This window comes from Saccharopolyspora gregorii (genome assembly GCF_024734405.1).
Taxonomy (GTDB): Bacteria; Actinomycetota; Actinomycetes; order Mycobacteriales; family Pseudonocardiaceae; genus Saccharopolyspora_C; species Saccharopolyspora_C gregorii.
In genome coordinates, this window is the sequence record NZ_CP059556.1 from 2,863,192 (window position 1) to 2,920,512 (window position 57,321).

A 57,321-nucleotide genomic window follows, 5' to 3' on the forward strand; every position below is an offset into this window, starting at 1 on the left:
GGTGAGCTGCTGCGGGTAGTGCTGGTGCACTTCGGTGCCGAGCGCGGGCAGCTCGGCGAGCGCGGTGTGCACCAAGGTGGTGACTTCGTCGCTGGTCACGGCCGGGGTGTGCCCGATCCGCAGGGTCTCGGCGCCGCCGCGTCCGATGCGGCGGGCGCGGTGCAGCGCGGCGCGGGCGATGCCGTGCAGGACCCGCGCGTCTTCGATGAGCGCCTGCCCGGCGGGCAGCGGGGTGACCCCGCCGGTGTCGCGGCGCAGCAGCGGGACGCCGACCTCGCGTTCGAGGCTGCGCACCGAGGCGCTCAGGGCCTGCTGGGTGAGGTGCAGCCGGGCCGCGGCCCTGGTGAATCCGCCTTCTTCGGCCACGGCGACGAGGTGCTCCAGCTTGCGCAGGTCCAGTCCCACGTCGGTCCTCCACCTCCTCGTCGGCTGCCGCGTCCCGCACTCGCCGGGGCGGCCGGCCCCCGCTCCGGCCGCCCCGGCATCCTGCTCCACCCTGGCGGGCGGTCCGGTCAGCGGGTGGTGTACCCGCCGTTGGCGAAGATCGTCTGCCCGGTGATCCACCAGCCGTCGGTGGCCAGGAAGCGGACCAGCGGTTCGATGTCCTCGATCTTGGTGAGCTGGTTGCCGAGGGCCTGCGACTTGTGGAACTCGACCCGTTCGGGGGTCTCCTGCGGGTAGAAGAACGGGGTGTCCATCGGCCCGGGGGCGATGTTGTTCACCGAGATGCCGCGGTCGGCGAACTCCTTGGCCGCGGCCCGGGTGAAGTGCTCCAGCGGCGCCTTGCCGCCCGCGTAGGTGGAGTAGCCGTCGGTGAACGCCGCCAGCAGCGAGGTCACCAAGCTGATGATCTTGCCGTTGTCGTTGAGCCGGCGGCCCGCCTCCTGCAGGAAGAAGTACGCGGCCTTGGCGTTGATGCCGAACATCCGGTCGTACTCCTCCTCGGAGGTCTCCACGATCGGTTTGCGCAGCACCATGCCGGTGGTGTTGACGGCGACGTCGACGCCGCCGAACTCGTCGACGGCCGCGTCGAACAGCCGCCGGACGTCCTCGACGCGGGTCAGGTCGCCCGCGACGGTGATCGCCTGCGAACCCGCCGCGCGAACGGCCTCGGCGGTGCGCTCGGCGTCGTCCTTCGAGGACTCGGAGTGGTGGTGGACCACGACCTCGGCGCCGGCTTCGGCGAGCTTGGTGCTGATCAGTCCACCGAGGTTCTTGCCGCCGCCCGCGACCACCGCGACCTTGCCGTTCAGCGTGTGCTCGGTCATCTCGCCCTCCTTGCCGGAATCGGTCGACCGGCGTGTTCCGCCGGTCCGGCCCCGACGCTAGGGGCCGTCGCCCGGGCCCGGGAAACACGCGCTTCGCGTGCGCCGACAAGGAACGCCGATGGCCGCAGGTCGCGGCGGGTTCAGCAGGTCATCCGCAGATCTTCCCGGCGGCCGCGGTGAGGGCGTCCCGGTGCAGCGCGTCCAGCCGGTGCCCGAAGACCGCGGTGACCGCGGAGGCGGCGAGGTCCAGCCGGCATTCGTCGGTGGGTTCCCGCACCGCTTCGGTCTCCCGCAGCTCGCGCACCGCCTCCGCGCTGATCCGGTCCAGCTCGGGCCGCACCTCCGCGCCGAGGTCGGGGCGGTGGTCGGGACGCAGCTCCGGGTGCGCGTCCCACTCGGCGAACAGCCCGCGCTGCACGTCCTTGCCCGCCTCGATCTGGTCCCGGAAGAACCGGACCCCGTCGGCCGGGTCGAGCCCCGCTTCAGCGGAGAGCTCGGCGACGGTGTCGAGCACCTCCCGCTCCCGCGGCGGGTCCTCGATGGGGGAGTCGGTGCCGTACTTGGCGGCGGCGACCTCGTCGGCCAGCAGCAGCCGTTGGGCGGCGAGGTCGACCAGCGCGGTCAGCCGGGGTTCGGCGCGGTCCGGTGCCGGTACCGGTGCCGCGCTGCCGGTGGCCGGGGCCGTCGTGGCGATCAGCGCGCTCAGCGCGAGTCCCGTGAGCATCCTTCGTCGCATGTCCGCTCCTCGTCGGTCGGTGTCGTGGAGGAGTCTGCCTCGACCGGGCCCGCGCACCACGTCCGACATGCCCCGGCGTGTCGGCCCGGCTCGAGTGCCGCCCCCGCCCCGGCCGACGCCCGGTCCACTGTGAACCCACTGTGGACCGTGCGGGAAACCGAGTTGAACCGCGCGGGAACGGTTTTCTCCCGACGGCGAGCACGCCGCGCCGCCGTGCGGCGATCGACAACGGTCCTCAGTGGTCCGATCGGCCGGTCCGCGACGGATCTCCGGGGTGCGCCGATTACGCCTTTCGGCGGAACCCGGGCTCCGGGTTTGTCATCGGCATGACAAGAACATTCTCATGGCGAACCGCTAGCTTGACGTGCTCTGCGCGAAGTCGATAGGTGTTCCCGATCTTTACCGGTTTCAGCGCGCAGTGGTGAGGGAGCGGCATGGTTCGAGACGGTCGAACGGACGGCGCGGGCGGGGCCCGGCACGGTACGCACGCGTTGCGGGTGCTGGCCAGGGCGGGCATGGCCTCGCCCACCTCGCCGCGGCGCGCGCTGCGCGGGCTCGCCGACGTCCGCACCTGGGGTCCGCTGGTGGGGGCGCTGCGGCACATCACGCGGACCCGGCCCGCCGACGTGGGCCTGGCCGACGAACTCGGCGAGGTCACCTACGGGGAGCTGGACCGCGCCTCCGACCTGCTGGCGGTCGCGCTGCGGGACCGCGGGTTCGACGACCGGCACACCGTCGCGGTGTGCTGCCGCGACCACCGCTGGCTGGTCCTGTCGCTGCTGGCCTGCGGGAAGCTCGGCGTGCACGTGGTGCTGGTGAACACCGGTTTCGCCGCTCCGGAACTCGCCGACGTCGTCGATCGCGAGCAGGTCGCCGCGCTCATCGTCGACGGCGAGTTCGCCCCGCTGGTGGCCGGGGCTCGGCTGCGGGTCCCGTGCTTCGAGGCGTGGCCCGCGGCGGCCGCGACGGGAAGCACCACCCTGAAGGGACTGCTCGCGGAGGCCGAGCAGTCCCCGGAGGAACCCGTCATCCCCCGGCCCCGCCGCCCCGCGGGCGTCGTGTTGCTCACCAGCGGCACCACCGGCCGCCCCAAGGGGGCCCGCAGGCAGGTGCGCTCCGCGTTGAGCGCCGCCGAGTTCCTGGACCGCATCCCGCTGCGCGCCGGGGAACCCACCTTCATCGCCTCCCCGCTGTTCCACGCCATCGGCTATTCGCAGCTGACCGTGGCGTTCGGCCTCGGCAGCACCGTGGTGGTGCGGAGCCGGTTCGACGCCGCGCGGCTCGCGACGGCCGTGCGCGAGCACGGGTGCCGCGCGGTGGTGCTGGTGCCGACGATGCTGCGGCGGTTGCTCGACCTCGACCCGGAGTTTTTGCGCGCGAACCTGTCCGGGCTGCGCGCGGTGATCGTGTCCGGCTCGGTGCTCGCCCCGGAACTGGCGCGGGCCACCGCGCAGCGGCTCGGCGACGTGCTCTACAACCTGTACGGCTCCACCGAGGCCGCGGTCGCCGCGGTCGCCACCCCGGCGGAGCTGCGCCGCGCGCCGGGCACCGCGGGGCGCAGCCCGCACGGCTGCGCGGTGCGGCTCTACGACGGGGCGAACCGGCGGATCACCCGATCCGACGTGCTGGGCCGGATCTTCGCCGGTGGCACGCTGACCTCCACCGGCTACACCACCGGGACCGGGCGGCCGCAGATCGGCGGGCTGGTGGACACCGGCGACCTGGGCCACTTCGACGAGTCCGGTCTGCTGTTCGTGGACGGCCGCGCCGACGACATGATCATCTCGGGTGGGGAGAACGTGTTCCCGGCCGAGGTGGAAAACGTCATCGCCACCCACCAGGCGGTGAAGGACGTCGCCGTCCTCGGCATCTCCGACCCCGAGTTCGGGCAGCGGCTGCACGCGTTCGTGGTGCCCATCCCCGGTGCCGCGCTGCACCCGCTGGAGGTCGTCGACTTCGTCCGCCAGCGGCTCGCCCGGCACAAGGTCCCGCGGCGGGTGGACCTGGTGCGGGCGGTTCCGCGCAGCGCCACCGGCAAGGTCCAGCGCGCGGCCCTGCCCGCGGGCTGACGCCCGGGCGCGGACCGGGCGCGGACCGGGACGGGGCGGGGCGGGGCGGGGCGGGACGGGGCGGGGCGGACCGGAGAACCCGGTGGTCGCCGCCCTGTCCGAAAGTATCAATGATCTGGCCGTCGGCGTCAGACCGGACGGGCGAACCCGGCATAACGTGATCGTGTCCCCAGCGCACGACCACGAGGAGCCCGCATGTCGCCGATCCGCCAACCCCATGTCGCCATCATCGGCAGCGGGTTCGCGGGCATCGCGGTGGCCGCGCAGCTCAAGCGGGCCGGCCACACCTCGTTCACGATCTTCGAACGCGCCCCCGGCGTGGGCGGGGTGTGGCGGGACAACACCTACCCGGGGGCCGCGTGCGACGTGCCCTCGCACCTGTACTCCTACTCGTTCCAGCCGGAACCGACGTGGCGGCGCCGGTTCGCCGAGCAGCCGGAGATCCTGCGGTACCTGCGGCGCTGCGTGGAGCAGAACCGGCTGACCCGGCACCTGCGGCTGAACACCTCCATCGAATCCGCCGCCTACGACGAGAAGGCCCGGAAGTGGCGGCTGCGCACCGGATCCGGCGACCTCGTCGAGGCGGACGTGCTGGTACCCGCGGTGGGCCAGCTCAGCGAACCGGTCGTGCCGAACCTGCCCGGGCTGGACGAGTTCGACGGCCCGGCCTTCCACTCCGCCCGCTGGGACCACCAGCTCGACCTGCGCGACAAGCGGGTCGCGGTGATCGGCACGGGCGCGAGCGCGGTGCAGTTCGTCCCCGCGATCGCCGACCGGGTGCGGGAGATGACGGTGTTCCAGCGCTCGGCGCCGCACATCGTTCCCCGGCCGGACCGCGCCTACCAGTCCTGGCACCGGTTCGCGTTCCGCCACATCCCCGGCGCGCAGGCCGTCGGCCGGTTCGGCGTCTGGCTGTTCTTCGAGGCGGCCGGTCGCGGGCTGACCACCGCGCAGGGCATCGGCAGGCTGTTCACCGTGGTCGCGGGTGGCCACCGGCGCAGGCAGGTGCCCGCGGAGCCGCTGCGCGCGGACCTCGCGCCCGACCACCAGATCGGCTGCAAGCGGGTGCTGTTCTCCAGCGAGTACTACCCGGCGTTCTCCCGCGAGGGCGTCCGGCTGGAGCGCGGAGCGATCGAACGGGTCACGTCGAACGGGGTGCGGACCGCGGACGGGGTCGAGCACCCCGCGGATGTGATCATCTTCGGGACCGGGTTCGACGCGAGCAACTTCCTGTCCACACTGGACATCACCGGCGCCGGTGGCGCCCGGCTGGACGAGGTGTGGAAGCGGGGTGCGCGCGCCTACCTGGGCATGGCGGTGCCCGGCTTCCCGAACATGTTCGTGATGTACGGCCCGAACACCAACCTCGGCTCCGGATCGGTGGTGCACGTGCTGGAGAGCCAGGCCAGGTATGTGGTGCGCCTCGTGCGCAGGCTCGCCCGGAGACCCGGTGCCGCGCTGGACGTGCTCCCGGCCGCCGCCGAGCGGTTCGACCACGAGATGCAGCGGCGGCTGCGCGACAGCGTGTGGACCTCCTGCCGCAGCTGGTACCGGGACGCCGACGGGCGGGTGAGCACCAACTGGCCCGGATCCATGACCGAGTACCGCAGGCGCACCCGCTGCCCCGACCTGAACGACTTCCAGGTGCTGACGGCCTCCACCACGTGACCGCCGTCCCCACCTGAACTGCACAGCGACCGAGCGGGCCGACGGCGGCCCGGACCCCCTGAGAGGTGCGCACATGCCCGACCACGACTACGACGTGCTCGTCATCGGATCCGGCTTCGGCGGCGGAGTGTCCGCGCTGCGCCTGACCGAGAAGGGCTACCGGGTCGGGGTGGTGGAGGCGGGCAGGCGGTTCCGCGACGAGGACTTCCCGAAGACCTCCTGGCGGCTGCGCGACTACCTGTACCTGCCGAAGCTCGGCTGCTACGGCATCTTCCGGTTCGACCTGCTCAAGGACGTGCTGATCCTCAGCGGCGCCGGGGTCGGCGGCGGATCCCTGGTGTACGCCAACACCCTCTACGAACCGCCGGAGGAGTTCTACGCGCACCCGCAGTGGGCCGGCATCACCGACTGGCGCCGCGAACTCGCGCCCTACTACGACCAGGCGAAGCGAATGCTCGGCGTCGCCGAGAACCCGCGCGACACCCCGGCCGACGAGGCGATGCGCGCCGCCGCCGAAGACCTCGGCATCGCGGGCACCTTCCACCGCGCGCAGGTCGGCGTGTACTTCGGCGAACCCGGTGCCACCGCCGAGGACCCGTACTTCGGCGGCGCCGGGCCGCAGCGGCGGGGCTGCCTGCACTGCGGCGAGTGCATGACCGGGTGCAGGCACGGCGCGAAGAACACCGTCGCGAAGAACTACCTGCACCTGGCCGAGAACGCCGGCGCCGAAGTGCACCCGCTGACCACGGTGACGGAGGTGCGCCCGCTGCCCGGCGGCGGCTACGCGGTCTCCACGGTGCGCACCGGCCGCCGGCTGCGCAAGCGGCGCCGCACGTTCACCGCGCGGGAAGTGGTGTTCTCCGCGTCGGCGCTGGGCACCCAGAAGCTGCTGCACCGGATGCGGGACACCGGTGCGCTGCCCGGGATCTCGTCCCGGCTGGGCCTGCTGAGCCGCACGAACTCCGAGCAGATCCTCGCCGCCCGCGCCCGCGGCGACGACCGCGACTACAGCGAAGGCGTCACCATCACGTCCTCGCTGCACCCGGACGCGTCGACGCACATCGAACCGGTCCGCTACGGCAAGGGCAGCAACCTGCTGGCGCTGCTGGAGGCCGCGCTGGTCGACCCGAAGCCCGGCCGCAACCGGTTCCTGCTGGGGCTGCGGCACATGCTGCGCCACTGGCGCGACCTGCCGACGCTACACTCGCCGCGCCGCTGGTCGCAGCAGACGATCGTGCTGCTGGTGATGCAGGCGGTGGACAACTCGCTGACGCTGCGCACCAAGCGGGGCCTGTTCGGGCGCAAGCTCAGCAGCGAGCAGGGCGACGGGGAACCGAACCCGACGTGGATCCCCGCCGGGCACGCCGCGGCCCGCTCGGTCGCCGAGAAGATCGACGGGGTGCCCGCGGGCAGCTGGGCGGACCTGGCGAACATCCCCATCACCGGGCACTTCATCGGCGGCTGCGCCATCGGCTCCGACGCCGAGCACGGCGTGGTCGACGCCTACCACCGGCTCTACGGGCACCCGGGGCTGCACGTGGTCGACGGCTCGACGATCTCGGCGAACCTGGGGGTGAACCCGTCGCTGACCATCACCGCGCAGGCGGAGCGGGCGATGGCGATGTGGCCGAACAAGGGCGAACCGGACCGCCGCCCCGAGCTGGGTGAGCCGTACCGGCCGGTCGAGCCCAGCGTCCCGTCGGCCCCCGTGGTGCCAGCGGCGGCACCGGGGGCGCTGCGGCTGCCGCTGAGCCCGATCTGATGTTGCTGGGGCGGGAGATCCCGCCCGTGGAAGTCCTTGCCCGAACAGGAGAACGGATGACCTATCCACCAGAACCGTGGGAGCTGCACGGCGACCTGCACCTGTCGCTGTGGTCGCTGCCGGAGGTGGAGCTGCCGGGAGTGCCGCTGGAGACGCCACCGGTGCTGATCGGCGACCGCGGTCTCGTCGGCACCGCGTGGGTGCGCTACGGGCCGGGCAGCGTCCTGGAGTACGACGAGCTGCTCGTGGCCGTCCTGGTGCGCGACGGCGCGGTGCCGCGGGTGCACATCAGCCAGATCTGGGTGGACAGCCCGGAATCCTTGCGGGGCGGGCGCGAGCTGTGGGGGATCCCCAAGGAGAGCGCGGAGTTCCGCAGGCGCACCGGCGCGCGGGTCACCTCGTGCGCGGCCGGGGGCATCGCCTCCGCCGGTTTCTCCCGGTTGGCCCGGGTGCCCGGTCGCTGGCCGTTCGCCTACCGCGTCGCCCAGGACCTGCACGAGTTCCAGCAGTCCCCGGTGCGCGGATCGGCCGGGCTGACCTGGTGCTCGGCGGTGTGGCGGTTCGATCCGGACGGGCCGCTGGCGTGGCTGGACGGGCGGCGGCCGGTGGCGAGCGCGGCGCTCACCGACTTCTCGATGAGCTTCGGCGCGGCGTCCGGCTGATCCGCTTCCTCCCGGTTCTTCCGTTGCGGGCACGGGATTCCGGTTCGCGGTGCGGGGCGTTCGTGGGATCATGGGAGCCATGACCGGTTCCGCGCGCGCCCTGCTGGACTCGATTCACCGCGAACTCGCCCCGAGGGAGGGGGAGAACCGGCTGGTGCCGCTGGTGCGGGACGGTGCCGCGCCGAGGTCGGTGCTGGCCGCGCTGGCGGCGGAGGAGTCCCGCATCGTGCCGTGCGACTGGCGCAGCTTCCTCACCCTGTCCGCGCGCGCAGCGGACCGGCCCACCCGCGAGTTCTTCGCCGGGCTCGCCGCGGGGGAGGGGGCGGCGCTGGGCGCGCTGCCGAAGCTGTCGGCGGCGCTGGGCTGGAGCGAGCAGGACGTCGCCGACTACCGGCCGAAGGCGGGCTGCCAGGCCTACCCCGCGTACATGTCGTGGCTCGCCCTGCACGCCGAGCCCGGGGACGCGGCGGTGGCGATCGTGTCGAACTTCGCCGCGTTCGGCGCCTACTGCGCGGAGGTGGCCCAGGCGCTGCGCAGCAGGTACGGACTGTCCGATGCGGACTGCGAGTTCTTCGACCTGTTCGGCACCCCGGTGCCGGGCGCCGACGAGCAAGCGGAAGCGGCGGTGCAGGCCGAGCTCGACGCGGGCCGCATCACCGAGTCCCGCGCCCGCGAGTACGCGCGCCTGTTCCAGGACTACGAGCTCATGTTCTGGAACACCCTCCCCGACGAACTCGGAACCGCTGCGCCGAACGAGTGAGCACCGTCCGGCGTGGACACCCGCCGATCCGCAGCCGTTAGGGTCGTGCCCGAATTTCCAGCGGAGACGTTCGGAGGAGACGGGTGAGCGAGTCGATCGCGGCCACGCACGAGGTGATGCTCGCTGCCGCCGGCCGGATCAGGGAAGCCGGCGACATCATCGGGATGGGCGGAACGGACTTCCGATCCGATGCGGCGCTGGAGGACGCGGTGCCGGCGCCGACGGAGGAACAGGCGATGGTCGATCCGCTCAACTACGTGCACATGCAGGTGGCGCAGCAGGTCCGCGGCCCCTACCGGGACTGCCTAGTCGCCGTCGACGAATTCCGGCAGGTCGCGCAGGAGATGGCCGAGCGGTTGGCCCTCGACGTCCAACGTTCCGCCGAGGAGTACCTGGCCAGGGAACAGCAGATGGTGGACGACCTGGGACGGGTGCGGCGACAGCTCGACGAGGGCCCGCGGTAGCGGGCGGGGGAGGACGGGCGTGCGCAATCCCCTCGATCACGTGTCCACCGACTTCTGGCAGGTCACCGGGGACTTCGACTCCGTGGTGAAGCTGTTGCCCCCAGCGGGGCCGGGGCAGGGGATCAACCCCATCACCGGGCAGCTGGTCGCCGTCCGGGAGTTGGACCTGGCCAGGATTCGCGAGGTCGCGAGGAAGAGCTGGGCGGACAGCTCTCGAACGGAGAGCATTCGCACGGCTGCCGGGGCAGCGGTGAACTCCCTCGAGGTCACCCGCGAATACATCGGCCAAGGTTGGCGGGGACGGGACTTCATCGCCTTCAGCGAGCGACTGGAGCGGCTGCGTTCGACGATCGAGAAGGTCCTCGGACCGGCGGACCGCATGTCGGAGGCATTGATCGAATTGGCCGGAGCGCTGGAAGAAGCACTGACCGAGACGATCACGACCATCACCGCATTGGGCAGCGTGATCTCCGCGGTCGCCGGGGTGGCGGCTGCGGCATTCGCATTTCCCGACCCGACCGTCAGCAAAATCATCGCCCTGATCGCTGCGGTGATCACGGCGATCCTCGCTGCTGTGTCCGCTGCCATGGCGATCGTCAAAGGCATTGCGAGCAGGCAGAAAGCAGTGTCCGGGGTGGTCCGGGAGTGCAGGATGGCAATCGATGCGATCAAGTGAAGGAGATCAGGTGGACGCGCAGGCGCGGATCGAGGAGGCGATGGCGCAACTCGGGCGAAACATGCCGAAGGTGCGGGCGGACCCGCAGGCGGTGCTCGACGGCCGGTTCACGGGCGTCTCCTCGTCCGGTGGCGTCACCGTTGTGGTGGACTCGCTGGGGCGGGTCGAAGAGGTCCGGTTGGCTCCCGGGGCCTGCAGCCGTTATGGCGAGACCGAGTTGGCCTCGGAGGTCGTCGAGGCCAGCACCGCCGCGCGCCGAGCGGCGGAGGAGCTGGACTTCGACGCGGAGCGGCCAGAACGTCCGGTGAGCGGTCGCGAGCCGTTGGAACCTGTTGAGGAAGAGGACTTTTCGCGGCGAAGCTTCCTCGAGTCGGATTGGTGAGCAGGTCGGTGCGCGGCGTGGTGCGGGCGAGCGCGATCGTGGTGCTGGCGGCGTTGCTGGGCACGTCGTGCGCGCTGACGACGCCGGAGGAACCGGGTTACCGGCACCTGCTCCATCCGTGCGCGGACGTACCGCCCGCGCTCGTGGCGTCCCTCGTCGGATCGGCGGCCCCGATGTCGGGTCGGCAGCACGCCCCCGATCCGGACCAGCCCAGGGACTTCCTGTCGCAGCACTGCGGTTGGGACAACGCCAGTCCCGCCGGATGGGGCGAACTGGCGTGGACGCGGCTCGAGGTCGACGTCGGCTTGGCGCTCAAGGACACCGGTGCGCCGGACCTCGAACTGGCCCGCGCGGGATCGGACGGGAAGAGCCGGGACCGCTACTTGAGCCCTGCCCCGGCAGCTCAGCGGCTGGGTGACGTGACGCTGCAGTGCAACCGGGTGATCGATGGGAAGCGGATCGTCATCGTCTATTTCAGGCAGGCCAACGCCGAGGTCACCGTCCACTTCAGGGGCAGGGGCGAGAACTTGGACGGCACCCCCACCTCCCCACCGCCACCCGAAGACCTCGAACGCGCCGTCCACGCCATCGCCCGGCACCTGCACCAGGAGCTGGGTCCGCCGCGCTAGTCGACGACGGCGGGGAGCGGCGGCAGCTGGTGGATCTCGCCCGCCTCGTGCAGGCGCAGGAAGGCGTCCACCACGCCGGGGTCGAACTGCGTACCGCTGCCGTCGCGCAGCTCCTGCACCGCCTCGTCCACGGTGAGGGTGCGCCGGTACGGCCGATCGGCGAGCATCGTCGCCCACGCGTCGCACACCGACACGATCCGCGCCTCCAAGCGGATCTCCTCGCCGCGCAGCCCCAGCGGATAGCCCTTGCCGTCCCAGCGCTCGTGGTGCTGGCGCACGATCTCGGCGATGTCGTCCAGGTCCGGCACCGCGCGCACCAGCCGGTAGCCGTGGTCGGGGTGCTCGCGCAGCAGCGCCCATTCGGCGTCGTCGAGCGCGGCGGGTTTGCCCAGCACCGACGCCGGGATCACGATCTTGCCGACGTCGTGCAGCCGTCCCGCGAGTTCCGCGTCCTGCACGGTGCCCGCCGCCGCACCCATGGCCTCGCACACGATCCGGGCGTAGGAGCCGACGGCGCGGCCGTGCGAGTGCGAGGACAGGTGCCGGTCGACCAGGTCGCTGACGGCGTGCAGGTAGCCCAGCGAGGCGGTGTGCTCCGACGCCGAGCCGGGCCGATCGCCGACGGAGATCCGGTCGCGGCCTTCGGCCTTCGCCGCGTACAGCGCGCGGTCGGCGGCGGCGACGATGCGCACCGGGTCGTCCTGGTGGCCGTCGGCGAGGGCGGCTCCGACGGAGGTGGTGACCGCGATGCTCGCCCGTTCGGCGCGGGCGACGGGTTCGCGGGCGATCGCGTTCCGCAGCCGTTCGGCGATCGCGGGCACGTCCTCCGGTGCGACGTCGGTGGCCAGCAGCGCGAACTCCTCGCCCCCGTAGCGGGCCAGCACGTCACCTTCGCGGACCACCGCGCGCAGTCGCGCCGAGACCTCCAGCAGCACCCGGTCCCCGACGGGATGCCCGTACCGGTCGTTGATGGCCTTGAAGTGGTCGATGTCGGCGATGAACACGGCGAGCCGGGTGCGGGTGCGCCCCGCCCGCGCCAGCGCTTTCGGCAGTTCCGCCTCGAAGTACCGGCGGGTGTGCAGCCCGGTGAGCGAGTCGGTCACCGCGAGCCTGCGCTGCTCGGAGACCATCACCACGAGCCTGCCGAGGGTGAGCAGGAACAGCACCGCGCACGCCACCGCGATCGCGTTCACCGAGCCTTCGGACACCCGCGAGTTCTCCAGCACCAGCACGCCCGGTGCGATGAGCGAGGCGGCCGCGAGCATCGTGACCCGCAGCGGGCTCAGGTTCAGGTCCTTGCCGGGTCCGGCCTGGGCCACCGCCGCCATCGTCGGGTGCAACCCGGCGGCGCCGAGCGCGATGTTGCCTGCCAGCCACAGCACGTCCAGGAAGTTGCCCGCCGCGTAGCTGCCGTCGATGCGTTGCAGCACGTAGATCGAGTCGGCGCCGAGGAACGCCAGCAGGTTCGCCACCAGCAGGAAGAACGCCGGCGGCCGCGGCCCGGGGTCGAGCAGCAGCCGCAGCCCCACCGCCAGCAGCGCCAGGTCCAGCACCGGGTACGCCACGTACGCCGAGGTCGTCAGCGTCGACTCGTCCGCGCTGGTCAACGGCTGGATCAGGTACAGCCAGGACAGCAGCGCCGCTGCCACGCCCAGCACGGTCGCGTCGATCAGGCTCGGCAGGTCGCGCCGCGGCGCGCGGGCCCGGATCAGCAGCAGCACCCCGGCGACGATCAGCGGGTAGTGCGACAGGTACAGCACGTCGGCCACGAACGGGAACGTGGTGATGCCCAGCAGGTAGTGCGCGGTGTAGAAGCTCGCGTCGGCGAAGAAGTACACGGTCTGGCTGGCGGCGATCAGCAGCCACGGCAGCTGCCACCGCGGCCGGTACCGGCGCACACCCAGCAGCAGCGCCGGAACGGCGGAGGCGCTGATCCCGCAGTACAGCACGATGCGCAGCGCACCGGTGCCGTCGACGCCCGCGAGCGCGAAGTAGACCAGCGCGACCAGCGCGCAGCCGATCGGATAACCCGGCCATCCGAGGCCGCCGAACGTCCGGCGGACGGTGCTGATCATCGGTGCCTCTCCACTCGGGACCCGGCCGATCGGCGACGCGTCCGCGTGGTTCCGCGCGGTGCGGAGCGGGTCCGCCGAAGATCGACACCACCTTAGTGGCGCGGTCCCGGCCCGGGGAACACGTGGATCGTGGCCGGAATCCGCCCGCGCCGGTGCGCGATGTGGACGGTCCGCCGCCGTGGACGGTTCGTCCGAGCGATGATCGTCCCGCCCGGGTGCGGTGCACAGTGGACGCACCGCTGCACGGCGATCGTGGGGAAATTCCTCACCGCCGGACGCTGCCGCGGCCCGTGACGGGACCCGGCGGACCGGTGCGGCGCAACCGAGCAAGGGGAGCCGCGGCACCCCCGACCGCCGGAGCGCCGGAACGAGGACGGGGCGCCGGCCGGCCCCCGCGATCAGGTCAGCGCGCTCGGATCCGCGGGCACGTCCACCGCGTGCTCGCGCAGCGCGCTCAGCGGCACCACCTCGATGGCCTTCGCGTGCGTGGCGGCCAGCAGCACCGGCGGCGCCGCCCCCGCCGAGTACGCCTCCAGCCAGCGCGACGCGCACACGCACCAGCGGTCACCCGGCTGCAACCCGGCGAACCCGTGCTCGGGGCGCGGCGTCACCAGGTCGTTGCCCGTTTCCTGCTGCTGCACCAGGAATTCGGTGGAGACCACGGCGCACACCGTGTGCTCGCCGACGTCCTCCGGTCCGGTCGAGCAGCATCCGTCGCGGTAGAAACCGGTGAGCGGGTCGGTGCCGCAGGGCTCCAGCTCGCCACCGAGAACGTTGCGATCGGTCGTCATGAGGGCACCTTCACTCCAACACCTGGACGCCGGTCCGGGCCGACACCTCAGGCCCGGAACCCGATGAGGTTCCAGTGTGGCGAGAACAGCGGTATCCGTCCAGTGGCCGCGGCGGTCTAACGGGGCATCCTGCGCCAGATCGGGCGCGGTACGTAGCGCAGCACCCCGAACAGCACCCGCAGCGCGAACGGCACCCACACCTCCACCCGGCCCCGGCGCAGCGCCTTCGCGGCGGCGTCGGCGACCTGGCCGGGCGTGCTGGAGAACGGTGCCGGGGACATGCCCTCGGTCATCCGCCCGACGACGAACCCGGGCCGCACCACCAGCAGGTGGACGCCGCTGCCGGCCAGTGCGTCGGCGAGGCCGGCGGCGAACCCGTCGAGCCCGGCCTTCGCCGACCCGTACACGTAGTTGGCCCGCCGCACCCGCACCCCGGCGACGGAGGAGAACACCACCAGGCGGCCGCGGCCCTGGGCGCGCAACAGGTTCGCGAGGTGGGTGAGCACGGAGACGTGCGCGACGTAGTCGGTGTGCACGATCGACACCGCGTGCTCGGCGTCCTGCTCGGCCCGCTCCTGGTCGCCGAGGACGCCGAAGGAGACGATCACCTCGTCGAGCGAGCCGTGCCGCGCGGTGAGCTCGTCCAGCAGCGGGCGGTGCGATCCGAGGTCGTCGGCGTCGAACTCGACGCGTTCCACCGCCACCGCACCCGCTTCGCGCAGCCGCGCCTCCTGCTCGTCGAGGTCGCCGCTGCGGCGCGCGGCCAGGACCACTTCGCGGTCGCCGTCGCCGACGAGGCGGGCGGCCAGTTCGACACCGATCTCGCTGCGGCCGCCGAGGACCAGAACCGTGGAGCTCATGGCCGATCAGTGTGCCCGAGGGGTTCAGCGCACCTCGGGTGAGGGGGTGAGGCCGCCGCGGCAGAACGCCACGACCTTCTCCCGCAGCGCGCCGTCGGACACGGCGGCCACGGCGTCGTGCCCGGCGTCCACCTCGAGGTACCGCAGCGCGGGCCCGGACAGCGCCGGTCCGGCCAGCTGGTGGCGCAGCGACCTGGCCCGGTCCACCGGCACCAGTTCGTCACCGGTGCCGTGCACCAGCAGCACCGGCGCCGTGTTCGCCGCGGCGGCGCGCGCCAGCTCGTCGCCTTCCACCAGCAGCGGCGCCAGCGCCGCGCACGCCGACCACAGGCCAGGGGTGCTGCCCGCGGCCTGCAGGGCGAGCCGCCCGCCGTGCCCGCCACCGAGCAGGACCGGTCCGGGCAGCCCGGCGCGCTGCGAGCGCAGGTGGTGCCCGAGCGAGATCACCCCGGCCAGGTCCGGCCCGCCCCACCGGCCGCCGTCGGACCGGCGGTTCGGCGCGATCACGGCCACCCCGACCGACGCCAGGTCCTGGAACAGCGGGTGGAACTCCCAGCGCCACAGCTCGCCTTCGGTGTGGTGCAGCGCGAGCACCACGTGGTCGCAGGTCCGCCACTTGGTGCCGCCGTAGACGACGGCCTCGATGCCGCCGCCGAGGCGCAGCAGGTCCGCGGAGGCCCACGGCGGCAGCTCCGGGCCGGCCTCCTCGGGCAGCGCCGAGCAGGAACCGCTCGGCGACACCGTGACCAGCGTCGGCGGCCGCGCGGGCGAGGAGAACGGCACCCGCACCGTCTTGCCGTTCAGGTGCGCCCGGTCGCCGGTGCGGCCCGGCGGCAGGGTCAGCGCGGTCAGCTTGTCCTCCCGCGGCGCGTAGAGGTCGAGCGCCGACAGCGCGCCCGATTCCCGCCGCAGCAGCACCCGCTGCCCGCCGTCGTCGACGGTCAGCGGGATGTGCGTCGGGCACAGCCGGTCCGGGAACCGGACGCTGCCCGCCCCGTCCAGCAGCACCCAGCCGACCCGGTCCGCGCCGCTGGAGGTGGAGCGCACCAGCAGCAGCTTGGACCGCTGGTGGTGCAGCAGGATCCGGTCGTCGCTGCTGGGGGACAGCGAGAACAGCGGTTGCCACGAGCCGCGCCGCAGATCGGCCAGCACCCCTTCCACGGCCTGCCCGGGCCGGGTCAGGTTCAGCGCCAGCAGATCCGCGTCGGTGTCGAGCCACACACCCCCAGTGGCGGCACCGGGCAGCCGCACGAGTGGCTCGACACCGGGCGGGCCGTCGGTGAGTCGCCAGACGGCCGTTCGTTCCGGGTCCTCCTGCGCGACCAGGAAGCCCAGTTGCGCCGCCGACGGGCTCGGCAGCAGGTAGCCGTCCGCGGCGCGCACCTGGCCGACGATGTGCGCGCGCGGTGCGGACGGGTCGACGAGTTCCAGTTCGGCGAGTCCGCCGCCGCGGTTCACCAGCAGCAGCACCCGGCCGTCACCGAGCGGCAGCACCTGGGCACGCGGGTCGACACCGGAGTCGGTGTGGATGAGTTCCGGTTCGCCGCGGACCTTCCCGGGCAGCTGGCCGAAGCGGCGGGCGCGCAACGAGTGCGGCCGGGGGCCGCGCGCGGCGAACGACCACAGCTCCAAGGTCGAGACCTCGGCGCTGGTGCGGATGCACGCGATCTCCCGGCCATCCGGGGAGAAGCCGAAGTTCGACCTGGACACGGCGGACGTGGCCGGCCGGATCGGTGCGGGTGCGCTCATGAGCACCCCGGGAGGGCGGATTGCACTCCGCGAGAGTAGGAAACCGCAGTTCAGGGCGGTTTAGAGTTTCCTTAGAGGTGAGCTTGTATCACCCGTCCCGGGCAGGATCCTCACTCGGAGGTGTCAGCCGGGCGGCGAGTTCCGGGAACGCCGGGGAACGGGCGCGGATCGATGGAGATCTCCTCCATCCGCTTGCGGTAGAGCTCGTAGCGCCGCCGCGCCTCGCCGAAGCGTTCCGCGCGCAGCAGGGTGGCGACCAGGTCGAGGTGCGCCTCCTCGTCGTACTGGTCGTCGCGCAGCAGCCGCAGCGCGAACCGCGCCACCCGGTCGGTGTCGCCCTCGTCGCGGGAGCGCCGGGTCAGCGCCCGCAGCAGCGCGGCGTGCGTGGTGCGCAGCTCGTCGGCCAGCGCGTCCGCCCACTCCTGGTACGGGTCGTCCTCCAGGAAGTCGCCGGTGTAGGCGGCCTCGGCGTCCAGCAGCAGCGCGGTCGCGGCGGGGGAGTCCTCGCGGTCGGCCTGCAACGCCCGGTCGGCGAGGGCGAGGAACGATTCGACGTCGATGCGCACGCACCTCGGGTCGAGACCGACCGTGCCGGTCTCGCTGGTGCGCAGCACCGATCCCGCGGCCGGGCCGGAGGTGGCCAGCACGTCGCGCACGGTGGACAGCAGCACCGAGAGCCGGTTGCCCGCGCGCACCGGGTCCACCTCCGGCCACAGCAGTTCCATCAGCTCTTCGCGGCGCATCGGGCGCCGCTTGGCGACGAGGATCTTCAGCAGGTCGCGGGCCTTGCGGGACTGCCAGGCCGCGCGCGGCACCGGCACCCCCGCGTGCTCGATCCGGAACACGCCGAGCGCGCGCAGCAGGACCGGCGGCGCCAGCCGGGCGACCGCGGCCAGCGGGCCGGCGGCGGCGCGGGCGTCGGGGGCGGCACCGTGCTCCAGCAAGGTGCGTTCGGCGAGTTCGGCCACCGCGCCCGCCCCGCCGGGCGCCGGGGCCAGGCGGTGGCGCAGCAGCAGGGCCTGCGCCTCGTCGAAGGCGAAGCCGCCGTCGCGCCAGATCTGCACCGCCTCGTCCAGCGCGGGCCCGTGCACCAGCGGATCGGTGGCGGTGACGGCGGTGAGCGCGAGCGCTTCGGCCAGCCCCGGCTCGTCCCCGCGGGCGCGGGCCTGCTCGGCGGCGAGCGCCGCGTCCGCCCTGGCCGGTTCCGCGTCCCCCGCCTCCCAGGAGATCCAGCCGCGGGTGAGCAGCGCGCGCACCTCGTGCAGGTGTTCGCCGAGGTCGATGGCGCGTTGGGCGAGCAGCCGGGCGCGCGCCGGGTCGTCGGCGGCGCGGGTGCGGGCGAGCCCGACCAGTGCGGAGCTCGTCGCGAGCACGTCGCGCGCGGGTTCGGCCAGCGACAGCGCCTCCTCGTAGGCGGAGCGGGCGCGTTCGAGCCTGCCGCGCAGGCGGTGCACGTCGCCGCGCACGCACAGCGGCCACGCGAGGAACCCGGTGCCGAAGCGGCCGAACACCTCGCAGGCCGTGTCCACCGCGACGGTCGCCTCGTCGAACCTGCCGAGCCTGGTCAGCGCGTGGGCGCGCTGGGTGAGCGCGTGCGCGCGCAGCAGCGGGTCGTGGTGCTGCTCCGCGGTCCGCAGCGCCGCGTCGGCCTGTCCCAGCGCCGCGCCGGGTTCGCCGGATTCGGTGCGGTGCAGCGCGCGCAGCACGTGCAGCCTGCCGAGGTGCGCGTCGGCGGCGTCGTCCGCGGCGGCGAACCACGCGGTGCGCGCCGCGCGCTGGTCGCCGCGGGCCGCGGCGAGCACGGCACCGGCGAGCGCGGCGACCGGTGCGGTGCGCGGGTGACCGCGCTGCTCGGCGATCTCGGCGGCCCGCCGCGCCTCCTGCTCGCCGCGGGCGGTGTCGCCGGTGAGCCGGTGCGCCAGCGCGGCGGTCGCGTGCAGCCGCACTTCGTCGGCCGGATCGCCCGCGGTGCCCGCGGCGGCGGCGCAGGCGGCGAGCGCCTCGGCGGGTTCGGCCCTGGCGAGCGCGGCGTCGGCGATCCGCCACGCCAGGCCGGGTTCGGCGGGGTCACCGGCGCGGGCCCAGTGCGCGGCGGCTTCCGGCCACCGTCCGCGCAGCCGGTGCGCCTGCCCGACCACGCGGGCGATCCGCTGGTCGTGCTGCTCGCCGAGGAGGGTGGCGGCGTCGAGCACGACGTCCACGTGCCCGTCGTCGAGCAGCCGGGCGCCCGCCTCCACCAGCAGCGCGGCGCAGCGCTCGGTCTCGCGGGCCGCGACGAGGTGCCGCAGCGCGCGTTCGTGCCTGCCCGCGCGGTGGTGCTCGTCGGCGGCCTGCCGGTGCAGCGCGGTGCGGACCTCGGGGGTGACGGTGCGCGGTTCGGCCAGGAACTCCGCGAGCGGCGGCACCAGCGCCCACCGCCCGGTCGAGGCGGGCCGCAGGAGTCCCCGCCGGGCCAGGTCCGTGAACACCCCGCCCTGTTCCTCGTGGGTGACGTCGCCGAGCACGGCCAGCCGGTGCAGCGCGTGCCGCGCCCGCTCCGGTTCGCGGTCGAGGACTTCTTCGGCGAGGTACGGGTGGAACCGGGTGGCGGGTGGCAATCCGCCGCCGCGCGGTTCGGGCACGGCGCGCAGCGAGTCGATGGCCCGGCACACCGCGGCGGGCCAGCCGCCGGTGCGTTCGCCGAGCTCGTGGGCCAGCGCGATGTCCGCGGTGCCGAGGCAGCGCTCGATGAGCTCGGCGATCTCGTCGGCGTCGAAGGCGAGCAGCCCGGCGTCGATCTCGCTGACCTTGCCCTGCCCGCGCAGCCGTTCCAGCGAGAACGGCGGTTCGTGCCGGGACAGCAGTACGATCCGCAGCCGCGGGGGAGCGCTCCGGCACAGGTCGGCGAGGAGCGCCGCCGCGTGCTCCCCGGCCTCGTGCAGGTCGTCGACGACCAGGTGCAGGTCCACCGGCAGCTCGCGCAGCCACTCTCGGACGGCACCGCGGTCGGGTTCCGGGACGGGGCCGGGCAGGTGCGGGCGAGCGGCGTCGACGAGCGTCGCCAGCAGCCGTCCCGCGTCGTCCCCGGCCCCCTCGGGGAACCACCAGGCGGTGCCGCCCGCGGACGCCGCCCAAGCGCGGACCGCGGTGGTCTTGCCCCAGCCCGCCGCCGCGATCACCAGGCAGACCCGGTTGCGGGTGGCGGTGGCGAGCGCGTCCGCCAGCACCGGGCGCGCGATGGTGCTCGTGCCGTGCCGGTCTCGACCTCGCATCGCCCCTCCCCGCCGTTCCGCTCCGGGTTTCCGCGCCCGGTCCGCCGCGCCGGAGCCGTTCCGGTGGGCTGCCAGCCATGGTGAGATCGGTCCGGGCCCACCGCTGGGTGCGGGAACGGGGTGGTGGCGCGGGTCGGGACGCTCGGTGCTGAATCGAATCCGAGGTTCGCCTCAACGTGCTGGCGCGCCGGTGATCCGCTGCCACCTCGGGGGCGAGCCCGAGTCCGGTGCGTGGTCGGCCCGCGGTCGAGCCCCCGCGCATCGGGTGAAGTGCGCCGGGGGCTGGTCACCTGCCCGGGTAGGAACGTTCACCGAGTATTGACCGGCCGGTTCGGAACGCGGTGAAGCGGGACACGTCCGGTGGGCGCTGCCGCCGATCGTGCCGCTCACCAGGGGTAATGTGATCGTTCTCAGCGGCCGCGGAGGTGGGGTCCGCGGGCGGCGGCGGAAAAGGGTGGGACATGGGCGTCAACGGTGATCGAGTTCCGGCTGCGGGAGACCCGGGCGGAAGGACGCTCCGTTGACGGTGTCGATGAACCGCGGGACCGGGCCGGCCGCGGGCACCACCCCCATCACCGATCTGCTCGCGCACTCGCCGGGGTCGACGGCCGCGGCGGCGGCGCTGGCCCGAGCCCTGCTGGAGCCCGATCGGACGGCCACCCGGCCCGGCCCGGGAGCAGCGGGAGAACCGGCCGTCCCGGAGGCCGTGGCCGACGGGCGAACGGAACCGGAGCAGGCCGCCGGTGCCGCGCCCGCCGCCGTGTTCGACTCCGGGCCGGCCGCGCCGGAACGCACCCTGCTCGACGTGTTCGCCGCGACCGCGCGCGCCCACCCGGACGCGCTCGCGCTGGACGCGGGCGAGCGGACCCTCACCTACCGGGAGCTGGCGGAGCGGGTCCGGGTCGCGGCGCGCGAGCTCACCGACCTCGGCGTCGGCCGCGGCGACCGGGTCGGCGTCCGCGTCGAATCCGGTACCGCCGAGCTGTACCTGGCGGTGCTGGCGGTGCTCGCCGCGGGCGCGGCCTACGTGCCGGTGGACGCCGACGACCCGCAGGAGCGCGCGGACCTGGTGTTCGGCGAGGCCGGGGTGTGCGCGGTGCTGACCGGCGGTGCCCCGGAACTGCTCGGCACGCCGGGTGGCCGCGGTGGCGCGCCGACCCCGGACGACGACGCGTGGATCATCTTCACCTCCGGTTCCACCGGCACCCCGAAGGGTGTGGCGGTGCCGCACCGCGCGGCGGCGGCGTTCGCGGACGCCGAGGCCCGGCTGTTCCTCCCCGACGACCCGATCGGGCCGGGCGACCGGGTGCTGGCGGGGCTGTCGGTGGCGTTCGACGCGTCCTGCGAGGAGATGTGGCTGGCGTGGCGGCGCGGCGCCTGCCTGGTGCCCGCGCCGCGGTCCTTGGTGCGCACCGGCGCGGACCTGGGGCCGTGGCTGGTGCGGCGGCGGATCAGCGTGGTCTCCACCGTGCCGACGCTCGCGGCGCTGTGGCCGCCGGAGGCGCTGGCCGAGGTGCGGTTGCTGATCTTCGGCGGGGAGGCGTGCCCGCCGGAGCTCGCCGAGCGGCTCGTCGCCGACGGCCGCGAGGTGTGGAACACCTATGGCCCGACCGAGGCGACGGTGGTGGCCTGCGCGGCGCGCCTCGACGGCGCGGGACCGGTGCGGATCGGGTTGCCCCTGGACGGGTGGCGGCTCGCCGTCGTGGACGCCGCGGGAAGCCCGGTCCGGCCGGGCGAGCAGGGCGAACTGGTCATCGGCGGCGTCGGGCTGGCCCGCTACCTGGACGCGGCCAAGGACGCGGAGAAGTTCGCGCCGCTGCCCTCGCTGGGCTGGGAGCGGGCCTACCGCAGCGGTGACCTGGTCCGCGCCGACCCGGAGGGGCTGGTGTTCGTCGGTCGCGCCGACGAGCAGGTCAAGCTCGGCGGCAGGCGCATCGAGCTCGGCGAGGTCGACGCCGCGCTGCAGGCCCTGCCCGGGGTGGCGGGCGCCGCCGCGGCGGTGCGCCGCACGAAGGCGGGCGGCGAGCTGCTCGTCGGCTACCTGGCGGCGGAGGACTCGTTCGACACCGACGACGCGGTGCGGCGGCTGCGCGAGGTGCTGCCCGCTTCGCTGGTGCCGCTGCTCGCGGTCGTGGCCGAGCTGCCGACCCGCACCTCCGGCAAGGTCGATCGGGCCGCGCTGCCCTGGCCGCTGCCGAGCCGGGAGCCCGCGGCGGACGGCTCGCTGTCGGTCACCGAGTCGTGGCTGGCGGGGGAGTGGGCGGAGGTCCTGGGCATGCGCCCCGACGGCCCGCGTGCCGACTTCTTCGCCCTCGGCGGCGGCAGCCTCGCCGCCGCGCAGCTGGTCACCAGGTTGCGCACCCGGCACCCGCAGGTCTCCGTCGCCGACGTCTACCAGCACCCGCGCCTCGGCGAGCTGGCCGCGCAGCTCGACGAGCTGGACGCGGTGACCGCCGACCGGCGCGAGATCGCCGAGGTGCCGCGGCGGATGGGCTGGGCGCAGCTCGCGATGCTGGTGCCGCTGAGCACGCTCACCGGGCTGCGCTGGACCGCGGTGCTGGCCGCGGGCGGCACGCTGCTGGCGGCGGCGGGAGCGCCGTGGGCGCCGCGGGTGTCCTGGTGGCTGCTGCTGGTGGCGTGGCTGGTGCTGTTCAGCCCGCCGGGCCGGATCGCGCTCGCGGTCAGCGGCATCCGGCTGCTGCTGCACCGGGTCCGGCCGGGCACCTACCCGCGCGGCGGCGGCGTGCACCTGCGGTTGTGGGCCGCGCAGCAGTGGGACCAGCGGTGCGGGGCGAGCGCGGTCTCCGGCGCGTTCTGGACCACGCACTACGCGAAGGCGCTGGGCGCGAAGATCGGCGACGACGTCGACCTGCACTCGCCGCCGCCGGTCACCGGCTTGCTCAAGATCGGTCGCGGGGCGGCGGTCGAACCCGAGGTGGACCTGTCCGGGTACTGGGTCGACGGCGACATCGTCCACATCGGACGGATCAAGGTGGGCGCGGGGGCGCGGGTCGGCGCGCGCAGCACCCTGCTGCCGGGCGCGCACGTCGGCAAGGGCGCGGAGGCCGCCGCCGGATCGACCGTGCACGGCGTGATCCCCGCTCGGCAGCGCTGGTCCGGTTCGCCCGCGGCCCGCACCTCCGGTTCCCCGGCGAAGTGGCCGGCGCAGCGGGCGCCGCGCTCCCGCCGGTGGAGCGCGGTGTACGGGCTGACCTCGGTGCTGTTCGCGCTGGTGCCGGTGCTGGCGGTGCTGCCCGCGCTGCCCGTGGTCGTCCCCGAGCTGCTGGCGGCGGCCACCGCGCAGGACGCGGTGCGGCGGGTGCTGCCGCTGGTCCCGGCCGCCACGGCCGCCTGCTTCGGCGGCTACGCGCTGCTGGTGCTGGTGGCGGTCCGCACCCTCGGCATCGGGTTGCGCGAGGGGCACCACCCGGTGCACGGCCGGATCGGCTGGCAGGTGTGGGCTTCGGAACGGCTGATGGGCATGGCGCGCACCGCGCTGTTCCCGCTGTACGCCAGCACGTTCACGCCGACGTGGCTGCGGCTGCTCGGCGCGAAGGTGGGGCGCGGCACGGAGATCTCGACGGTGCTCGCGGTGCCGAAGATGACGAAGGTCGCCGACGGCGCGTTCCTCGCCGACGACACGATGGTCGCCACCTACGAGCTCTCCCGCGGCTGGCTGCACGTCGCACCGGCCCGCATCGGCAAGGGCGCGTTCCTCGGCAATTCGGGGATGACCGCGCCGGGCCGCTCGGTGCCGAAGCGGGGGCTGGTCGGGGTGTTGTCCTCGACGCCGCGGAAGGCGAAGAAGGGTTCCTCGTACCTGGGCCTGCCACCGATGCCGCTGCGGCGCGCGCAGGTCGCCGCGGACGCCGAGCGCACCTTCGACCCGCCGCTGCGGCTGGTGTTCGCCCGCGCGCTGGTGGAGCTGTGCCGCATCGTGCCGGCGATGGTGTCGGCGGCGCTGGCCGTGCTGGTGCTCGGCGGCCTCGCCGAGGTGTGGCGGGTCGCGGGCCCGTGGGCGGCGGCGGTGCTGTCCGGGGTCGTGCTGCTGGTGGCGGGCGTGCTGGCCTGCGCGGTGACGACGGCGGCGAAGTGGCTGCTGATCGGCCGGTTCCGGGTGCGGCAGCGCCCGCTGTGGAGTTCCTTCGTGTGGCGCGGCGAGCTCGCCGACACCTTCGTCGAGGTGCTCGCGGTGCCGTGGCTGGCGGGCCCGGCGACCGGCACCCCGCTGCTGTCGATGTGGTTGCGCACCATGGGCGCGCGCATCGGGCGCGGCGCGTGGGTGGAGACCTACTGGCTGCCCGAGGCCGACCTGGTGCGCATCGGCAGGGGCGCCGCGGTCAACCGGGGGTGCGTGGTGCAGACCCACCTGTTCCATGATCGGATCATGAGCATGGACGAGGTGGCGCTGGAGCAGGGCGCGACGCTGGGGCCGCACGGCATCGTGCTGCCCGGCGCGGCCATCGGCGCCCGCACCACCGTCGGCCCCGGGTCGCTGATCACCCGCGGCGACGCGGTGCCCGCGGATTCGCGCTGGTGCGGCAACCCGATCTCGGCGTGGCGGGCATGACGGCCGCACCGGGAGCGGACCGCTCGACGGACTCGTACCTGCCGGAGCACGGCAACGGCGGCTACCGGGTGGAGCACTACGACCTGGACCTGGACTACCGGGTCGGCCCGAACCGGCTGTCCGGGGAGGCGGTGCTCACCGCGGTGGCCGGGCAGGCGCTGTCCGCGTTGAGCCTGGACCTGGCGGACCTGCGGGTGCGCCGGGTGACCGTCGACGACCGGCCCGCGAAGTTCACCCACCGCGCGGGCAAGCTGCGCATCCGGCCGGCGGCGCCCATCGCCGGCGGCGCCCGGTTCCGGGTGCGGGTGCGGTACGCCGGGAACCCGAGCCCGATCCGCGGCCGGTGGGGCGACATCGGCTGGGACGAGCTGACCGAGGGCTCGCTGGTGGCCGGCCAGCCGGTCGGGGCGCCGTCTTGGTTCCCGTGCAACGACCACCCGTCCGACAAGGCCGCCTACCGGGTCGCGGTCACCGCCGACACCGGGTTCGAGGTGCTGGTCACCGGAGACCTGGTGTCCCGGCGCGCGGCGGGCGCGGGCACCGAGCGGTGGGTCTACGAGCGGGCCGAACCGACCCCGACCTACCTGATGGGCGTGCACACCGGCCGCTACCGGGAGGTGCCGCTGGCCACCGGCCCGGTGCCGCAGCGCGCCGCGGTGCCGCCGCACCTGGTGGCGCCGTTCCGGGAGATGTTCGGCCGCCACGACGAGATCATGCGGGTGCTGTGCGGCCTGTTCGGCCCGTACCCGTTCGCCGAGTACGTCGTGGTGATCACCGACGACGAGCTGGACGAGCCGATCGAGGCGCAGGGCATGGCGGTGTTCGGCCGGAACCTGCTCGACGGCACCCGCACCTACGAGCGGCTGGTGGTGCACGAGCTGGCACACCAGTGGTTCGGCAACAGCCTCACCATCGGCGATTGGCGCGACATCTGGCTCAACGAGGGCTTCGCGACCTACGCGGAGTGGCTGTTCGCGGAGGCCGTCGGCGAGCGCACCGCCGCCGAGCACGCCCGCGACTGGCACCGGCGGATGCGGCAGGCCGAACCCGGACTGCGGGTGGCCGATCCGGGCGTGGCGCGGCTGTTCGACGAGGGCGTGTACAAGCGGGGCGCGCTGGCGCTGCACGCGCTGCGCGTCGAGCTCGGCGAGGAACCGTTCTTCGGCCTGCTGCGCCGCTGGGCCGCCGAGCACCGGCACGGCACGGTGCGCACCGCCGAGTTCACCGCGCTGGCCGAGGAGATCGCCGGTCGTTCCCTGGCCGAGTTCTTCGCCGGCTGGCTGCACGGCACCGAACCGCCCGCGGACCCCGGTTTCTGACCCGCGGTCCGTCCCGCTGCGGGAGGTGGATCAGCCGGGGTCGCGGATGCGTTCCCCGGCCTGCGCGACCCGCTCCAGCAGGCCGAGCAGCTGCTCGCGCTCCGCGCCGTCCAGCGGGGTCAGCAGGATCTCGATCATCCGCTCGGTGCGCCGCAGCAGACCGGCGTGCGCCTCGCGGCCGGTGCCGGTCAGCCGCAGCACGTTGCGCCTGCCGTCCGCGCTGTCCCTGGCGCGCTCGACCAGCCCGCGCCGCACCAGCCGCGCGATCACGTCGGCGGCGGTGGAGCGGTCCAGCGCGACCCGACCCGCGAGGGTGCGCTGGTCCAGCCCGGATTCGTCGGCGAGCCCGTTGAGCACGGCGAACTGCGGCGGCGTGATCTCCTCGGACACCGCGGCCGTCCACAGCATCGTGTGCACCTGCTGGACCCGGCGGATCAGGTGCCCGGGATGGCCGTTCAGATCGATGGAACCCACCGCGCCATTGTGCCCCGCCCGCAGAACGATCCGGATGCGGAGCAGATCTGCATCGAGCAAGGCGGCGCGAACTCGTTGACAAGCGGTCCTTCCGGGTGGAACGTGCAACCCAATTGATCCGTACACGGATCGAATCGAGCCCGGAGGAGCGGTCGATGCGGACCAGCGTGGCCATCATCGGAGCGGGACCGGCGGGCCTGCTGCTCGCGCGGCTGCTGCAGCAGCGGGGCATCGAGTCGGTCGTGCTGGAATCCCGCTCCCGCGACCACGTCGAGCACCGGCAGCGCGCCGGGATCCTGGAGCAGGGCACCGTCGACGTGCTGCGCGCGTGCGGTGCGGGGGAGCGGATGGACCGCGAAGGCCTGGTGCACGACGGCATCGAACTGCGCTTCGGCGGCGCCGCCCACCGCATCGACCTCGCCGCGCTCACCGGCGGGCGCCGGGTGGTGGTCTACGCGCAGACCGAGGTCGTGCGCGACCTGGTGGCGCTGCGCCTCGACTCGGGCGCACCGCTGCTGTTCGACGCCGAAGTCCTCGCGGTGCACGACGCCGAGACCGAGCGGCCGCGGGTCCGCTACCGCCACGGCGGCGCCGAGCACGAGCTCACCGCCGACCACGTGGTCGGCGCGGACGGGTTCCACGGCGCGGCGCGCAGATCCATCCCCGCCGACCGCATCCGCACCTACGAGCGCAGCTACCCGTTCGCCTGGCTGGGCGTGCTCGCCGACGTGCCACCGTCCACCGACGAGCTCGTCTACGCCTGCCACGACAGGGGATTCGCGCTGCACAGCATGCGCGGGCCGCAGGTGAGCAGGCTGTACCTGCAGGTCCCGCCGGACGCCGACCTGGCCGACTGGCCGGACGAGCGGATCTGGGACGAGCTGGACGTGCGCTTCGCCGCCGACGGGTGGCGGCTGCGGCGCGGACCGATCACCGACCGCTCCATCACGCCGATGCGCAGCTTCGTCGCCGAACCGATGCGCCACGGCAGGCTGCTGCTGGCCGGGGACGCCGCGCACATCGTGCCGCCCACCGGGGCGAAGGGACTGAACCTCGCGGTCGCCGACGTGGTGCTGCTGGACCGGGCGCTGGCCGCGGCGGTGCAGCACGGCGACCCGCGCCCGTTGGAGTCCTATTCGGACACCGCGCTGCGGCGGGTGTGGCGGGCCGAGCACTTCTCGTACTCGATGACGACGCTGCTGCACGCCGATCCGGCGGCCGACGAGTTCGGCCGCCGGTTGCAGCGCGCGCAGCTGGACCAGCTCGTCGACTCGGCCGCGGCCGCCACCTCGCTCGCCGAGAACTACGCGGGCCTCCCGCTGTAGTCAGCGGTCCCGCAGGGCGCGGCGCAGCAGCTTGCCGGTGGCGGTCTTCGGCAGCTCGGGCAGCACCTCGACCTGCCGCGGGTACTTGTAGGCCGCCAGCCGCGCGCGGCAGAACTCCACCAGCTCCGCGGGATCGGCGCGCTGCCCGGCGCGGAGGCTCACGTACGCCCGCACCGTCTCGCCGCGGTACGGGTCCGGCACGCCGACGACGGCGGCCTCGCGGACGGCGGGGTGCTCGTAGAGCACGTCCTCCACCTCCCGCGGCCACACCTTGTAGCCGCCCGCGTTGATCTGGTCCTTCTTGCGGTCCACCAGGTAGAACCACCCGTCGGCGTCCCGGTGCGCGACGTCGCCGGTGCGCAGCTCGCCGCCGGGCAGCGCCGCCTCGGTCTCCGCGGGCCTGCCCCAGTAGCCGGGCACCACCTGCGGACCGGAGATCGCCAGTTCGCCGATCTCGCCGGGCGGCACCTCGCGGCCGTCCTCGCCGAGGACGCGGGCGCGCGTCGAGCCCACCGGCACCCCCACCGACAGCGCGCCCGAGGCCACGTCGACCCGGCCCGCCACGCCCCACGGCTGCGCGAACGCGGCCGAGGTGGTCTCGGTGAGGCCGTAGACGTTGTGGATGCGCTGCCCGAACCGCCGCTCGAAGTCCCGCACCGCGCTCGGCGGGATCGGCGCGCCACCGGAGTAGACGCGGCGCAGGCTCGCCAGGTCCGCCGCCGTGCCCTCGGTGCCGAGCAGCGCGATGAACGCGGTGATCGCCCCGACCGCGAAGGTGGGCCGGTGCTCGCGGATCGCGTCCAGCACCACTTCCGGCTCGAACCGGTGGGTGAGCACCAGCGGCACCGGCGTGAGCAGCGCCAGCGCCACGTGCCCCACCAGGCCGGTGATGTGGAACAGCGGCGCCACGCCGAGCACCGAGCCGTCCGCGCCGAGCCCGGCCAGGTCCCGCCACACCCGCGCGTCGAACACCACGTTGCGGTGGGTGTTCATCGCGCCCTTCGGCGGGCCGGTGGTGCCGGAGGTGTAGCTCAGCGCCGCCACGTCCTCCGGGCCCGGTTCCACCGGCTCCGGCCGGCGCCCGCGGTGCGCCGCGAGCAGCTCGCCGAGATCGGTGGTGCCCGCGGGCACCGGCCCGTCCGGTTCCGGCAGCACCCGCGCGTCGTCGCGGCCCTGGAAGGCGCGTTCGGCGGTGGTGATCACCAGCCGCACCGCGGTCTCCGGGAGCACCTCGGCGGCCACCGACTCGTGCAGCCCGCGCAGCGCCACCAGCACCGCCGCTCCCGAATCGGCCAGCAGCAACGCGAGCTCCCGCCGCTTGTTCATCGGGTTGACCGGCACCGCGGTGCAGCCGGCCTTCCACGCGCCGAGCAGCGCGATGGCGAACTGCGGCGTGCTCTGCAGGTACAGCGCCACCCGCTCGCCCGGTACCACCCCGCGGTCCTGCAGCGCTGCGGCGAACGCGTCGGTGAGCTCGTCGAGCTCGGTGGTGGTGATCGTCGCGTCGAAGTAGCGGATCAGCGGGGCGTCCGGGCACCGGCGCACCGCGTCGGCGAACGCGGCCACCGCGTTCGGGGGCTCGGGCTCGGAGGGCCGGGAGTGGGGCGGCGCCAGGTCGTGCTGCGCCGCGTCGTGCCGGGAGTGCTCCTCGTGGGCGGCCATGCGACCACCGTTGGCCCCGCCGAGCCCCGCGTCAAGCTCCCTTGAGCAGTTCGGCGACCAGTTCGGCGACCTGCTCGGTCTCCACCAGGAACCCGTCGTGGCCGTGCGCGGACCGGATGATCCGCGCGCTGGTCCCCAGCCCCTCCGCGAGGGCGTGCTGGTCGGCGGGCGGGAACAGCCGGTCGCTGTCCACCCCGGCGACCAGCGTCCGCGCCCGCACCCGGCCCAGCGCCGCCGCCACCCCGCCGCGGTCGCGCCCCACGTCGTGCCCGCTCATCGCCTCGGTGAGCCGCACGTAGCTGGCGGCGTCGAAGCGCCGCACCAGCTTCGCCGCGTGGTGGTCCAGGTACGACTCCACCGCGTAGCGCCCGCCCGCCGCCGGATCTTCGCCGTCCTGGGGAGCCGAACCGAACCGGGCTTCGAGCTCCTGCGGGCTGCGGTAGGTCAGGTGCGCGATCCGCCGCGCCAGCCCGAGCCCGGCGTGCGGTCCGCGCCCGTCGGGCAGCTCGTGGAAGTCACCGCCCAGCCAGTCCGGATCGGCGCGGATCGCGTGCAGCTGCGTCGACGACCAGGCGATCTGCTCCGCCGTCGCGGCCGCCCCGCAGCACAGCACCAGTGCGGAACCGACCCGGTCCGGCTGGTCCACGGCCCACTCCAAGGCGCGCATCCCGCCCAGGGAACCGCCGATCACCGCCGCCCACCGGGGCACGCCCAAGGCCTCCGCGAGCGCGACCTCCGAACGCACCAGGTCCCGCACGGTCAGCGACGGGAACCGGCCGCCCCACGGTCGCCCGTCCGGTGCCGGGTCGGCCGGGCCGGTGCTGCCCTGGCAGCCGCCGAGCGCGTTCGGCGCCACCACGAACCAGCGGTCGGTGTCCAGCGCCAGGCCGGGCCCGACCACGCCTTCCCACCAGCCCGCGGCCGGATGCCCCGGCCCGGCGGGCCCGCGCAGGTGCGCGTCACCGGTGAGCGCGTGCAGCACCAGCACCGCGTTGCCGCCGTCGGGGTCGAGGGAACCCCACGTCTCGTACGCCAGGCGCGCGCCGGGCAGCACAGCACCCGACTCCAGACGTGGCCGATCGAGGTGCAGGAACCGCCGCCGCCCCGGCGGATCCCCTTCCCGCCAGGCACCGGTGGCGGGAAGGGACCGCGTGTTCATCCGCTCAGCTCTCCAGCTCGGCCTTCGCCGCGCGGAACGCCGACTCCAGGTCCGCCTTCAGGTCGTCGACGTTCTCGATGCCGACGGACAGGCGCACCAGGCCGGGCGTCACGCCCGCGTCCAGCTGCTCCTGCTCGGTCAGCTGGCTGTGCGTGGTGCTCGCCGGGTGGGCGATGAGGCTGCGCACGTCACCGATGTTGACCAGGTGGCTGAACAGCGAGACGCCCTCCACGAACTTCCGGCCGGCCGACACCCCGCCGCGCAGCTCGAAGGACACGATGGCGCCGAAGCCGTTGTTCAGGTAGCGGTTGCCCAGCTCGTGCCACGGGCTCGACGGCAGGCCCGCGAAGTGCACCTTCGCCACCTCGTCCCGCTCCTCCAGCCAGCGGGCCAGCTCCAGGGCGTTCGCGCCGTGCCGCTCGATGCGCAGCGACAGCGTCTCCAGGCCCTGCAGGATCAGGAACGCGTTGAACGGCGAGATCGCCGGACCGAGGTCCCGCAGCCCCTGCACCCGCAGCTTCGCGGCGAACGCGCCGTGCCCGAGCGCGGGCCAGTAGCGCAGGCCGTGGTAGCTCGGGTCCGGCTCGTTGAAGCCGGGGAAGCGCTCCGGGTCGGCGCCGAAGTCGAAGGTGCCGCCGTCCACCACGATGCCGCCGACCGCGGTGCCGTGGCCGCCGAGGTACTTGGTCGCCGAGTGCACCACGATGTCCGCGCCGTGCTCCAGCGGCCGCAGCACGTACGGCGTGGTGACCGTGTTGTCCACGACCAGCGGCACCCCGGCCTCGTGCGCGATGTCGGCGACCGCCCGCACGTCGAGCACGTTGCTGCGCGGGTTGCCCAGCGATTCCGCGAACAGCAGCTTCGTGTTCGGGCGGATCGCGGCCCGCCAGGCGTCCGGGTTGTCGAAGTCGTCGACGAAGGTGACCTCGATGCCCAGCTTCGGCAGCGTGTGGTGGAACAGGTTGTAGGTGCCGCCGTACAGCGAGGAGCTGGCGACCAGGTGGTCCCCGGCCTGCGCCAGGGTCAGCACGGTCAGCGTCTCCGCGGCCTGCCCGGAGGACACCGCGACCGCGCCGACCCCGCCCTCCAGCTTGGCGACGCGCTGCTCCAGCACGTCCTGGGTGGGGTTGTTGATGCGGGTGTAGATGTTGCCGGGCTCGGCCAGGCTGAACAGGTCCTGCGCGTGCTGGGTGTCGCGGAAGACGTACGAGGTGGTCTGGTAGATCGGCGTCGCGCGGGCGCCGGTCGCCGGGTCGGGCTGCGCCCCGGCGTGGATCTGGAGCGTGTCGAACGACCAGTTCGCCTCGGGCGACTCGTTCTGGGCGGGGACGTCAGCGGACATGAGTACTCCACGGTGTGACGACGCGGACGCGTCGAGATCGAGCGTGCGGACGAGGCCCCCGCGGCGGATGCGCGGCGGCGGGCCGAGAGGAAGGCGGCCGCGGTTCAACGGCCTCGCGAGGAGATCAGCGAGTGCGACAAGCGGACGCGGTCACGCGCACGAGGTCGACGTGGCGGCGCTCCACTAAGCGGATCATGGCGGCGAGCCTAACCGCTGCACCACCCGGAGCAACAGAACGTTCACCATTCGGGAGCAAGGCCGGTCACCCAGCGTGCCCTGGGTGCCGTACGCAGCGGAATCCGAGGTTGCCGCCGGAGCTGTCCGGGGTGTTGGAGGTGCGGGCCGCGACGCGGTAGCGGTTGCAGTACGAGTCGTGGCACAGGTAGGAGCCGCCGCGCATCACCCGGTTCTCGCCCTCGGCGGGCCCCTGCGGATCGGTGGCGCCCGCCGCGGCGTGCTCGGTGCCCCAGCGGTCCGCGCACCACTCCCACACGTTGCCCGCCGCGTTGTGCAGCCCGAAGCCGTTCGGCGGGAACGCGTCGGCGGGCGCGGTGCCCCGGTGGCCGTCCTCGGCGAGGTTCTTCACCGGGAACGTGCCCTGCCAGATGTTGCAGCGGTGCTCGCCGTCCGGGGTGAGCTCGTCGCCCCACGGGTAGCGGCGCTGCTCCAGGCCGCCGCGCGCCGCGAACTCCCACTCCGCCTCGGTGGGCAGCCGCGCTCCCGCCCACCGGCAGTACGCGACCGCGTCGTGCCAGGACACGTGCACCACCGGGTGGTCGGCGCGGTCGTCGACGTCGGAACCGGGGCCTTCCGGCCGGTTCCAGGTCGCGCCTTCCACGCCGCACCACCAGGGGGTCTGCTCCGGCCGGGGCGCCGAGCGCCGCAGCGAACCGGGCAGGAACGAGGCGAAGACGTAGGACCAGCCGAAGCGCTCGGCGTCGGTGGTGAACCCGGTGTCGGCGACGAAGCGGGCGAACTCGGCGTTGGTGACGGCGAGCGCGCTGATCTCGAACGGGCTCACCCGCACTTCGCGCACCGGGCCTTCGCCGTCCTGCGGGAACCCGTCCGCGTCGGCGGTGCCCATCAGGAACGCGCCGCCGTCGAGCGCGATCCACCGGTGCTCGACGGTCTCGGCCGCGGCGCCCGGCGCCGGGTCCGGGGCGTCGCCGGCTTCGCGGGTGCGCCCGGGCGCGCAGCAGCCGTCGTGCCGCTCGGAGGTCTTCGGGTCCGCTTCGCTCACGGCGTCCACTCTAGGAGCGCTCGGCGCCGGAACCGGGGAGCGGGGTGGGCCGCCTCCGGAGGCACGGGGACCGATCCGGCCGGGTCCACGACCGGATCAGTCCACTGAGGACGGTCAGCGATGCGTGCGCGGCCCGCGCAGCCGCTGCACCAGAGCGGCACCGGCGCCCCGGAAACCGTCGTCCAGGACGTCGGTGAACATCACCGCGCCCACCACGAGAACGAACAACATCACCACGACAACAGCGAACATATCGACACAACCCCTTTCACCTGGATCATCGTCGACCGGCCATGATCGTTACGGGGCGTCCGGGTGACGCGCGCGACGCGGTCACCCGCACCCTTCGGGAGTTCCGCCGGGACCACTAATCTAGGCGGGTGCGGACACCTCGGCCACCTTCACCGCGGCCGGTCTCCGGGCGGCCCAACCCGGCGCAGTGGGTTTGGTACGCGTTCGGCGGCCGGTTGCCCGCGCGCTGCGCGGAATGGGTGCTGCACGACGTGACCTGCCGGACCTGGGCGCTGCGGCACGTGGCCCGCGCGCTGACCCAGCTCGCGCCGTTCTGCCTGCTGCTGCTGTTGCTGCCCGGGCCGCTGGACCTGCGGCTCAGCACGATCGGGATGGGGTTGTTCGTGGGGCTGTTCTGCTCGCTGTACCTGATGGGGGAGGCGTGCGAGCACCGGTCGATCAAGCACGGCCACCCGCCCGGCCTGGCCCGCGAGACCCGGCAGGTGCGCAAGGACGTGGAGCGGGCCGGCAAGCACGGCACCGGGTTCCGCCCGTGGTGGCACTGACCGTCCCGCGTTCCGCGCTCGCCGACGCGGAACCGGTCGCGTTCTGGCCGCAGCGCTCGCCGATCGCGCCGCGCCCGCCGCTGCCCGGTCCGGGCCGGGCCGACCTCGCCGTGGTCGGCGCCGGGCTCACCGGGTTGTGGACGGCGGTGCTGGCCAAGCAGCGCGACCCGGGCCTCGACGTGCTCGTGCTGGACGCGGGCCGCGCCGGGTCCGGCGGCAGCGCCCGCAGCGGCGGATTCCTGTCCGAGTCCCTCACCCACGGCCTCGCCCACGGCACCTGGCTGTGGCCGGCCGAGATCGGCGGGCTGGTGGAGCTGGGCAGGCGGAACCTGCGCGAGATCGGGGAGTTCCTCGACGCGGAGGGCATCGACGCCGACCTGAGCTGGTGCGGCAAGACCGCCGTGGCCACCGAACCGCACCAGGTCGGCGAGCTGCGGGACGAGGCCGACCTCTACCGCGAGCACGGGTTCACCGCGCTCTTCCAGGGCGCCGGCGGCGTCCGGGCGGACCTGCGCTCCGACTCGTTCCGCGCCGGACTGCGCCTGCCAGAGGCCGGGGGACTGGTCGACCCGGCGAAGCTCGTCGGCGGCCTGCTCGCGGCCGCCGAGCGGGCCGGGGTGCGGGTGCACGAGGGCAGCCCGGTCCGCTCGGTGCGCGCCGGTGCGGCGGCCGTGCGACTGCGGTGTCCACAAGGGACTGTCGAGGCCGGACGGGTGGTGCTCGCGACCAACGCGTTCCCCGCCCCGCTGCGCGGGCTGCGCCGCCGGGTGCTGCCCGTCTGGGACCACGTGCTGGTCACCGAACCGCTGTCCGCGGCGGCGTGGGACTCCCTGGGCTGGCGCGAACGCCAGGGCGTCACCGACTCGCACAACCTGTTCCACTACTTCCGCCCCACCCCGGACGGCCGGGTCCTGTGGGGCGGCGGCGCCCCGGAGTACTTCTTCGGCGGGCGCACCTCCGCCCGCTTCGCCGACCGGCCGGAGGTGCACCGCAGGCTCGCGGCCCGGTTCTTCGCGACGTTCCCGCAGCTGGAGGGCACCCGGTTCACCCACCGCTGGGGCGGGCCCATCGACGCCACCACCCGCTCGACCCCGGTGTTCGGCACGGCCTGCGCGGGCCGCGTCGCCTACGCCACCGGCTTCACCGGGCTCGGCGTGGCCGCCTCCCGGTTCGGCGCGCAGGTCGCGCTGGACCTGCTGGCGGGCGCCGAGACGCGGCGCACCCGCTCCGCCCTGGCGCGGACCCGGCCGCTGCCGTACCCGCCGGAACCGCTGCGCTGGCCGCTGGTGCGGCTGACGCACCGGACGCTGGCCCGCGCCGACGCCACCGCCGGCCGCCGCGGGCGGTGGCTGCGGCTGCTGGACCGGCACGGGATCGGCCTCGGGAGTTGATCGCCCGCCCGGCGGCCGCCGGACCGCCGTCCGCCGCACCACGTCCACCGGTGCCGACACACCGGCGCTTCCTCCTTCCGAGCGAACCCGCGGCCCCGCGCCGGGAGTCCGCCGCACCCGTTCCCGCAGCGAGCGACCGCGCCCGCTGCGCCGGTGGTGCTCAGCGCCGGTGATCCTGGGCCGCGCGGTCATTGCAGGTCCCGGTACCGCGCCATATGTTCGGAGCGTCCCCGGCCGGTCACAGTCCGAGAGGTGCCGCCATGCCGAACCTGGTTCGCGCCGCACTGGTCCAGGCGAAGTGGACCGGCGACGCCCGGTCCATGATCGACGTCCACGAGCAGCACACCCGCGCCGCCGCCGCGCAGGGCGCGCAGGTGATCGGGTTCCAGGAGGTGTTCAACGCCCCCTACTTCTGCCAGGTGCAGAACACCGAGCACCAGCGGTGGGCCGAAGCCGTTCCGGAAGGCCCCACCACCGAGCGGATGCGCGCGCTGGCCCGCGAGCTGCGGATGGTGATCGTCGTGCCGATCTTCGAGGTGGACGGTCCCGGCTTCTGCTACAACACCGCCGCCGTCATCGACGCCGACGGCGAATACCTCGGCAAGTACCGCAAGCACCACCTGCCGCACCTGCCCGGGTTCTGGGAGAAGTTCTACTTCCGCCCCGGCAACCTCGGCTGGCCGGTGTTCGACACCGCGGTCGGCAAGGTCGGCGTCTACATCTGCTACGACCGGCACTTCCCGGAGGGCTGGCGGGCCCTCGGGCTGGCCGGGGCGCAGATCGTCTACAACCCGTCCGCGACCAGCCGGGGCCTGTCCTCCTACCTGTGGCGGCTGGAGCAGCCGGCCGCCGCGGTCGCCAACGAGTACTTCGTCGCCGCGATCAACCGGGTCGGCGTGGAGGAGTACGGGGACAACGACTTCTACGGCAGCAGCTACTTCGTCGACCCGTACGGCCGGTTCGTCGGCGACGTCGCCGGCGACCGCGACGAGGAACTCGTGGTGCGCGACCTCGACCTCGACCTGATCGACGAGGTCCGCGCCAAGTGGGCCTTCTACCGGGACCGCCGCCCGGACGCCTACGGGCCGCTCACCGCGCCCTGACCGACACCCGTTCCGGACCCGCTGGAGAGGAAGGACGGCCATGACCGACGAGGGCACGCACGAAGAGCTGGCGAAGCGGCGCAGGGCGGTGCTGCCGGACTGGCTGTCCACCTACTACGAGCAGCCGATCGACCTGGTCAGCGGCGAGGGCCGCCACGTCCAGGACGCCGAGGGGAACCGGTACCTGGACTTCTTCGGCGGGATCCTCACCACGATGACCGCGCACGCGCTGCCCGAGGTCACCGCCGCCGTCTCCGAGCAGGCCGGGCGCATCCTGCACTCCTCCACGCTGTACCTGAACCGGCCGATGGTCGAGCTGGCCGAACGCGTCGCCGAGCTGTCCGGCATCGACGACCCGCGGGTGTTCTTCACCGCGAGCGGCACCGAGGCCAACGACACCGCGCTGCTGCTGACCACCGGCTACCGCGGCTCCAACCAGGTGCTGGCGCTGCGCAACAGCTACCACGGCCGGTCCTTCTCAGCGCTGGCCATCACCGGGAACCGGGCGTGGTCGCCGACCAGCCTGTCCCCGGTGCAGACCGGCTACGTGCACGGCAGCAGGCGGCGCGGCACCCCGCTCGCCGACCTGCCCGACGCGGAGTTCACCGACGCCTGCGTGCAGGACCTGGAGGACGTGCTCGGGCAGCTGCACGGCAACGTGGCCTGCCTGATCGCCGAACCCATCCAGGGCGTCGGCGGGTTCGCCGTCCCACCGGACGGGCTGTTCGCCCGGTTCAAGGAGGTGCTGGACCGGCACGGCATCCTGTGGATCAGCGACGAGGTGCAGACCGGCTGGGGCCGCACCGGCGAGCACTTCTGGGGCTGGCAGGCGCACGGCGGCAACGGGGCGCCGGACGTCGTGACCTTCGCGAAGGGGCTCGGCAACGGGCTGTCCATCGGCGGCGTCGTGGCCCGCGCCGAGATCATGAACAGCATCGGGGTGAACTCGCTGTCCACCTTCGGCGGCAGCCCGGTCACGACCGCCGGGGCGCTGGCCAACCTGGAACACCTGCTCCAGCACGACCTGCAGGGCAACGCGCTGCGCGTCGGCGCCGTGCTGCGCGCGGCCATCGACGAGGCCCGGCCGCGGCTGCCGCTCGTCGCCGACGTGCGCGGCAAGGGGCTGATGCTCGGCGTGGAACTCGCCGACCCCGGCACCGGCGCGCCCGACCCGGCCGCCGCCACCGCGGTGCTGGAGCACACCCGCCGCGACGGGCTGCTCATCGGCAAGGGCGGGCTGGACGGCAACGTGCTGCGCATCGCCCCGCCGCTGAGCCTCACCGAGCAGGAGGCCCGCGAGGGCGCCGCGATCCTGGTCGACGCGCTGGGCAGAGCGGGGGAGCGGCCATGACCAGGACGGTGATCCGCGGCGGACTGGTGATCACCGCGACCGAGGAGGTCGAAGCCGACGTGCTCGTGGTCGACGAGCAGGTCGCCGCGCTCGGCACCCCCGAACTCGCCGAGCAGTGGCTGCCCGGCGCCGACGCGGTCCTCGACGCGGAGGGGCTCTACGTCATCCCCGGCGGCGTCGACGGGCACACCCACATGGAGATGCCGTTCGGCGGCACCTCCTCCGCCGACACCTTCGAGACCGGCACCCGGGCGGCCGCGTGGGGCGGCACCACCACGATCATCGACTTCGCCATCCAGTCCATCGGCGGATCCGCGCGGGAAGGACTCGACACCTGGCACGCGAAGGCCGAGGGGAACTGCGCGGTGGACTACGGGTTCCACCTGATCCTGTCCGACGTGCACGACGGCTCGCTGGCCGAGCTGGACGGGCTGGTCGGCGAAGGAGTCACCAGCTTCAAGTTGTTCATGGCCTACCCCGGCGTGTTCTACAGCGACGACGGGCGGATCCTGCGCGCCATGCAGCGGGCCGCGGGCAACGGGGCGCTGACCATGGTGCACGCCGAGAACGGCATCGCCATCGACGTGCTCGTCCAGCAGTCCCTCGCCGCCGGGCGCACCGACCCCCGCGAGCACGGCCGGGTGCGCCACCCGCTGCTGGAGGCCGAGGCCACCCACCGCGCGATCCAGCTCGCCCGCGTCGCGGGAGCCCCGCTCTACGTCGTGCACGTCTCGGCCGCCGAAGCGCTCGACGAACTCGTCCGCGCCCGCGACACCGGGATCCCGGTGTTCGGCGAGACCTGCCCGCAGTACCTGTTCCTCACCGTCGACGAGTTGTCCCGGCCCGGGTTCGAAGGGGCCAAGTACGTCTGCTCCACGCCGCTGCGGCCCGAGGAGCACCAGCGGGAGCTGTGGCGCGGTCTGCGCACCGACGACCTGTCGGTCGTGGCCACCGACCACTGCCCGTTCTGCTTCGCCTCGCAGAAGGAGCTCGGGATCGGCGACTTCTCGAAGATCCCGAACGGCATGCCCGGGGTGGAGCATCGGCTGGACCTGCTGCACCAAGGGGTGGTGGACGGCCGCCTCACCCGCCGCCGCTGGGTGGAACTGGCCAGCACGACCCCGGCGCGGATGTTCGGCCTGCACCCGCGCAAGGGCACCATCGCGCCCGGGTCCGACGCGGACGTCGTGCTCTACGACCCGCGCGCCGAGCACGTGCTGTCCGCCGGGACGCACCACATGAACGTCGACTACAACCCCTACGAGGGCCGGACCGTCACCGGTGCGGTGCGCACCGTGCTATCCCGCGGCCGGGTGATCCTCGACGGGGGCGAGTACCGCGGCCGTCCCGGCCACGGGCGCTTCCTGCGGCGGGACACCTGCGGATACCTGACCTGACACCACGGAGGTGCGCATGCGGTTCGGGCTCGTGCTCCAAACCGACCCCCCGGCCTGGTCGGTCGTGGAACTGATGCGGCGCGCCGAAGCGCTCGGCTTCGACCACGGCTGGACCTTCGACTCCTGCGTGCTCTGGCAGGAGCCGTTCGTGATCCACAGCCAGATCCTCGCCGCGACCGAGCGGATGGTCGTCGGGCCGATGGTCACCAACCCGGCCACCCGGGACTGGAGCGTCACCGCGTCCACCTTCGCCACGCTCAACGAGATGTTCGGCGACCGCACCGTCTGCGGCATCGGGCGCGGCGACTCGGCGCTGCGCGTCACCGGTGGCAAGCCGAACACCCTCGCGGTGCTGGAACGCGCGGTCGGCGTGATCCGGGACCTCGCGGAAGGGCGCGAGACCGAGGTGGACGGCACCGCCGTCCGGCTCCCGTGGGTGCGCGGCGGGCGCCTGCCGGTGTGGATCGGCGCGTACGGGCCGAAGGCCCTCGACCTGGCGGGCCGGGTCGGGGACGGCGTGATCCTGCAGCTCGCCGACCCGCTGCTGGTCCGGTGGATGGTCCGGCACGTCCGCGAGGCGGCCGAGGCCGCGGGGCGCGACCCGGACGCGATCACCGTGTGCGCCGCCGCACCCGCCTACGTCGGTGCGGACCTCGCGCACGCCCGCGAGCAGTGCCGGTGGTTCGGCGGCATGGTCGGCAACCACGTGGCCGACCTGGTGCGCCGCTACGGTTCGGATTCGGCGGAGATCCCCGCGGAGCTCACCGACTACATCCGCGGCCGCGCGGGCTACGACTACTCCCACCACGGGCGCGCGGGCAATCCCAGCACCGACTTCGTGCCCGACGAGATCGTGGACCGGTTCTGCCTGCTCGGGTCGCCCGAGGTGCACCTGGACAAGCTCGCCGAACTGCGCGCGGCAGGCGTGCACCAGTTCGCCGCCTACGCCATGCACGACGCCGTCGAGTCCACGGTGGAGGAGTACGGCCGGGCGATCATCCCGCGCGCCACCGCTCCGGAGTCCGCCACGCGCTGACGCGTAGGCCCACCGCACCGGCCGGGTGAACCCGGGCCCGCTCCGCGCCGGCGCGCCGACCAGGTCACATCGGCGCGACCACCACGGACGACCGGGCCGCCGCCGGGGCAGACTGTCCGCCATGCGAGGGCGAACGGGTTTCGGGTGGGCACTGCACGGTGACGGCAGCACGCCGCGCCCCGGCGAGTCGGTGGCCCCGCACGAACGGCTCACCTGGGGCCGCACCATCGGGTTCGGCGCCCAGCACGTGGTGGCGATGTTCGGCGCCACCTTCGTGTTCCCGGTCCTGATGGGACTGGACCCGAACCTCGCGATCATGGTGTCCGGTGGGGCGACGATCCTCTTCTTGCTCGTGGTGCAGGGCAAGATCCCCAGCTACCTGGGCAGCAGCGCCTCGTTCGTCGGCGCCGTCACCGCGATCCGCGCGGGCGGCGGGGACACCGCCACCGTCACCGGCGCGATCCTGGTCTCCGGCGCGGTGCTCGCGATCGTCGGCCTGGTCGTGCACTTCGCCGGTCCCGGGGTGGTGCAGCGGTTGCTGCCGCCGGTGCTGTCCGGGGCGGTGGTGCTGCTGATCGGGTTCAATCTCGCGCCGGTGGTGGCCGAGACGTACTGGCCGCAGGACCAGTGGACCGCGCTGCTCACGATGATCATCGTGGTGGCGGGCAGCGTGCTGCTGCCCGGGTTCTGGGGCCGCATCGCGGTGTTCCTCGGGCTCGCCGGCGGTTACCTGCTGTCCTGGGCGTTCGACGTGCTGCTCGGCCCGATCACCGCGCCCGGCTCCGACGGGGTGGTCAGCACCCACCCGCGGGTGGACCTCAGCGGCGTCGCGGACGCGGCCTGGTTCGGGCTGCCCGAGGTGCACGCGCCGTCCTTCTCCGCCTCGGCGATCATCGTGGTGCTGCCCGCGGTGATCGCGCTGCTGGCCGAGAACACCGGGCACGTCAAGGCCGTCGAGGAGATGACCGGCACCGACCTGCAGGGCAGCCTCGGTCGGGCGGTGTTCGCCGACGGGTTCGCCACCACGCTCTCCAGCGCGCTCGGCGGCCCGCCGACCACCACCTACGCGGAGAACATCGGCGTCATGGCGGCCACCCGGGTGTACTCGACCGCGGCGTACTGGGTGGCGGCGCTGGTGGCCATCGGATTCGGCCTGTGCCCGAAGTTCGGTGCGATCGTGGCCGCCGTGCCCGGTGGGGTGCTCGGCGGGATCACCGTCGTGCTGTACGGCATGGTCGGGTTGCTGGGCGTGAAGATCTGGGTGCAGAACCGCGTCGACTTCGCCGATCCGGTGAACCTGCTCCCGGTCGCCGCCGGGGTGATCGCCGGCATCGGCGGGGTGTCGCTGACCTTCACGCCGAGCCTGAGCCTCAGCGGCATCTCCCTCGGCACCCTGATCGTCCTGATCGGCTACCACCTGCTCCGCGCCTTCGCCCCCGCCCGGGACTGACCGCCGTCGGGGTCGCCGCGGGAGCCGCGGCCGTTTCAGCGGGGCGCGGTGGACGACCGCAGGAGGCGGTGGACCTCGCGGGCGGCGGCGCGGCCGGCGCGGTTCGCGCCGATGGTGCTGGCGGACGGGCCGTAGCCGACCAGGTGCAGCCGCGGTTCCGCGACGACCCGGGTGCCGTCCATCCGGATGCCACCGCCCGGTTCGCGCAGGCCCAGCGGTGCCAGGTGGTCCAAGGCGGCGCGGAACCCGGTGGCCCAGAGGATCACGTCCACCTCGACCTCGGTGCCGTCGGCCCATCGCAGGCCGCCGGGCGTGATCCGCTCGAACATCGGGTGCCGGTCGAGCACCCCGGAATTCCGCGCGCGCAGCACCGCCCGCGTCGGTGGCAGCCCGGTCGCGCTCACCACGCTGCCCGGGGGCAGCCCGGCGCGGACCCGGCGGTCCACTTCGGCCACCGCGCGCCGCCCCGCGTCCGGGGTGAACTCGGCGTCGCCGAACACCGGCGGGCGGCGCGTCACCCAGGTCGTGATGGCCACCTCGGCGATCTCGGTGAGCAGTTCCACCGCGGAGATCCCGCCGCCGACCACCGCGACCCGGCGCCCGCGGAACTCCTCGGCGCCGCGGTAGTCCGCGACGTGCAGCTGCCTGCCGGTGAACGACTCCTGGCCGGGGTAGTGCGGTACGAACGGCTTGGTCCACGTCCCGGTCGCGTTGATCACCGCCCGCGCCGACCAGGTGTCCGCGCCGGACTCCACCAGTAGCCGCTCGTCCGGTCCGCGCCGCACCGACCGCACCTGCACCGGCCGCCGCACCGGCAGCTCGAATTCGTCCTCGTACCGGGCGAAGTACTCGGCGAGCACCTCGGAGGCGGGCCGCGCCCCGTCCTTCTCCGCCAGCGCCAGGCCCGGCAGGTCGTGGATCCCGTGCACCCCGCCCAGCCGCAGCGACGGCCAGCGGTGCCGCCACGCGCCGCCGGCGCCGGTGCCCGCGTCCAGCACCACGAACCCGGTCCCGGTGCGCCGCAGGTGGTGCGCGCTGCTCAGCCCGGCCTGCCCGGCCCCGATCACGACCACGTCGACCTCGTGCTCCACACCGGCATGAACGCCGGGAGCGCCCGCGGGCGTCCCGCACGGGCTGTGGCGTCGGGCACCCGCGCATTGGTCCGCTCGGGTGCGACGCACACCACCGCGACCCCTCCTTAACGCATCCGAAACGAGGTCCTAGTATCGGGGTGCAAGTGGGTGTTCGGCCCCGAACCTCTTTCGATCGCGAGACCAAGCGCGGGCAAGCGCGTGCGCCCGTTCGCGCGCTCGGAAGACGGGGAGGTCAGCAGAAAGGAGGCAAGGAAAGTGGCAATGGTGTGGGTGGCTCTCGCAATTGAGGCGATCGTGCTGCTGGCGGTGGCAGGCGTGGCGGTCAGGTGGGTGAACAAGCCTGCGCTGAACACTCCCGCTCAGCCCGCTGAGCAGGTCCCGGCGGTGGAACCGGCGGGTGCGATGGTCCAGCAACCTGCCTGAACGCGGCGCAACGGGCTTGTCCGGACCGGACAAGCCCTGCGCATGTGCCGACCCTTATCGCCGCACTTTCTCACCGCGTTACACATTGTTCGAGTGAATTGCCGCGCGCTTTAATCGTGCCGCTGTCGAATGGCCGTTCCCCGGGACCGCGGAACGGCCCGGGCGGCGTCCGCGGCGGCGAAATCACCTGCACGCGCACCCGGCCTCGGCGGCTCGGGCGACGACGGCTGCCCGCCCGCGACCGATAGGGTGACCGGGACCTCGCCCGACGAACGCGGAAGGCAGCTGTGACCACATCCCGGCAACGGCCCCAGACCGGACGGCCCGCATCGGTGTTCGCGGACTACCGGAAGTTCGCCGCCCGCGCGGCGCGCAAGCCCGGACTGGTGGGGGCGGTGGCGCCGAGCTCGCCGCACCTCGCCCGCGAGATGGCCTCGATCGTTCCCCGCACCGCGTCCGAGACCGGACCGGTCGTCGTGGAACTCGGCCCCGGCACCGGCGCGCTCAGCCGCGCCGTCCGCGACCGTCTGCCCGAAGGCGGCAGGCACCTGGCGATCGAACTCGACAGCGGCATGGTGGAGCACCTGCGCGCCGACCTGCCCTGGCTGGAGGTCGTGCAGGGCGACGCGGCGAAGCTGCGGACCCTGCTGGCGGACCACGGGGTGGACCGGGTCGACGCGGTGATCAGCGGGCTCCCGTGGTCGATCTTCCCCGGCGAGCTGCAGCGCGACATCCTCGCGGAGATCGGCCAGGTGCTCGTCCCCGGTGGCGCGTTCACCACGTTCGCCTACGTGCACGCGCTCGGCATGTCCGGCGCGCGCGCGTTCCGCAACCGCCTGGACCTCGCCTTCGACGAGGTCCTCACCAGCCGGACGGTGTGGCGCAACGTGCCGCCCGCGCGGATCTACACCTGCCGCCGCCCGATCTCCTGACCGATCCGGACCGGCCCGACCACCGGAACAGAGCATGTGCAGCGGAGCGTGATCGGTCTACGGTCGCGATGTGGGGACCATTGTGCTGCTGAGGCCGGTGCTCGAAGACGACCTGACCGATCTCGACCGGATGCTCAACACCCGCGAGGCCACCCATCCCTACAACTGGTTCGGCTACCACGGCGCGGGGCATTTCCGGCGCCGCTGGGCGGAATCCGGGCTGCTGGGCGCGGACGAGGGCGTGTTGCTGGTCGTCGCCGAGCAGGACCCGCAGCGCCGGCTCGGCTTCGTGTCGTGGGCGAAGAACCCGACCGGGCAGACCTCGTACTGCTGGAACATCGGGATCACGCTGCTGCCGGAGGCGCGCGGCCGCGGTCACGGCACCGACGCGCAGCGGCAGCTCGTCGCGTACCTGTTCGCCCACACCCAGGTGAACCGGGTGGAGGCGGGCACCGAGGTGGACAACCTCGCCGAGCAGCGCGCCCTCACCAAGGCCGGGTTCACCCGGGAGGGCGTGCTGCGCGGCTGGTTGTTCCGCGACGGGCGGTGGCGGGACTGCGTGCGCTACAGCGTGCTGCGCGACGAGGTCGTCGGCCGCTGAGTCACTCCAGCTGCTCCTCCAGCCAGGTGGTGTGCACCGGGCCGCTGCGCAGCTTGTCGTTGCCGACCAGCCGCCGGTGCAGCGGGATCGTGCTCGCCACGCCTTCGATGCGGAACTCCCGCAGCGCCTGCTCGGCCCGCGCGTACGCCTGGTCGCGGTCGGCGCCCCAGCAGATCAGCTTCGCGATCATCGAGTCGTAGAACGGGCTGATCCGGTCGCCGCGGGCCAGTCCGGTGTCCACCCGCACGCCCGGGCCGCCGGGCAGGTCGAACGCGGTGACCTCGCCGGGGGACGGGGCGAACCCGCGGTCCGGGTCCTCGGCGTTGATCCGCAGCTCGATGGCCGCGCCGGTCGGCACCAGGTCGTCCTGGGTGAAGGACAGCGGTGTGCCCGCGGCGATGCGCAGCTGCTCGGCGACCAGGTCCACGCCGCTGATCACCTCGGTGATCGGGTGCTCGACCTGGATGCGGGTGTTCATCTCCATGAAGTAGAAGTGCTGGTCCTCGTCGACGAGGAACTCCACGGTGCCTGCGTTGCGGTAGCCGACGTGGCGGGCGAGCCGGACCGCGGCCTCGCCGATGCGCTGCCGGGTCTCCTCGTGCAGGCCCGGCGCCGGGGCCTCCTCCAGCAGCTTCTGCCTGCGCCGCTGCACCGAGCAGTCCCGTTCGAACAGGTGCACCGCGCCGCCGTGGTCGTCGGCCAGCAGCTGCACTTCGACGTGCCGCGGCCGGGCCAGCGCCCGCTCCAGGTAGGACGTGCCGTCGCCGAACGCGGATCGCGCTTCGGCCTGTGCGGCGGGCAGCACGTCGGCCAGCTCGGCCGCCGAGGACACCGGGCGGATGCCGCGCCCACCACCACCCGCGGCGGCCTTGACCAGCACCGGGTAGCCGAGCTGGTCCGCCGCGGCCTGCGCGGACGCCAGGTCGGTGACCGGCGCGCTGCCCGGGATCACCGGGACGCCGGCGGCCTGCGCGGTGGCGCGCGCGGTCGCCTTGTCGCCCATCAGCTCGATCGCGGAGGGCGGCGGGCCGACCAGCACCAGCCCGGCGTCCTGCACGGCCCGCGCGAACCGCGAGTTCTCCGAGAGGAAGCCGTACCCCGGGTGGATCGCGTCGGCGTGGGTGCTGCGCGCCGCCTCCAGCACCGCGGCCGCGTTCAGGTAGGACTTCGATGCGGGGGAGGCGCCGATGTGCACCGCGTGATCGGCGAGCTGCACCCAGCGGGAGTTCTTGTCGGCGTCGGAGTACACCGCCACCGCCTCGACCCCGGCCGCGTGGCAGGCGCGGATGATGCGGACCGCGATCTCGCCCCGGTTGGCGACGAGGACTCTGCTCGGGCCGGTCATGGTGCCACGACCTCGGCGACGCCTTGACCGGCCTCCACCTCGTCGCCCTCGTCGAGCAGGAACCGGCCGAGGGTGCCCGCCTGTTCGGCCTTCACCTCGCTGAAGGTCTTCATCACCTCGATGAGCGCGATGGTCTGCCCTTCTTGGACCATCGCGCCGACTTCCACGAAGGGTTCCTGGTCCGGCGCGGGACGTCGGTAGAAGACGCCGGGGAGCGCGGCGTTGACGGTCGACATGGTGGCCTCCTCCGTAACTTGGGGTGCGGGACTAGCTGACGGCGGCGCGGACCTTCTCCAGCCGGATCCCGCGGTCCCGGCGGGCGGCGATCGCGGCGTCGACGTCGACCGAGGTGAACGCCACCCGGTCGCCGGTGCGGGCCTGCGCGATGCGGTCCCGGTCGACGGAGATCACGGTGCCGACGGTGGCGTAGCCGCCGCCGGTGACCGCGTCGCCGAGCAGCACGATCGGTTCGTCCCCGCCGGGAACCTGGACCGAGCCGATGGGGTACCCGAGGTCGACGACGTTCGCCGGGTCGCTGCCCGCGCCGAACGGTGGCTCGCGGTCGACGAAGTCGATGGTGCCGCCGCGCAACCGGTAGCCGACGCGGTCGGCGTCCTTGGTCACCTTCCACTCGGTGTCCACGAAGGACTCCATCGCGGTCTCGGTGAGCCGGTAGGAGCACAGCCCCACCACGAGCCGCAGCTGCGCCGGTCCGCCGAGGGCCGGCCGCAGCCCCGCGGGCACCGAGGTGCCGGGGGACGGCCCGGACACCGGCGGCGAACCCAGCGGCAACCGGTCGTCCGCGCGCAGCGCCCTGCCGTGGAAGCCGCCGATGCCGGTGAGCGTGTAGGTGGAGCGCGAACCCAGGTACTCCGGTACCGCGATCCCACCGCTGACGGCCACGTACGGGCGGGCGCCCGCGGTGAGCATCTCGAAGGACAGGACGTCCCCGGCGCGCACCGCGATCGCCTCCCACAGCGGGACGGGTTCGCCGTTGACGCGGGCCGGGGCGTCGGCGCCGGTGACGGCGATGCGGCGCTCGTCGGTGAACTCCAGCTCCGGCCCGATGTAGGTGGCCTCCAGCGCGGCGGCCCCCTCCGGGTTGCCCACCAGCAGGTTGGCCACGCGGAAGGAGTACTGGTCGAGCGCGCCGGAGGGCGGCATCCCGATGGCGTACCAGCCGTCGCGCCCGGCGTCCTGCACCGTCGTGTACAGCCCTCCGGAGCGCACGATGACCTCGCTCATCACAGCACCTCCAGCAGGTTCCGGTTGAAGCCGTCCGGGTCCGCGAGGAACGCGGTGGGGGAGAACTCGACCTCGGCGGTGCGGTAGCGGAAGGTGCCCGCTTCCACGTCGGCCCGGATGCGGTCGTACTCGGCGCGGTCGATCGCGCGGTAGTGCAGGATGTCGCTCGGTTTCGGGAACGCGATGTGATCGGCGAAGTCCGGCAGCGATTGCGCGAGGTCGAACACCGGCGCGGGCGCGATCCCGAAGAGTTGATATCCGCCCGCGCCGCGAACCGGGTAGATCACCGAGAACGCACCGCCGTATCCGAAGGCGCGTTCCGGAGTATCGGTGCGCGGCCGCACGTACTTGGGAACTTCGATCTGCCGTTCGCGCGGGACCATCTGATAGCAGAACGGCAATCCGGGCACGAATCCGAGCATGGTGACGATGAACGGCGCACCGGTGATCGCGTCGATCAGTTCGGGGACGCCGCGGAACCCGTTGATCCGCGCCGCGTAGTCGAGATCGGTGCCGGACGGGTCCTGGTGGTGGTCCCGGAAGCGCAGCAGGGTCTCCCGGGTCCACGGGTCGTCGAAGAGGATCGGCACGTCCACGATCCGGGTCGGCACCACGTGGTCTTCCGGCAGGTCGCCCGCGGTGATCTCCAGCCTGCGCAGCTCGTCGACCAGTTCCGCCGGGTGCAGGCGGTCCGGGTCGAGCCGGACCATGTAGGAGGCGTTGGACGGGCAGATGTCGACGACGCCGTCGATGCCCTGCTCGCGCAGCGCGCCGGTGATCGCCATCGCCTTGAAATTCGCTTCCAGGCTCATTTCCTGATCGAGTTCGACGAAGACGAATTCATCGCCGCCGAACTCGTACCGAGCGGGAGGCAGGTGCGTGGTAGTCGCTGCCATGTCGACCTCCTCAACCGGTTACGGAGGTGATCTGCCGTGGACCAGAGCATGCGCCGAAGTGATTCCCGGCGCAGAACCTGAGCTGAGAACTCGTTGGACGGCACGAAAAAAATCGCACGTTCGGGTCACCATAGCCCGCGCACCACGAAGATCGGTACGCGCGAACGCACGCACCGGAATGGGCCGAAAGGACCCGCGTAGATCGGGAAAGGACCGGCGAGGACAACCGAAAGGAGCACTGCGCGGTCCGGGGGCGTGCGGGAACATGGCTCTGACCATCGGCGCGCGGCCGGGGATCACCGCAGGGCACACCCCGTCGGGTCGCGGTCGGCAGCTGCGGGAGGTGGGTCCGGTGCAGGAACTGGTGGATCTCAACGCGGACGCGGGGGAGAGCTTCGGCCGGTGGAAGCTCGGTGACGACGAACGGGTGATCCCGTTGGTCACGTCGGTGAACATCGCCTGCGGCTGGCACGCGGGCGACCCGGCGACGATGCGGGAGTCGCTGCGCATCGCGCGCGACGCGGGCGTGGCCGCAGGCGCGCACCCCGGATTCCCCGACCTGACCGGGTTCGGGCGGCGCGCGCTCGCGCTGAGCCCGCGGGAGGCGGCGGACGCGTGCCTGTACCAGTTCGGCGCGCTGCGGGCGCTGGCCGACGAGCTGGGCGTGCCCATCACCCACGTGAAGCCGCACGGCGCGTTCTACGGGCTCACCTCGCGGGAACCGGACGTGGCCGCGGCGGTCGGCGAGGCCGTCGCCGCCGCGGCGCCGGGCGTGCCTGTGGTGCTGCTGGCCGGTGCGACCGCCGACCGGGTGGCCGAACGGGGCGTGCCTGTGGTGCGGGAGGCGTTCGCCGACCTGGACTACGACGAGACCGGGCGGATCATCATCGAACCGAACCCGGTCGCGAAGGATCCGCTGGCCTGCGCGGAGCAGGCGCTGGCGGTGCTGCGCGGCTCGGTGACCTCGGTGCGCGGCACCGACGTCCCGGTGGCGGCCGACTCGATCTGCCTGCACGGCGACCGCCCGAACGCGGTGGAGGTGGCGCGCGCGGTGCGGGACGCGCTGAGCGCGGCGGGCGTGCGGCTCGCCCCGATGCGGGACGTCCTGGCGGCGCGGGGAACCGGTGCGGCCCCCGCGGCGGGGAAGGCGGCGACCGCACCGGCGTGATCGGGGCCAGGCCGGACGAGGCTGCTCCGGCCCGGCACCCGGGTCAGTTCACGGGCAGCAGCTCCTCGCGCAGCGCGACCCGGTTGTCGGTGAAGTGGTCGCCCTCCGGGCTGAACGGCGCCACCTTGTCCGGCACGCAGTCGGCGACGAGCAGCGTGTCGTCGCTGCGCTCGTCCGGCCCGGCCGCGATCATCGGCGTGCCGTCCGGCGCCCACACCCCGGAGTTGCCGCGGTACTGCCACTGCCCGCGCTCCGAGGTCTCCCAGCCGCGCCGGTTCACGTACGCCACGAACACCCGCCACACCGAGGCCATCGCCGGGATGATGTGCTCGGTCGCGTCCGGGTACGGCACCTGGGTGGGGTTGCCGTCGTGCAGCGTGAAGTGGTGGTCGGCGGCGGTCGGACCCACCACGAGCCGAGCCCCGCGGCCCACCAGGCTCTGGTAGAGCGGCGGGAACTCGCACTCGTAGCAGTTGAGCAGGCCCACCGGGAACTGGTTCACCTTCACCACCGGCGGCAGCTCGGTGCCCGCCGTGAAGTTGATCCGCTCCGCCGCCCCGTACAGGTGGGTCTTGCGGTAGTTCGCGGCCAGTTCACCGCCGAGGACCAGCGCGATGGAGTCGTGCACGGTGCCCGCGTCCCGGTCGAGCTCCACGTAGGGCACCACGATTCCCACGTCGTGCGCGGCCGAGAGCTCCCGGGCGGCCTGCACGGCGGTGCCGTCCGAAGGCTGGGCGAGGGCGCGGGCTTCGGCGGCGCCGAGCGAGTAGCCGGTGGTGTAGCACTCGGGGAAGGCGCACAGCTGGGCCTGGTAGCGGGCGGCGACCTCGACGACCTCCCGCATCCGGGAGAGGTTCGCGGTCACCGCTTCCGGGGTGCCCACCGGGTTCTCGCCTTGGAACAGCGCGAGGCGCACGCCGGTGCCGGGCTGCGGGGGTTCGGGCTTGGTGAGCTTGCTGGCGATGCGGATGGGGCGCAACGGTTCGTCCTCTCTGCAGGGGTGGGGAACGGGTTTCACGCGGGGGTGGCGATGGCGCCGGACAGGTAGCCGCGCACCGCGTCGAGCAGGTCCTCGGCGTGCCGCGCGGTGAGTTCGGTGCGCACCACGATGCGCAGCACGTCGGTCTGCTGGCGGTCCGGCGGCAGCGAGTAGACCGGGACCGACCAGCCGTGCGTGCCCAGGTGCGCGGCCAGCTCCCGCAACGTCCAGCGGTGCGCGCCTTCGCGCTGGGCCAGCACGACGACGGGGAGTTCGCGGCCGTCGCCGAGCACCTGGAACGGGCCCATGCCGCCGAGCGCGTCGGCCAGCGCGGTGGCGGTGGCGCGGCTGCGGGCGTGCAGCTCGCGGAAGCCGTCGAAGCCGAGCCGCAGGAAGTTGTAGTACTGCAGCACCACCGGCGCCGCCGAGCGGGAGAAGCTCAGCTCGTGGTTGGCGCGCGTGCTGCCCAGGTAGTTCGTGTCGAAGCTGAGCCAGTTCGTGCGCGCCTCCGGGTCCCGCCACACGATCCACCCGAGCCCGGCCGGGACCATGCCGTACTTGTGCCCCGACGCGTTGATCGAGTGCACCCGCGGCAGCCGGAAGTCCCATGCCAGCCCCGGATCCAGGAAGGGCGCGATGAAACCGCCGGAGGCGGCGTCCACGTGGATCGGAACGTCCACACCGGACTCCGCGGCGAGATCGTCGAGGGCGGCGGCTATCTCGGCGATCGGCTCGTAGCTGCCGTCGATCGTGGACCCCAGGATGCTGACCACGCCGATGGTGTCCTCGTCGCAGCGTTCCGCCGCCTGCTGTGCGGTCAGGTGCAGCCGGTCCTGCTGCGCGGGGGCGATGCGCGGCTCCACCTCCCAGTAGCGGCAGAACTTGTGCCAGCACACGTGCGCGTTCGAGCCCAGCACCAGGTTCGGCTTCCGCCCGCCGGTGTCCCCGCGGTGCCGCCACCGCCGCAGCAGCGAGGTGCCGGCCAGCAGCGCGGCCTCGCTGGACCCGGTGGTGGCGGTGCCGACGGCGGTGGACAGGTCCGCGTTCCACAGCCCCGCCAGGGTCTGCACGCAGTGCCGCTCCAGCTCGGTGGCGCCCGGGTACTGGTCCCGGTCGATGAGGTTGTACGGCAGGTAGTCGCTGAAGAGCCGTTCGGCCTCCGGTTCGACGGAGCTGGTCAGGAACGTGGCCAGGTTCGACGCCGGGGCGATGTCCTCCCGGAGCTTGATCCGGACCGCGTTGGCCGCCGCCGAGGCGGTCCAGCCCTTGCTGGGCATCGCTCCCGGTGGTCGCGCGGTCGTCGTGGGTGGTGCGCTCGCCCGGCTTGCCGCCTGCGGACACGACATGGCGAAGACCTCCTTGAGGGGGACTGCGACGTGGTTTCACTGGGGGCTGCGAACTCAGGTGGCCTCGCAGCCGAGTGCAGCGGGAGGGATTGGGACGTGCGACGTTTCGAAACCTAGGCCCCGCTCGGCGGGGCAAACATGGTCACAAAGGCCTGCTCCGCCGGACCTGGTCCTCCGAATGGCACCTCCGCGGTCGCTCGAACGTGTCCTTGATTGCGGCATCCGGGGGAAATCGGTGGCCGGTCGGTCACTTCTGCGGGGGCTCCTGACGACATAGCCAGTGGAGGCAGCGACCGGTCCGGTGCAGGTGGGAAGGCCTTGCCCGGTGGTGAAGCGTCGGCCTGCGACGGTGCTCGAAGAAGACCTGGTCATGGCGGTGGTGCGCCGCGATGTCCCGGTCCTGCGCCGGAACGATCTCGCGTCGTCCGGGGCACCCGTGTGCCCGGTGGCGCGGCCGATGTCACCGAACCTGTGGGAGTCACCTGATGGCCAGTTCGTACCGGCGAGCCTTGGACACCGCGATCACCGCGATGATGCGGGAGGCGATCGAGCACTCCGCGGCGCTGGAGCAGGTGCTCGGGCAGGTGAACCAGCTGGTGACCCTGCGGGTGCGCCTGGGCCACAACGGGCTCGTCGCGGGCGAGGTCTACCGGGACGCGCTGCAGCGCGCGGCCGGCGCCGGGGTCGGCGGCGAACCGCGCTCGCAGGCGGCACCGCTGCTGCAGCGGCTCACCCCGCGCGAGCACGAAGTGCTGGGGCACCTGGTCCGCGGCAGCTCCAACCGGCAGATCGCCCGGTCGCTGGGCATCTCCGAGCGGACCGTGAAGAACCACCTGCGGGCCGTGTTCACCAAGCTGGAGGTCGCCGACCGCACCTCCGCCGCCGTCAAGGCGCTCACCGCGGGCCGCGCACCGGGCGAGCAGGGCGGCGGAGAACCTGGCCCCGTCGAAATCCCCCGGCAGAGCGCGGTGCACCGCGGTTGACCGACCGCGCCCGATCAGCGGGTGCGGGCCACCCCGAACGCGACGATCTTCTACTCTGCCGGACATGCCCGCGCTGAGTCCCAGGTCGATCCTCGAAGGCCGCAGCAGCGACCGCGTGCCGCTCCCGTTCATCATCGGGTTGATCGGGTGCGGCCTGTGCACGCTGCTGGCGGTCGCCTACTACCTGCTCACCGGTGGCGTGCTCAGCACGGTGCTGAGCGGGTTGCTGGCGTTGCCGACGGTGGTGGTGCTGGTGGCGCTGGTGCTGCTGATGGACCGGCTGGAACCGGAACCGCGGGTGAACCTGCTGCTCGCGTTCGCGTGGGGCGCCGGAGTCGCCATCGTCGGCTCGTTCCTGGTGAACACGCTCGGCGGGTCGCTGCTGCACCCGGTGTACGGGCCGGAACTGGGCCGGGTGCTGACCGCCTCGGTGATCGCGCCGGTGGTGGAGGAGAGCTTCAAGGGCTTCTTCCTGCTGCTGATGCTGTGGTTCCGCCGGTTCGAGATCGACGGGCCGACCGACGGGCTGGTGTACGCGGGGCTGTGCGCGCTCGGCTTCGCGTTCGTGGAGAACGTCCTCTACTACCAGACCGGGTTGCTGGAGAACGGGTCCGCGGTGGCGGGCACGGTGCTGGTGCGCGGGGTGATCGCTCCGCTGGGGCACCCGATCTACACGGCGATGACCGGGCTCGGCGTGGCCTACGCGGCGCACAGCAGGGGAAGCGGTCGCGGGTTCGCCGTGGTCGGCGGCTGGGTCGCGGCGGTGTTGCTGCACGCGCTGTGGAACTTCTCCTCGACGTTCGGCTACGGCGGGTTGGCGCTGGCGTACCTGGTGGAGCTCGGCGTGCTGGTGGCGCTGGTCCTGGTCGTGATCCGGGACCGGCAGCGGCTCATCGGGCTGATCGGCACCCACCTGCCGCCCTACATCCCGAGCGGGCTGGTGCACGACGTGGACGTGCGGATGCTGGCGACGATGAACGGGCGCAGGCGGGCGCGCACCTGGGCGCGGATGCAGGCGGGCCTGCCCGGGGCGCGGGCGATGGCGGACTACCAGCTGGCGGCCACGGAACTCGCGCTGCTGCACGACCACGCGACGCGGGCGACGATCCCGGTGGAGCTGTTCCACTCGCGGCGGGACGCGATCCTCGGGCTGATGCGGGTGGCGCGGAACGCGTTCTTCCAGCGCCGGCCGCTGCCGCAGGTGGCGCCGCCGCCGTGGGCCGGGACGCACCAGTCCGGCTTCTTCCGCACGTCGGAGCTGGCGACGACGCGGATGCCGGTGTACCGGCCCGCCCCGACGCCGCCTCCGCCGCCGCCCGGGCCGCTCGCGGTCTTGCGCACGCGGAAGATGCGGACGGTGGCGTCCGGCGGACGGCCGGGTGCGGGGGCGGGAGGTTCGCCGCAGCCCTCGGATCCGGAGGTGCGGACCGCTCGGTACTCGAACCCGCTGCGGCCGAGCACCCCGCGATCGGACTCGCGGCGGGCGAACCCGCGGTCGGCGAGCTCCCAGCGGTCGACCCCGCAGCCGCCGAACTCGCCATCGCCGAGCTCGCAGCCGGCGAACCCCCAGCAGTCGAGTCCGCAGTCGCCGAGCTCCCAACCGCCGAGCTCCCAACCGCCGAGCTCGCAGTCGCCGAGCTCGCAGTCGCCGAACCCCCACCAGTCGAGTCCGCAACCGCCGAGTCCGCAGCAGTCGAACCCGCAGCAGCCGAACCGGCCGCCCTCGAACCCGCAGCAGCCGGTCGCGCAGCAACCCGGTCCGCGGCGGCAGAACCCCCGGCAGCCCGGCGACCGGCGACCCGGACCCCAGCAGGGCCCGCCGGGACCACCGACCCCGCCGCCGAACCACCCGCCCCGCCCCTGAGCGGTCCGCCCGAGCCCGCCCGGCGGACGCGCCTTCCGATCAGCCGGTGCGGATCAGCGGCCACAGCCGGGACCACGGCCGCACCGGGTCCGAGTACCGGAGCACCGACACGCCCTGCGCGAGGTTCACCACCGGCCCGGTCCGCACCCGCGCGAGCGGAGTGCGTTCGGCGAAGTGCGGCGCGAGCGGCTCGGCGGCCCCCACGTACAGCAACACCGTGGCGCCGTCCGGCGGAGCACCGAAGTACCAGTACCCGCGGTTCGGGCTGTGCACCGGAGGCAGCCCGGCCGCCGGCCCGAGCACGTCGAGCGCCGCCGCCAGGTGGTAGGTCTCGGCGACGAGCGCGGTCCGCCGCCGCTGCTCCGGCGGCAGCGAGCGGTAGGCGGCCGCGACGGTCGCGGTGAGCTCCGGCCACCCCGTCTCGTACATCCGGCTGTAGGAGGCCAGCTGCGGGTGCCGGGCCGCTACCGGCAGCGGGGCGATCGGCAGCAGCGCCAGCGGCAGCACCGCCGAGACCGCGAACGCGGGCCCCACCACCCACGACCACCGCGCGGTCCGCCGGTGCCGGAGACCGACGGCGCCCGCGGCGAACAACAGGCCGTAGAGCCCCGAGAGGTAGTTCGGCCGTCCCGAGGCCAGCAGGTGGAACGCGGCGAGCAGCAGCACCGCCCAGCCGAGGAACCGCACGGGCCGCAGCCGTTCGTCCCGCAGCAGGCACCACGTCCCGAAGCAGCACAGCGCGGCCCCCACCACGGGCCCGGCGTAGAGCAGCACCGCGGGCAGCAGCAGGAGCCGGTCGGTCTCACCACCCACCACGCCCGCCATGTCCACCGCGGGCCAGCCGTGCGCGACCTGCCAGGCCAGCGCCGGTGCGGCCGCCACCGCGGCGAGCAGCGCACCGGCCCACAGCGCGGGGCGCCGCAGCAGCTCGCGCGGGCCGGAGATCAGCACCCCGAGCAGCAGCGCCGCGCACAGCAGCACGATCTGGAACTTCGTCTGCACCCCGACGGCGGCGACCACCCCGGCGAGCAGCAGCAGCCGGTCCCGCCGGATCCCGGCCCGGTGCAGCCGGACCCACCGCGCCACCGGCCACAGCAGCGCGAGCCACTGCGCGGGCTCCAGCGTCGCGGCGGCCAGCCAGTGCCCGCTCAGCAGCAGCCACGGCGACAGCGCGCACGCGGCGGCGGCGATCACCTGGGCGCGCCGGTCCGCGCCGAGTTCGCGGGCGAGCAGCGCGGTGCCCGCGATGCCGAACGCGGCGATCAGCGCGGCGGGCAGCCGCAGCGCGAGCAGCGAACCGGGCGCGACGGCGTCGATCGCGGCGGCCAGCAGCGGCACCAGCGGCTGCTGGTCCATGTAGCCCCAGTCCAGGTGCTTCCCGGCGGCGATGAAGTACAGCTCGTCGGACAGGTACCCGTAGCGCCCGCTGACCAGGACCAGCAGCAGCGCGGCGAACCCGGCGAGCAGCAGCACCGGCCCGCGCGCGAACGGCGGTGGCCCGGTGCTCTCCCCGCCGGTCGCGGCGCACGTGGGCTGCTCGGTCGGCGCTGGCACCCGTTCCCCCTCGTCGACGGCGGCCGGTGGACGTCCGGCGCGGCGCGAGTCTAGGCGCGGTGGCGGTGCGGGCGCGGCGACCCGCCCGGCGTGGTCAGCGGGCCGGTTGCCAGGGATGGGCGAGGAAGGTGCGCCACGCCAGTTCCCACGGGAACCGGTGCAGGTGGGCCGCACCGGTGCCGGGCTCGTGCTGCTCGTAGACGTCGGGCCCGGCGAGCACCTCGACGCCCCAGCCGCCGAGGCTGCGCATCGCCTCCCGCACGGCGGGGAACGCGATCTGCGCCCGGTTGGAGAACGGCATCGCCACCACCGGCTGCCGCTTGCCGACGGCTTCCACCAGCAGCCCCAGCGGCAGCGTGTCGGAGATGCCCGCCGCCCACTTCGCGAGGCTGTTGCAGGTGATCGGCGCGGCGATCATGCCGTCCGCGGGCGGCAGTTCATCGGCCGCGGCGGGGTCCTTGTACTCGCTGCGCACCGGGTGCCCGGTCTTCGCGGCCAGCGCCTCGGCGTCGAGGAACCGCCTGCCGTCGGGGGAGGTGACCACGCACACCTCCCACCCGCCGGCCTGCGCGAGTTCCACCAGCCGCCCCACGTCGCGCGCCGCGGGCGAGCCCATCGCGAGCGCGTACAGCACGGGTCTGCCGTCGTCGAGCACGGTGCCGGTCACCGCCGGATGCCGCACCAGGCGGCGAAGTGGGACAGGCTGTTCGTGGAGCGGGCGTCGCTGGCGGCCAGCGACTGCACCGTCTCGTGCACCTGCGGGTGGTACCGGGTCAGCTGCGGCGCGATCCGCCGCGCGGTCTGCAGGCACTCCAGCGAGCGCCGCCGGTCGCCGTGCAGCAGCCAGCCCCGGGAGAGGTCGATCCAGTAGTGCCCGCTGCGGCTCGGCGCGGTGTGCTCGGGCAGCTGCACGGTGGCGGCCCTGGTGACGGCGGTGGTGCCGTCGGCGAGCTCGACCGGTACGGCGACGCCGTGGATGTCGACGTTGGTGGCACCGAACTTGGTGCCGTAGTGGTTGGCCTCGTCCTGGCCGTCGACGACCATCGCGCGGGCCTCCCGCAGGTGCTCGTCGGCGAGGTCGGCGTCGGCGGTGCGCGCGGCCATGATCGCGGCGCGCAGGTGCACCGCGCCGCGCACCGCGGAGGTCGCCGGGGTCTCCGGCTCCGACCCGATCAGGCCCAGCGACCGGTCCAGGGAGCGCAGCCCGGCGTTGTAGGAGCCGTCGAACAGCAGGACCAGCGCGTGGTTCCACTCGGCCACCGAACCGCGCACCGGGTCCGCGCCGCGGGCGGAGGCGGCCCGCGCCCGCTCGTCGGCCAGGTGGCACAGGTCGAGGTGCCCCAGCCGGTACAACGCGATCATCGTGTAGGAGTACGCGGTCGCGAGCAGTTCGTGCACCGCGGGGACGTCCGGGTGCGCCCGCACCGCGTGGTGCAGGTGCCGGAGCACGTCGGGCAGCGCCTGCACCGCCTC

The 57,321-nt window shown here is 73.7% G+C and carries 50 protein-coding genes (2 of these 50 cut by a window edge); 25 read left to right on the plus strand and 25 right to left on the minus strand.

Annotated elements, in window-relative coordinates:
* From H1226_RS12325 to H1226_RS12335, 3 genes are all read right to left on the minus strand, one after another.
* On the minus strand, nt 1-405 hold the 5' portion of the coding sequence (locus H1226_RS12325) for a LysR family transcriptional regulator (protein WP_258349124.1). It extends 468 nt beyond the left edge of the window; 405 of the gene's 873 nt are visible here — the first part of the coding sequence; the start codon lies at nt 403-405; its stop codon lies beyond the left edge, outside the window.
* A gap of 107 nt (nt 406-512) precedes the next feature.
* A complete protein-coding gene (locus H1226_RS12330) occupies nt 513-1,268 on the minus strand; it encodes an SDR family oxidoreductase (RefSeq protein ID WP_258349125.1) in 756 nt (251 codons plus the stop codon).
* Nucleotides 1,269-1,416: 148 nt separating this feature from the next.
* Nucleotides 1,417-2,004, minus strand: a complete 588-nt coding sequence (locus H1226_RS12335) for a chorismate mutase (RefSeq protein WP_258349126.1) — start codon at nt 2,002-2,004, stop codon at nt 1,417-1,419.
* 434 nt (nt 2,005-2,438) lie between these two features.
* Between H1226_RS12335 and H1226_RS12340 the strand changes: the two genes are divergently transcribed.
* The 9 genes from H1226_RS12340 (at nt 2,439) to H1226_RS12380 (ending at nt 11,076) form a co-directional block, all read left to right on the plus strand.
* Nucleotides 2,439-4,073 carry an AMP-binding protein gene (locus H1226_RS12340; RefSeq protein WP_258349127.1) on the plus strand — a complete coding sequence of 545 codons (1,635 nt, stop codon included), beginning with the start codon at nt 2,439-2,441 and terminating at the stop codon, nt 4,071-4,073.
* 195 nt (nt 4,074-4,268) lie between these two features.
* A complete protein-coding gene (locus tag H1226_RS12345; protein WP_258349128.1) occupies nt 4,269-5,741 on the plus strand; it encodes a flavin-containing monooxygenase in 1,473 nt (490 codons plus the stop codon).
* Nucleotides 5,742-5,814: 73 nt separating this feature from the next.
* A complete protein-coding gene (locus H1226_RS12350; protein WP_258349129.1) occupies nt 5,815-7,503 on the plus strand; it encodes a GMC family oxidoreductase N-terminal domain-containing protein in 1,689 nt (562 codons plus the stop codon).
* Nucleotides 7,504-7,559: 56 nt separating this feature from the next.
* Complete coding sequence (locus H1226_RS12355; protein ID WP_224956706.1) at nt 7,560-8,165, plus strand: acetoacetate decarboxylase family protein; 606 nt, start codon at nt 7,560-7,562, stop codon at nt 8,163-8,165.
* Nucleotides 8,166-8,244: 79 nt separating this feature from the next.
* Nucleotides 8,245-8,925, plus strand: a complete 681-nt coding sequence (locus tag H1226_RS12360) for a thiaminase II/PqqC family protein (protein ID WP_258349130.1) — start codon at nt 8,245-8,247, stop codon at nt 8,923-8,925.
* An 83-nt stretch (nt 8,926-9,008) separates the two neighbouring features.
* A complete protein-coding gene (locus tag H1226_RS12365; RefSeq protein WP_258349131.1) occupies nt 9,009-9,389 on the plus strand; it encodes a hypothetical protein in 381 nt (126 codons plus the stop codon).
* Between the two features lie 40 nt (nt 9,390-9,429).
* A complete protein-coding gene (locus H1226_RS12370; protein WP_258349132.1) occupies nt 9,430-10,065 on the plus strand; it encodes a WXG100 family type VII secretion target in 636 nt (211 codons plus the stop codon).
* A 10-nt stretch (nt 10,066-10,075) separates the two neighbouring features.
* Complete coding sequence (locus H1226_RS12375) at nt 10,076-10,447, plus strand: YbaB/EbfC family nucleoid-associated protein (RefSeq protein ID WP_258349133.1); 372 nt, start codon at nt 10,076-10,078, stop codon at nt 10,445-10,447.
* On the plus strand, nt 10,444-11,076 hold the full coding sequence (locus H1226_RS12380; protein ID WP_258349134.1) for a hypothetical protein: 633 nt from the start codon (nt 10,444-10,446) through the stop codon (nt 11,074-11,076). The genes H1226_RS12375 and H1226_RS12380 overlap by 4 nt, the downstream gene beginning before the upstream one ends.
* On the opposite strand, the gene H1226_RS12385 is transcribed toward H1226_RS12380, so the two are convergent.
* The 5 genes from H1226_RS12385 to H1226_RS12405 form a co-directional block, all read right to left on the minus strand.
* Nucleotides 11,073-13,151: a bifunctional diguanylate cyclase/phosphohydrolase gene (locus tag H1226_RS12385; RefSeq protein ID WP_258349135.1), complete on the minus strand. Its 2,079-nt coding sequence runs from the start codon at nt 13,149-13,151 to the stop codon at nt 11,073-11,075. The genes H1226_RS12380 and H1226_RS12385 overlap by 4 nt on opposite strands.
* Nucleotides 13,152-13,549: 398 nt before the next feature.
* Entirely contained in the window at nt 13,550-13,942 is a 393-nt protein-coding gene (locus tag H1226_RS12390) for a DUF2237 family protein (protein ID WP_224959131.1), read from the minus strand.
* A gap of 116 nt (nt 13,943-14,058) precedes the next feature.
* Nucleotides 14,059-14,802: an SDR family NAD(P)-dependent oxidoreductase gene (locus H1226_RS12395; RefSeq protein WP_258349136.1), complete on the minus strand. Its 744-nt coding sequence runs from the start codon at nt 14,800-14,802 to the stop codon at nt 14,059-14,061.
* A 24-nt stretch (nt 14,803-14,826) separates the two neighbouring features.
* The gene (locus tag H1226_RS12400; RefSeq protein WP_258349137.1) at nt 14,827-16,551 is read right to left on the minus strand and encodes an alpha/beta hydrolase family protein; all 1,725 of its coding nucleotides are present in this window, start codon (nt 16,549-16,551) and stop codon (nt 14,827-14,829) included.
* 110 nt (nt 16,552-16,661) lie between these two features.
* Nucleotides 16,662-19,802 carry a tetratricopeptide repeat protein gene (locus tag H1226_RS12405; protein ID WP_258349138.1) on the minus strand — a complete coding sequence of 1,047 codons (3,141 nt, stop codon included), beginning with the start codon at nt 19,800-19,802 and terminating at the stop codon, nt 16,662-16,664.
* Between the two features lie 526 nt (nt 19,803-20,328).
* Here H1226_RS12405 and H1226_RS12410 point away from each other — a divergent pair.
* Both H1226_RS12410 and H1226_RS12415 read left to right on the plus strand, forming a co-directional pair.
* Nucleotides 20,329-24,372 (plus strand): Pls/PosA family non-ribosomal peptide synthetase, encoded by a 4,044-nt coding sequence (locus H1226_RS12410; protein WP_258349400.1) that lies wholly within the window; start codon nt 20,329-20,331, stop codon nt 24,370-24,372.
* A complete protein-coding gene (locus H1226_RS12415; RefSeq protein ID WP_258349401.1) occupies nt 24,369-25,691 on the plus strand; it encodes a M1 family metallopeptidase in 1,323 nt (440 codons plus the stop codon). Before H1226_RS12410 ends, H1226_RS12415 begins: the two co-directional genes overlap by 4 nt.
* Before the next feature lie 30 nt (nt 25,692-25,721).
* Here the strand turns inward: H1226_RS12415 and H1226_RS12420 are convergent, their stop codons facing one another.
* Nucleotides 25,722-26,165, minus strand: coding sequence for a MarR family winged helix-turn-helix transcriptional regulator (locus tag H1226_RS12420; RefSeq protein ID WP_258349139.1), 444 nt, complete (start codon nt 26,163-26,165; stop codon nt 25,722-25,724).
* Between the two features lie 155 nt (nt 26,166-26,320).
* On the opposite strand from H1226_RS12420, the gene H1226_RS12425 reads away from it, so the two are divergent.
* A complete protein-coding gene (locus H1226_RS12425; protein WP_258349140.1) occupies nt 26,321-27,490 on the plus strand; it encodes a 4-hydroxybenzoate 3-monooxygenase in 1,170 nt (389 codons plus the stop codon).
* Here H1226_RS12425 and H1226_RS12430 read toward each other — a convergent pair whose 3' ends face one another.
* From H1226_RS12430 to H1226_RS12450, 6 genes are all read right to left on the minus strand, one after another.
* The gene (locus H1226_RS12430; protein WP_258349141.1) at nt 27,491-29,152 is read right to left on the minus strand and encodes a class I adenylate-forming enzyme family protein; all 1,662 of its coding nucleotides are present in this window, start codon (nt 29,150-29,152) and stop codon (nt 27,491-27,493) included. It lies immediately after the preceding gene.
* Nucleotides 29,153-29,183: 31 nt separating this feature from the next.
* Nucleotides 29,184-30,311: a homoserine O-acetyltransferase MetX gene (metX, locus tag H1226_RS12435; protein ID WP_224966535.1), complete on the minus strand. Its 1,128-nt coding sequence runs from the start codon at nt 30,309-30,311 to the stop codon at nt 29,184-29,186.
* Nucleotides 30,312-30,315: 4 nt separating this feature from the next.
* Entirely contained in the window at nt 30,316-31,653 is a 1,338-nt protein-coding gene (locus H1226_RS12440) for a bifunctional o-acetylhomoserine/o-acetylserine sulfhydrylase (RefSeq protein WP_258349142.1), read from the minus strand.
* Nucleotides 31,654-31,777: 124 nt separating this feature from the next.
* Nucleotides 31,778-31,849, minus strand: a complete 72-nt coding sequence (locus tag H1226_RS28335) for a putative leader peptide (RefSeq protein WP_373690076.1) — start codon at nt 31,847-31,849, stop codon at nt 31,778-31,780.
* Nucleotides 31,850-31,915: 66 nt separating this feature from the next.
* Nucleotides 31,916-32,893: a formylglycine-generating enzyme family protein gene (locus H1226_RS12445; protein WP_373690047.1), complete on the minus strand. Its 978-nt coding sequence runs from the start codon at nt 32,891-32,893 to the stop codon at nt 31,916-31,918.
* Between the two features lie 114 nt (nt 32,894-33,007).
* Nucleotides 33,008-33,130, minus strand: coding sequence for a hypothetical protein (locus tag H1226_RS12450; protein WP_258349143.1), 123 nt, complete (start codon nt 33,128-33,130; stop codon nt 33,008-33,010).
* 143 nt (nt 33,131-33,273) lie between these two features.
* Here H1226_RS12450 and H1226_RS12455 point away from each other — a divergent pair, with 143 nt between their 5' ends.
* From H1226_RS12455 to H1226_RS12485, 7 genes are all read left to right on the plus strand, one after another.
* Nucleotides 33,274-33,690 carry a DUF5313 family protein gene (locus tag H1226_RS12455; protein ID WP_224959115.1) on the plus strand — a complete coding sequence of 139 codons (417 nt, stop codon included), beginning with the start codon at nt 33,274-33,276 and terminating at the stop codon, nt 33,688-33,690.
* Entirely contained in the window at nt 33,678-35,081 is a 1,404-nt protein-coding gene (locus H1226_RS12460; protein ID WP_258349144.1) for an NAD(P)/FAD-dependent oxidoreductase, read from the plus strand. Before H1226_RS12455 ends, H1226_RS12460 begins: the two co-directional genes overlap by 13 nt.
* 260 nt (nt 35,082-35,341) lie before the next feature.
* On the plus strand, nt 35,342-36,184 hold the full coding sequence (locus H1226_RS12465) for a nitrilase-related carbon-nitrogen hydrolase (protein WP_258349145.1): 843 nt from the start codon (nt 35,342-35,344) through the stop codon (nt 36,182-36,184).
* A 40-nt stretch (nt 36,185-36,224) separates the two neighbouring features.
* Entirely contained in the window at nt 36,225-37,535 is a 1,311-nt protein-coding gene (locus H1226_RS12470; RefSeq protein ID WP_258349146.1) for an aspartate aminotransferase family protein, read from the plus strand.
* The gene (gene hydA, locus H1226_RS12475; RefSeq protein WP_258349147.1) at nt 37,532-38,932 is read left to right on the plus strand and encodes a dihydropyrimidinase; all 1,401 of its coding nucleotides are present in this window, start codon (nt 37,532-37,534) and stop codon (nt 38,930-38,932) included. Before H1226_RS12470 ends, hydA begins: the two co-directional genes overlap by 4 nt.
* Before the next feature lie 16 nt (nt 38,933-38,948).
* On the plus strand, nt 38,949-39,968 hold the full coding sequence (locus H1226_RS12480; RefSeq protein ID WP_258349148.1) for a TIGR03842 family LLM class F420-dependent oxidoreductase: 1,020 nt from the start codon (nt 38,949-38,951) through the stop codon (nt 39,966-39,968).
* Nucleotides 39,969-40,089: 121 nt separating this feature from the next.
* The gene (locus tag H1226_RS12485; RefSeq protein WP_258349149.1) at nt 40,090-41,418 is read left to right on the plus strand and encodes a uracil-xanthine permease family protein; all 1,329 of its coding nucleotides are present in this window, start codon (nt 40,090-40,092) and stop codon (nt 41,416-41,418) included.
* Between the two features lie 35 nt (nt 41,419-41,453).
* On the opposite strand, the gene H1226_RS12490 is transcribed toward H1226_RS12485, so the two are convergent.
* Entirely contained in the window at nt 41,454-42,509 is a 1,056-nt protein-coding gene (locus tag H1226_RS12490) for an NAD(P)/FAD-dependent oxidoreductase (RefSeq protein ID WP_258349150.1), read from the minus strand.
* Between the two features lie 150 nt (nt 42,510-42,659).
* Between H1226_RS12490 and H1226_RS12495 the strand changes: the two genes are divergently transcribed.
* The 3 genes from H1226_RS12495 (at nt 42,660) to H1226_RS12505 (ending at nt 44,468) form a co-directional block, all read left to right on the plus strand.
* Complete coding sequence (locus H1226_RS12495) at nt 42,660-42,935, plus strand: hypothetical protein (protein WP_258349151.1); 276 nt, start codon at nt 42,660-42,662, stop codon at nt 42,933-42,935.
* A 287-nt stretch (nt 42,936-43,222) separates the two neighbouring features.
* Complete coding sequence (locus tag H1226_RS12500) at nt 43,223-43,867, plus strand: class I SAM-dependent methyltransferase (RefSeq protein ID WP_258349152.1); 645 nt, start codon at nt 43,223-43,225, stop codon at nt 43,865-43,867.
* A gap of 70 nt (nt 43,868-43,937) precedes the next feature.
* A complete protein-coding gene (locus H1226_RS12505) occupies nt 43,938-44,468 on the plus strand; it encodes a GNAT family N-acetyltransferase (protein WP_258349153.1) in 531 nt (176 codons plus the stop codon).
* Between the two features lies 1 nt (nt 44,469).
* On the opposite strand, the gene H1226_RS12510 is transcribed toward H1226_RS12505, so the two are convergent.
* Genes H1226_RS12510 through H1226_RS12525 form a run of 4 tightly spaced genes read right to left on the minus strand, consistent with a single transcriptional unit; the run spans nt 44,470 to nt 47,954 of the window.
* Complete coding sequence (locus H1226_RS12510; RefSeq protein WP_258349154.1) at nt 44,470-45,813, minus strand: acetyl-CoA carboxylase biotin carboxylase subunit; 1,344 nt, start codon at nt 45,811-45,813, stop codon at nt 44,470-44,472.
* Nucleotides 45,810-46,049, minus strand: coding sequence for an acetyl-CoA carboxylase (locus H1226_RS12515; protein WP_224959101.1), 240 nt, complete (start codon nt 46,047-46,049; stop codon nt 45,810-45,812). Before H1226_RS12515 ends, H1226_RS12510 begins: the two co-directional genes overlap by 4 nt.
* 31 nt (nt 46,050-46,080) lie before the next feature.
* Nucleotides 46,081-47,058, minus strand: a complete 978-nt coding sequence (locus H1226_RS12520) for a 5-oxoprolinase subunit C family protein (protein ID WP_224959099.1) — start codon at nt 47,056-47,058, stop codon at nt 46,081-46,083.
* Entirely contained in the window at nt 47,058-47,954 is an 897-nt protein-coding gene (locus tag H1226_RS12525) for a 5-oxoprolinase subunit B family protein (RefSeq protein WP_224959097.1), read from the minus strand. The genes H1226_RS12520 and H1226_RS12525 overlap by 1 nt, the downstream gene beginning before the upstream one ends.
* Before the next feature lie 352 nt (nt 47,955-48,306).
* On the opposite strand from H1226_RS12525, the gene H1226_RS12530 reads away from it, so the two are divergent.
* Nucleotides 48,307-49,122, plus strand: coding sequence for a LamB/YcsF family protein (locus H1226_RS12530; RefSeq protein WP_258349155.1), 816 nt, complete (start codon nt 48,307-48,309; stop codon nt 49,120-49,122).
* Nucleotides 49,123-49,165: 43 nt separating this feature from the next.
* Here H1226_RS12530 and H1226_RS12535 read toward each other — a convergent pair whose 3' ends face one another.
* Nucleotides 49,166-50,101 carry a nitrilase-related carbon-nitrogen hydrolase gene (locus H1226_RS12535; RefSeq protein WP_258349156.1) on the minus strand — a complete coding sequence of 312 codons (936 nt, stop codon included), beginning with the start codon at nt 50,099-50,101 and terminating at the stop codon, nt 49,166-49,168.
* 35 nt (nt 50,102-50,136) lie between these two features.
* The gene (locus H1226_RS12540) at nt 50,137-51,378 is read right to left on the minus strand and encodes a glutamate decarboxylase (RefSeq protein ID WP_224959094.1); all 1,242 of its coding nucleotides are present in this window, start codon (nt 51,376-51,378) and stop codon (nt 50,137-50,139) included.
* A gap of 554 nt (nt 51,379-51,932) precedes the next feature.
* Between H1226_RS12540 and H1226_RS12545 the strand changes: the two genes are divergently transcribed.
* Both H1226_RS12545 and H1226_RS12550 read left to right on the plus strand, forming a co-directional pair.
* Entirely contained in the window at nt 51,933-52,430 is a 498-nt protein-coding gene (locus tag H1226_RS12545; protein ID WP_258349157.1) for a helix-turn-helix transcriptional regulator, read from the plus strand.
* Between the two features lie 64 nt (nt 52,431-52,494).
* Nucleotides 52,495-54,294 (plus strand): PrsW family intramembrane metalloprotease, encoded by a 1,800-nt coding sequence (locus H1226_RS12550; RefSeq protein ID WP_258349158.1) that lies wholly within the window; start codon nt 52,495-52,497, stop codon nt 54,292-54,294.
* Nucleotides 54,295-54,333: 39 nt separating this feature from the next.
* Here the strand turns inward: H1226_RS12550 and H1226_RS12555 are convergent, their stop codons facing one another.
* From H1226_RS12555 to H1226_RS12565, 3 genes are all read right to left on the minus strand, one after another.
* Nucleotides 54,334-55,848: a glycosyltransferase family 39 protein gene (locus tag H1226_RS12555; RefSeq protein ID WP_258349159.1), complete on the minus strand. Its 1,515-nt coding sequence runs from the start codon at nt 55,846-55,848 to the stop codon at nt 54,334-54,336.
* 94 nt (nt 55,849-55,942) lie between these two features.
* Nucleotides 55,943-56,515, minus strand: a complete 573-nt coding sequence (locus tag H1226_RS12560; RefSeq protein ID WP_258349160.1) for a flavoprotein — start codon at nt 56,513-56,515, stop codon at nt 55,943-55,945.
* Nucleotides 56,512-57,321, minus strand: partial view of a helix-turn-helix domain-containing protein gene (locus H1226_RS12565; RefSeq protein ID WP_258349161.1) — the 3' portion only. 441 nt of this gene lie beyond the right edge of the window; the window shows 810 of its 1,251 coding nt (coding positions 442-1,251); its start codon lies off the right edge, out of view; the stop codon is at nt 56,512-56,514. Before H1226_RS12565 ends, H1226_RS12560 begins: the two co-directional genes overlap by 4 nt.

What these genes read in the sequence shown, in the direction of transcription:
- H1226_RS12395 (WP_258349136.1), bottom strand. Translation starts at nt 14,802, where the DNA reads ATGAGCTCCACGGTTCTGGTCCTCGGCGGCCGCAGCGAGATCGGTGTC.
- H1226_RS12485 (WP_258349149.1), top strand. Translation starts at nt 40,090, where the DNA reads ATGCGAGGGCGAACGGGTTTCGGGTGGGCACTGCACGGTGACGGCAGC.
- H1226_RS12540 (WP_224959094.1), bottom strand. Translation starts at nt 51,378, where the DNA reads ATGCCCAGCAAGGGCTGGACCGCCTCGGCGGCGGCCAACGCGGTCCGG.
- H1226_RS12525 (WP_224959097.1), bottom strand. Translation starts at nt 47,954, where the DNA reads ATGGCAGCGACTACCACGCACCTGCCTCCCGCTCGGTACGAGTTCGGC.
- H1226_RS12415 (WP_258349401.1), top strand. Translation starts at nt 24,369, where the DNA reads ATGACGGCCGCACCGGGAGCGGACCGCTCGACGGACTCGTACCTGCCG.
- H1226_RS12355 (WP_224956706.1), top strand. Translation starts at nt 7,560, where the DNA reads ATGACCTATCCACCAGAACCGTGGGAGCTGCACGGCGACCTGCACCTG.
- H1226_RS12345 (WP_258349128.1), top strand. Translation starts at nt 4,269, where the DNA reads ATGTCGCCGATCCGCCAACCCCATGTCGCCATCATCGGCAGCGGGTTC.
- H1226_RS12480 (WP_258349148.1), top strand. Translation starts at nt 38,949, where the DNA reads ATGCGGTTCGGGCTCGTGCTCCAAACCGACCCCCCGGCCTGGTCGGTC.
- H1226_RS12340 (WP_258349127.1), top strand. Translation starts at nt 2,439, where the DNA reads ATGGTTCGAGACGGTCGAACGGACGGCGCGGGCGGGGCCCGGCACGGT.
- H1226_RS12510 (WP_258349154.1), bottom strand. Translation starts at nt 45,813, where the DNA reads ATGACCGGCCCGAGCAGAGTCCTCGTCGCCAACCGGGGCGAGATCGCG.
- H1226_RS12335 (WP_258349126.1), bottom strand. Translation starts at nt 2,004, where the DNA reads ATGCGACGAAGGATGCTCACGGGACTCGCGCTGAGCGCGCTGATCGCC.
- hydA (WP_258349147.1), top strand. Translation starts at nt 37,532, where the DNA reads ATGACCAGGACGGTGATCCGCGGCGGACTGGTGATCACCGCGACCGAG.
- H1226_RS12385 (WP_258349135.1), bottom strand. Translation starts at nt 13,151, where the DNA reads ATGATCAGCACCGTCCGCCGGACGTTCGGCGGCCTCGGATGGCCGGGT.
- H1226_RS12465 (WP_258349145.1), top strand. Translation starts at nt 35,342, where the DNA reads ATGCCGAACCTGGTTCGCGCCGCACTGGTCCAGGCGAAGTGGACCGGC.
- H1226_RS12400 (WP_258349137.1), bottom strand. Translation starts at nt 16,551, where the DNA reads ATGAGCGCACCCGCACCGATCCGGCCGGCCACGTCCGCCGTGTCCAGG.
- H1226_RS12440 (WP_258349142.1), bottom strand. Translation starts at nt 31,653, where the DNA reads ATGTCCGCTGACGTCCCCGCCCAGAACGAGTCGCCCGAGGCGAACTGG.
- H1226_RS12405 (WP_258349138.1), bottom strand. Translation starts at nt 19,802, where the DNA reads ATGCGAGGTCGAGACCGGCACGGCACGAGCACCATCGCGCGCCCGGTG.
- H1226_RS12470 (WP_258349146.1), top strand. Translation starts at nt 36,225, where the DNA reads ATGACCGACGAGGGCACGCACGAAGAGCTGGCGAAGCGGCGCAGGGCG.
- H1226_RS12520 (WP_224959099.1), bottom strand. Translation starts at nt 47,058, where the DNA reads ATGAGCGAGGTCATCGTGCGCTCCGGAGGGCTGTACACGACGGTGCAG.
- H1226_RS12390 (WP_224959131.1), bottom strand. Translation starts at nt 13,942, where the DNA reads ATGACGACCGATCGCAACGTTCTCGGTGGCGAGCTGGAGCCCTGCGGC.
- H1226_RS12330 (WP_258349125.1), bottom strand. Translation starts at nt 1,268, where the DNA reads ATGACCGAGCACACGCTGAACGGCAAGGTCGCGGTGGTCGCGGGCGGC.
- H1226_RS12430 (WP_258349141.1), bottom strand. Translation starts at nt 29,152, where the DNA reads ATGGCCGCCCACGAGGAGCACTCCCGGCACGACGCGGCGCAGCACGAC.
- H1226_RS12350 (WP_258349129.1), top strand. Translation starts at nt 5,815, where the DNA reads ATGCCCGACCACGACTACGACGTGCTCGTCATCGGATCCGGCTTCGGC.
- H1226_RS12360 (WP_258349130.1), top strand. Translation starts at nt 8,245, where the DNA reads ATGACCGGTTCCGCGCGCGCCCTGCTGGACTCGATTCACCGCGAACTC.
- H1226_RS12545 (WP_258349157.1), top strand. Translation starts at nt 51,933, where the DNA reads ATGGCCAGTTCGTACCGGCGAGCCTTGGACACCGCGATCACCGCGATG.
- metX (WP_224966535.1), bottom strand. Translation starts at nt 30,311, where the DNA reads ATGAACACGCGGTCCCTTCCCGCCACCGGTGCCTGGCGGGAAGGGGAT.
- H1226_RS12550 (WP_258349158.1), top strand. Translation starts at nt 52,495, where the DNA reads ATGCCCGCGCTGAGTCCCAGGTCGATCCTCGAAGGCCGCAGCAGCGAC.
- H1226_RS12425 (WP_258349140.1), top strand. Translation starts at nt 26,321, where the DNA reads ATGCGGACCAGCGTGGCCATCATCGGAGCGGGACCGGCGGGCCTGCTG.
- H1226_RS12515 (WP_224959101.1), bottom strand. Translation starts at nt 46,049, where the DNA reads ATGTCGACCGTCAACGCCGCGCTCCCCGGCGTCTTCTACCGACGTCCC.